Annotated in this window: 37 protein-coding genes and 3 pseudogenes; 18 read left to right on the forward strand and 22 right to left on the reverse strand. The window is 66.7% G+C overall.

Annotated elements, in window-relative coordinates; all coding sequences use genetic code 11:
• Positions 1–92 precede the first annotated feature (92 nt).
• The 3 genes from ACZY0Y_RS15035 to ACZY0Y_RS15045 all read right to left on the reverse strand — a co-directional run bounded on the left by ACZY0Y_RS15035 (position 93) and on the right by ACZY0Y_RS15045 (position 3,318).
• Positions 93–947 carry a LuxR C-terminal-related transcriptional regulator gene (locus ACZY0Y_RS15035; protein WP_463958862.1) on the reverse strand — a complete coding sequence of 285 codons (855 nt, stop codon included), beginning with the start codon at positions 945–947 and terminating at the stop codon, positions 93–95.
• 79 nt (positions 948–1,026) lie between these two features.
• Positions 1,027–1,533 carry a MarR family winged helix-turn-helix transcriptional regulator gene (locus ACZY0Y_RS15040; protein WP_463882177.1) on the reverse strand — a complete coding sequence of 169 codons (507 nt, stop codon included), beginning with the start codon at positions 1,531–1,533 and terminating at the stop codon, positions 1,027–1,029.
• Between the two features lie 36 nt (positions 1,534–1,569).
• The gene (locus tag ACZY0Y_RS15045; RefSeq protein ID WP_463882179.1) at positions 1,570–3,318 is read right to left on the reverse strand and encodes an AMP-binding protein; all 1,749 of its coding nucleotides are present in this window, start codon (positions 3,316–3,318) and stop codon (positions 1,570–1,572) included.
• Positions 3,319–3,582: 264 nt separating this feature from the next.
• Between ACZY0Y_RS15045 and ACZY0Y_RS15050 the strand changes: the two genes are divergently transcribed.
• Positions 3,583–4,716, forward strand: coding sequence for an acyl-CoA dehydrogenase family protein (locus ACZY0Y_RS15050; protein WP_463958899.1), 1,134 nt, complete (start codon positions 3,583–3,585; stop codon positions 4,714–4,716).
• Between the two features lie 27 nt (positions 4,717–4,743).
• Here the strand turns inward: ACZY0Y_RS15050 and ACZY0Y_RS15055 are convergent, their stop codons facing one another.
• From ACZY0Y_RS15055 to ACZY0Y_RS15065, 3 genes are read right to left on the reverse strand one after another with little or no spacing between them, the layout of a single operon-like run.
• Complete coding sequence (locus ACZY0Y_RS15055; protein ID WP_463958863.1) at positions 4,744–5,418, reverse strand: response regulator; 675 nt, start codon at positions 5,416–5,418, stop codon at positions 4,744–4,746.
• Positions 5,415–5,843 (reverse strand): sensor histidine kinase, encoded by a 429-nt coding sequence (locus ACZY0Y_RS15060; protein ID WP_463958900.1) that lies wholly within the window; start codon positions 5,841–5,843, stop codon positions 5,415–5,417. The genes ACZY0Y_RS15055 and ACZY0Y_RS15060 overlap by 4 nt, the downstream gene beginning before the upstream one ends.
• A complete protein-coding gene (locus ACZY0Y_RS15065) occupies positions 5,743–8,127 on the reverse strand; it encodes a sensor histidine kinase (protein ID WP_463958865.1) in 2,385 nt (794 codons plus the stop codon). Before ACZY0Y_RS15065 ends, ACZY0Y_RS15060 begins: the two co-directional genes overlap by 101 nt.
• A 171-nt stretch (positions 8,128–8,298) precedes the next feature.
• Between ACZY0Y_RS15065 and ACZY0Y_RS15070 the strand changes: the two are divergent.
• A pseudogene (locus tag ACZY0Y_RS15070) lies at positions 8,299–10,096 on the forward strand (APC family permease).
• 111 nt (positions 10,097–10,207) lie between these two features.
• On the opposite strand, the gene ACZY0Y_RS15075 reads toward ACZY0Y_RS15070, so the two are convergent.
• Positions 10,208–10,411: a cold-shock protein gene (locus tag ACZY0Y_RS15075; protein ID WP_013599688.1), complete on the reverse strand. Its 204-nt coding sequence runs from the start codon at positions 10,409–10,411 to the stop codon at positions 10,208–10,210.
• A 158-nt stretch (positions 10,412–10,569) separates the two neighbouring features.
• On the opposite strand from ACZY0Y_RS15075, the gene ACZY0Y_RS15080 reads away from it, so the two are divergent.
• Entirely contained in the window at positions 10,570–11,313 is a 744-nt protein-coding gene (locus ACZY0Y_RS15080) for a glycosyltransferase family 2 protein (protein WP_463958867.1), read from the forward strand.
• On the opposite strand, the gene ACZY0Y_RS15085 is transcribed toward ACZY0Y_RS15080, so the two are convergent.
• The 6 genes and pseudogenes from ACZY0Y_RS15085 to ACZY0Y_RS15110 all read right to left on the reverse strand — a co-directional run bounded on the left by ACZY0Y_RS15085 (position 11,310) and on the right by ACZY0Y_RS15110 (position 16,134).
• Positions 11,310–12,248, reverse strand: coding sequence for an alpha/beta fold hydrolase (locus ACZY0Y_RS15085; protein WP_463958868.1), 939 nt, complete (start codon positions 12,246–12,248; stop codon positions 11,310–11,312). The two genes, ACZY0Y_RS15080 and ACZY0Y_RS15085, sit on opposite strands and share 4 nt — an antisense overlap.
• A gap of 59 nt (positions 12,249–12,307) precedes the next feature.
• Positions 12,308–13,411 (reverse strand): alpha/beta hydrolase, encoded by a 1,104-nt coding sequence (locus tag ACZY0Y_RS15090; protein WP_463958869.1) that lies wholly within the window; start codon positions 13,409–13,411, stop codon positions 12,308–12,310.
• A 65-nt stretch (positions 13,412–13,476) separates the two neighbouring features.
• Positions 13,477–13,902, reverse strand: a pseudogene (locus ACZY0Y_RS15095) (PEP-utilizing enzyme); the annotation flags it as partial.
• Positions 13,815–14,602: pseudogene (locus ACZY0Y_RS15100) on the reverse strand (PEP/pyruvate-binding domain-containing protein). The pseudogenes ACZY0Y_RS15100 and ACZY0Y_RS15095, both read right to left, overlap by 88 nt.
• A gap of 26 nt (positions 14,603–14,628) precedes the next feature.
• Complete coding sequence (locus tag ACZY0Y_RS15105; protein WP_463958871.1) at positions 14,629–14,985, reverse strand: hypothetical protein; 357 nt, start codon at positions 14,983–14,985, stop codon at positions 14,629–14,631.
• A gap of 93 nt (positions 14,986–15,078) precedes the next feature.
• Entirely contained in the window at positions 15,079–16,134 is a 1,056-nt protein-coding gene (locus ACZY0Y_RS15110) for a zinc-dependent alcohol dehydrogenase family protein (RefSeq protein ID WP_463958872.1), read from the reverse strand.
• Between the two features lie 193 nt (positions 16,135–16,327).
• Between ACZY0Y_RS15110 and ACZY0Y_RS15115 the strand changes: the two genes are divergently transcribed.
• The 6 genes from ACZY0Y_RS15115 to ACZY0Y_RS15140 all read left to right on the forward strand — a co-directional run bounded on the left by ACZY0Y_RS15115 (position 16,328) and on the right by ACZY0Y_RS15140 (position 25,370).
• Positions 16,328–17,185, forward strand: coding sequence for a 3-hydroxyacyl-CoA dehydrogenase family protein (locus tag ACZY0Y_RS15115; protein ID WP_463958874.1), 858 nt, complete (start codon positions 16,328–16,330; stop codon positions 17,183–17,185).
• 269 nt (positions 17,186–17,454) lie between these two features.
• The gene (locus ACZY0Y_RS15120) at positions 17,455–19,383 is read left to right on the forward strand and encodes a hydantoinase/oxoprolinase family protein (protein WP_463958876.1); all 1,929 of its coding nucleotides are present in this window, start codon (positions 17,455–17,457) and stop codon (positions 19,381–19,383) included.
• A 49-nt stretch (positions 19,384–19,432) separates the two neighbouring features.
• Entirely contained in the window at positions 19,433–19,873 is a 441-nt protein-coding gene (locus tag ACZY0Y_RS15125; RefSeq protein ID WP_463958878.1) for an acetone carboxylase subunit gamma, read from the forward strand.
• 27 nt (positions 19,874–19,900) lie between these two features.
• Positions 19,901–22,027, forward strand: coding sequence for a hydantoinase/oxoprolinase family protein (locus tag ACZY0Y_RS15130; protein ID WP_463958880.1), 2,127 nt, complete (start codon positions 19,901–19,903; stop codon positions 22,025–22,027).
• Between the two features lie 64 nt (positions 22,028–22,091).
• Positions 22,092–24,425, forward strand: a complete 2,334-nt coding sequence (locus ACZY0Y_RS15135) for a hydantoinase B/oxoprolinase family protein (RefSeq protein ID WP_463958882.1) — start codon at positions 22,092–22,094, stop codon at positions 24,423–24,425.
• Positions 24,426–24,548: 123 nt separating this feature from the next.
• Positions 24,549–25,370 carry a hypothetical protein gene (locus ACZY0Y_RS15140; RefSeq protein ID WP_463958884.1) on the forward strand — a complete coding sequence of 274 codons (822 nt, stop codon included), beginning with the start codon at positions 24,549–24,551 and terminating at the stop codon, positions 25,368–25,370.
• 11 nt (positions 25,371–25,381) lie between these two features.
• Here the strand turns inward: ACZY0Y_RS15140 and ACZY0Y_RS15145 are convergent, their stop codons facing one another.
• The 4 genes from ACZY0Y_RS15145 to ACZY0Y_RS15160 all read right to left on the reverse strand — a co-directional run bounded on the left by ACZY0Y_RS15145 (position 25,382) and on the right by ACZY0Y_RS15160 (position 31,072).
• On the reverse strand, positions 25,382–28,192 hold the full coding sequence (locus tag ACZY0Y_RS15145) for a winged helix-turn-helix domain-containing protein (protein ID WP_463958886.1): 2,811 nt from the start codon (positions 28,190–28,192) through the stop codon (positions 25,382–25,384).
• A gap of 211 nt (positions 28,193–28,403) precedes the next feature.
• Positions 28,404–29,600: an acetyl-CoA acetyltransferase gene (locus tag ACZY0Y_RS15150; RefSeq protein ID WP_463958887.1), complete on the reverse strand. Its 1,197-nt coding sequence runs from the start codon at positions 29,598–29,600 to the stop codon at positions 28,404–28,406.
• Complete coding sequence (locus tag ACZY0Y_RS15155) at positions 29,597–30,295, reverse strand: CoA transferase subunit B (RefSeq protein WP_463886092.1); 699 nt, start codon at positions 30,293–30,295, stop codon at positions 29,597–29,599. The genes ACZY0Y_RS15150 and ACZY0Y_RS15155 overlap by 4 nt, the downstream gene beginning before the upstream one ends.
• 33 nt (positions 30,296–30,328) lie before the next feature.
• Positions 30,329–31,072: a CoA transferase subunit A gene (locus tag ACZY0Y_RS15160; protein WP_463886094.1), complete on the reverse strand. Its 744-nt coding sequence runs from the start codon at positions 31,070–31,072 to the stop codon at positions 30,329–30,331.
• Between the two features lie 199 nt (positions 31,073–31,271).
• Here ACZY0Y_RS15160 and ACZY0Y_RS15165 point away from each other — a divergent pair, with 199 nt between their 5' ends.
• Positions 31,272–32,048 (forward strand): IclR family transcriptional regulator, encoded by a 777-nt coding sequence (locus tag ACZY0Y_RS15165; RefSeq protein ID WP_463958889.1) that lies wholly within the window; start codon positions 31,272–31,274, stop codon positions 32,046–32,048.
• A 15-nt stretch (positions 32,049–32,063) separates the two neighbouring features.
• On the opposite strand, the gene nadE is transcribed toward ACZY0Y_RS15165, so the two are convergent.
• Positions 32,064–32,885, reverse strand: coding sequence for an NAD(+) synthase (gene nadE / locus ACZY0Y_RS15170; RefSeq protein ID WP_160668156.1), 822 nt, complete (start codon positions 32,883–32,885; stop codon positions 32,064–32,066).
• Positions 32,886–33,119: 234 nt separating this feature from the next.
• On the opposite strand from nadE, the gene ACZY0Y_RS15175 reads away from it, so the two are divergent.
• A complete protein-coding gene (locus tag ACZY0Y_RS15175; protein ID WP_463958891.1) occupies positions 33,120–34,373 on the forward strand; it encodes an FAD-dependent oxidoreductase in 1,254 nt (417 codons plus the stop codon).
• A 112-nt stretch (positions 34,374–34,485) separates the two neighbouring features.
• On the opposite strand, the gene ACZY0Y_RS15180 is transcribed toward ACZY0Y_RS15175, so the two are convergent.
• The 3 genes from ACZY0Y_RS15180 to ACZY0Y_RS15190 form a co-directional block, all read right to left on the reverse strand.
• Positions 34,486–34,668, reverse strand: coding sequence for an acyl carrier protein (locus ACZY0Y_RS15180; RefSeq protein ID WP_463886102.1), 183 nt, complete (start codon positions 34,666–34,668; stop codon positions 34,486–34,488).
• A 168-nt stretch (positions 34,669–34,836) separates the two neighbouring features.
• Positions 34,837–36,162, reverse strand: a complete 1,326-nt coding sequence (locus tag ACZY0Y_RS15185; protein WP_463958893.1) for a dihydrolipoamide acetyltransferase family protein — start codon at positions 36,160–36,162, stop codon at positions 34,837–34,839.
• Entirely contained in the window at positions 36,155–36,337 is a 183-nt protein-coding gene (locus ACZY0Y_RS15190) for a hypothetical protein (RefSeq protein ID WP_463886106.1), read from the reverse strand. Before ACZY0Y_RS15190 ends, ACZY0Y_RS15185 begins: the two co-directional genes overlap by 8 nt.
• A 314-nt stretch (positions 36,338–36,651) precedes the next feature.
• Between ACZY0Y_RS15190 and pyrE the strand changes: the two genes are divergently transcribed.
• The 4 genes from pyrE to ACZY0Y_RS15210 all read left to right on the forward strand — a co-directional run bounded on the left by pyrE (position 36,652) and on the right by ACZY0Y_RS15210 (position 39,901).
• Positions 36,652–37,236: an orotate phosphoribosyltransferase gene (gene pyrE, locus ACZY0Y_RS15195; RefSeq protein ID WP_463886707.1), complete on the forward strand. Its 585-nt coding sequence runs from the start codon at positions 36,652–36,654 to the stop codon at positions 37,234–37,236.
• A 95-nt stretch (positions 37,237–37,331) separates the two neighbouring features.
• Complete coding sequence (locus ACZY0Y_RS15200; protein ID WP_463958895.1) at positions 37,332–38,105, forward strand: GAF and ANTAR domain-containing protein; 774 nt, start codon at positions 37,332–37,334, stop codon at positions 38,103–38,105.
• Positions 38,106–38,201: 96 nt separating this feature from the next.
• Positions 38,202–38,786, forward strand: a complete 585-nt coding sequence (locus ACZY0Y_RS15205) for a hypothetical protein (RefSeq protein ID WP_463958897.1) — start codon at positions 38,202–38,204, stop codon at positions 38,784–38,786.
• A 77-nt stretch (positions 38,787–38,863) separates the two neighbouring features.
• Positions 38,864–39,901, forward strand: a complete 1,038-nt coding sequence (locus ACZY0Y_RS15210) for a thioesterase domain-containing protein (protein WP_463885782.1) — start codon at positions 38,864–38,866, stop codon at positions 39,899–39,901.
• A gap of 8 nt (positions 39,902–39,909) precedes the next feature.
• Here the strand turns inward: ACZY0Y_RS15210 and ACZY0Y_RS15215 are convergent, their stop codons facing one another.
• Entirely contained in the window at positions 39,910–40,764 is an 855-nt protein-coding gene (locus ACZY0Y_RS15215) for an HAD-IIA family hydrolase (protein ID WP_024367380.1), read from the reverse strand.
• A gap of 79 nt (positions 40,765–40,843) precedes the next feature.
• On the opposite strand from ACZY0Y_RS15215, the gene ACZY0Y_RS15220 reads away from it, so the two are divergent.
• From ACZY0Y_RS15220 to ACZY0Y_RS15230, 3 genes are all read left to right on the forward strand, one after another.
• Positions 40,844–41,515 (forward strand): TrmH family RNA methyltransferase, encoded by a 672-nt coding sequence (locus ACZY0Y_RS15220; RefSeq protein ID WP_463958902.1) that lies wholly within the window; start codon positions 40,844–40,846, stop codon positions 41,513–41,515.
• A gap of 126 nt (positions 41,516–41,641) precedes the next feature.
• Positions 41,642–42,661 (forward strand): class II fructose-bisphosphate aldolase, encoded by a 1,020-nt coding sequence (fbaA, locus tag ACZY0Y_RS15225; protein ID WP_463885780.1) that lies wholly within the window; start codon positions 41,642–41,644, stop codon positions 42,659–42,661.
• A gap of 2 nt (positions 42,662–42,663) precedes the next feature.
• Positions 42,664–43,092 carry a DUF3151 domain-containing protein gene (locus tag ACZY0Y_RS15230; RefSeq protein ID WP_463885778.1) on the forward strand — a complete coding sequence of 143 codons (429 nt, stop codon included), beginning with the start codon at positions 42,664–42,666 and terminating at the stop codon, positions 43,090–43,092.
• Positions 43,093–43,169 lie beyond the last annotated feature (77 nt).

Below are 43,169 nucleotides of genomic sequence, written 5' to 3' on the forward strand. Positions count from 1 at the left end.
ATGGGAGGAAAGGAAGGGGGGGGGGGGAGTCGGGGGGTGGTGGCTTTTGGGGGGGGGGGGGGGGACTCCCAGAAAACCCCCCCCCCCCCGCTCTACGGGATAAGTCCCAGCCGGCGGGCCGTGCTCACGGCCTCGAGCCGGTTATGCGCGGAGAGCTTGGCCATCGCGTTCTGCAGGTAGCTCTTGACGGTCACCGCCTTCAGGCCCAGGCGCTCCGCGGTTTCCTGGTACGAACAGCCCAGCGCCACCTGCGCCAGGACATCGAGTTCGCGGCAGGCCAGCCGGGCCGTGGGGTGGACGCCGTCGGCGGGCGGCGGTGCCAGGTGGTTGCCGATGATGTCGAGCTGCCGCGCCAGGTCCGGATCGGACACCGTGCCTGCCAGCGACCGCAGCCCGGCATGGGCTTCCCGGACGTGTTCCAGCCACCTCCGGTCCAGGGCCAGGGCAGGCTCGGCCCGGGCAATGTCGATAATCGAGACCCGGCGGTCCACCTCGTCCCGGACCCGGAGTTCCGCCGCAATCTCGAGGGCCGCCTCCATGGCCTCGCCCACGGCGCTTTCCCCGAGCGGCGCGCTGTCCCTGCTGGCGATGTACAGGACCGCCCGGGACACGCCCTGGACCACCACGGGGACGGCCGCCATGGAGGTCAGCCGCTCGCGCCTGACGGCGAGGTCGTATTCATGCGTGATTCCCTCGGAAGCGATGTAGTCCTCCACCAGGAATGGCCGCCGTTGCGTGAAGACGCGGCCGCCGAGGCCCGCGCCCGGAACCACGACCACCTGGTGCAGGCTGGAGGTCGCGGTGCCCAGGAAGTCCGTCAGTTGGAGCAGTTCGCCGCTGGCCAGTCCGGCGAAGAGCACGGCCGGCCGGAACCGGCCGGAGAGCTGCCGCAGGGACGCGCGGAGCAGCTCCCGGTCGTCGGGGCGGGAATAGGCGTTCGGCTGCATGAGTCGTCTCCTGGTGCCGCGGAAGCCCGTCACCGCGTTGTGACGGGAAGTCAGTTACGTTAGGGCCCTTCGGCCGGGGTTACTCGCTGAAGTCGCCGGCGTTGCGGCGGAAGGCACCGAGGATCCGGATCAGTTGGTCGACATCCTGCTCCTCGAAGCCGGACTGGGCGAACACGTCAGAGTTCAGTGCCGCCGTCGCCCGCTTTGCCAGCGTACGCCCCTCCGGGGTGAGTTCAATCAGGGTGGTGCGCCCGTCCGTGGGATGCGGCGAGCGGAAAACCAGCCCGGCGCCCTGCAGCCGGTCGACGGCGTTCGTCACCGAGGTGGGATGGACCTGCAGCAGCGCGCTCGCTTTGTTCATGGGCAGCGCGCCGCTGCGGGCGAAGCTCAGCAGGGCGAGGAGCTCGTACCGGGCAAACGTCAGTCCGAAGGGTTTGAGGACGCCCTCGATCCGGGCCAGCAGGATCTGCTGGGTCCGCATGATGGCCGTGATGGCAGCCATCGGCGCGGCGACGTCGGACCAGCCGTGCCGCTCCCAGTTCAGCCGGGCGTCGGCAATCGGATCACGCGGCAGCGGCGTGGCCACGGCACCCCCAGCAACTTGACCTGAATCTCATAGGGTTCAGCCTAGCTTTTCGGCCGGGCTCTTCAGTCCGGGGAAGTCGGCTTCGGAGTACTCCGTGCCGAGCCCGGCCGGGACCGTCCCTCCGCCGTGCCGCAGTTCCTCGCTGTGCCGCAGCTCCACGCGCCGGATCTTGCCCGAGATGGTTTTGGGCAGCTCGGCGAATTCCAGCCGGCGGATCCGCTTGAACGGCGCCAGGTGGTCGCGGCAGTACCGCAGGATGTCCTCAGCCAGTTCCGGGCCGGGCTCGTGGCCGGCGGCGAGGACCACAAACGCCTTGGGCACCGAGAGCTTGAGCGGGTCGGGGGAGGGGACGACGGCGGCTTCCGCCACCGCGGGGTGCTCGATCAGGACACTTTCCAGCTCGAAGGGGGACAGCCGGTAATCCGAGGACTTGAAGACGTCGTCCCCGCGGCCCACGTACGTGATGATGCCACGCTCGTCCCGGCTGGCCATGTCGCCGGTGTGGTAGTAGCCGTCGCGGAACGCCTCGGCGGTCTTTTCGGGGTCGCCGTAGTAGGCCTTCATCAGTCCGACGGGGCGGGGGTCGAGGCGCAGGCAGAGCTCGCCGTCGTCGCCCTCCGCACCTGTTGCCGGGTCCACCAGGACGACGTCGTAACCGGGCAGCGGTTTGCCCATGGCGCCGATCTTGATCGGCTGGCCGGGCGTGTTGGCGATCTGCACGGTGGATTCGGTCTGGCCGAAGCCGTCGCGGATGGTCTGTCCCCAGGCGCGCTGGACCTGGTCGATCACCTCGGCGTTGAGCGGCTCGCCGGCGGACACCACCTTGGTGGGCGGGTTCTTCAGCAGGGTCAGGTCGGCCTGGATGAGCATCCGCCAGACCGTCGGCGGGGCGCAGAAGCTCGTCACCGATTCGCGGTCCATCTGCTCCATGAGCGCCTTGGCATCGAATCGCTCGTAGTTGTAGATGAACACGCAGGCCTCGGCGATCCACGGGGTGAACACGTTGGACCAGGCGTGCTTGGCCCAGCCGGGCGACGCCACATTCAGGTGCACATCGCCGGGCTCCATCCCGATCCAGAACATCGTGGACAGGTGGCCCACCGGGTAGGACGTATGCGTGTGCTCCACGAGCTTGGCCTTGGAGGTGGTGCCCGAGGTGAAGTAGAGCAACAGCGTCTCGTCAGCCAGGGTCGGCGCGTCCGGGATGAAGTCCTCCCCCGACCCGGTCGAGCCGCTGTACTGCAGGGCGGCTTTGTCCATGTCGGCGGTGCCGGCGTCGCCGCCGATTTCGATCAGCGTGTAGTCGCCCGGAACCTCGTCAAACTTCCCGATATTGGCACTCCCGACGGCGGCCCAGTTCGCGCCGCCGCGCTCCACCCGGTCCTTGAGGTCGGCCGGCCCCATCAGGGTGGTCGTGGGGATCATGACGATGCCCAGTTTGATCCCGGCGAGCATCAGTTCCCAGAGTTCCACCTGGTTGCCGAGCATGATGATCATGCGGTCACCGCGGCGTACACCCTGGCTGCGCAGCCAGTTGGCCACCTGGGCGGAGCGCCGGGACAGGTCTGCGAAGCTGCGCCGCGTGGCAGAGCCGTCCTGCTCGACAATCACCAGCGCCGGGTTGTTGGCCTTAGCCGGATCCGCCGCAATCTGGTCGAACCAGTCCAGGGCGAAGTTGAAGTGCTCAAAGCGCGGCCACTGGAATTCGCTGCGCGCCGCCTCGTAGTCCAAGCGGAGGTCGAGCATACGGTCGCGGGCTGCGCGGAATTCCTCTGTGACGGTCATGGTGCACCTTTCGAAGTCTGGTGGCGCAGCCGTTTAAGCCCGGCGCCGTTGCCCGGTGATCACCAGTTCCCTAGTGATCACCATCACTAGGCAATATACTAGGACATCCAAGGGTTTGGAAGAGCCGGCTCGGTTCATGAACGGATCACTACGAAGGGAAACATGCCCGTGCAGCCACAAGGACGTGCCAGCGGACAGCGGACCACTGAGGATGAAACAGCGCTGGAAGACGTGGCAGCGCCGCCCTTCCCGGACGCCGATCTGATGTACATCGTGGATCTGCTGTCCCCGGAAGAACAGTCCCGCTACCAGGAAATCCTTGACTTCCTCCAGTCCCGGATCCGTGCGGCCTCCATCGACTACTGGAACCGTGAGGAGTTCCCCTTCGGCCTGCTCGCCGAGCTTGGAAAATACGGCCTCGGCGGCCTGCAGACGGACGGGACATCCAAGCTTTTCAAGGGCCTGATGTATGTCGAGGTGGCCCGCGCCGACGTGTCCCTCTCGGCCCTCGTGGGAATCCACAACGAGCTGATCGTCGGCATTATCGACCAGCTCGGCTCCGAGGCGCAGAAGGCACGCTGGCTGCCGGGGCTCACCGCCTTCACGCAGATCGGCGCCTTCGCCCTGACCGAGCCGGACCACGGCTCGGACATTGCCGGCGGGCTGGCCACCACCGCGCGGCTGGAGGGCGGCGAGTGGGTCATCAACGGCGCCAAACGCTGGATCGGCGCCGGCACCATTGCCGACTTTGCCGTGGTCTGGGCGCGGGACGTCGCGGACCAGCAGATCAAGGGCTTCATCGTGGAGACGGACCGCCCCGGCTACACGGCCACGAAGATCGCGAACAAGATCGGGCTGCGGATCATGCAGAACGCGGACATCGTGCTCGACGAGGTCCGCATTCCGGAGTCCAACCTGCTCCCCGGGGCCACGGACTTTTCCAAGGCCAACGAACTGCTGCGCGATTCGCGTGCCTGGGTGGGCTGGCAGGCCGCCGGCATCCAGCTGGCGGCGTTCGACGTCGCGCGTTCCTACTCGCTGGAGCGCAAGCAGTTCGGCAAGGAGCTGGCACGCTTCCAGCTGGTCCAGCAGCAGCTGGCCGAGATCCTGGGAAACGCTTCGGCGTCGCTGTCACTGATGGCGCAGCTGGCCAGGATCCAGGAAGACGGCAAGCTTGAGATGGTCCAGGCCGCGATGGCCAAGTCCACCACCACCCGGCTGGCACGAGCGTCGGTGGCGATGGGCCGCTCGCTGCTGGGCGGCAACGGGATCAGCAGCGATTACGAGATGGGCAAGCTCTTTGGCGACGCCGAAATCCTGTACACGTACGAGGGCAGCTACGAAATCAACTCGCTGATTGTGGCCAGGGCTGTGACCGGGAAGTCCGCGTTCGTTTAGGCGGGCCGGGCCGGGTGGGGGGACCGGTCAGGGCACGAACCGGTAGCCGATGCCCGCCTCGGTGATCAGGTGCCGCGGGGTGGCTGCGTCCGGTTCCAGCTTGCGCCGGAGCTGGGCCATATACACGCGGAGGTAGTTGGTTTCCTTGGCATAGGCCGGCCCCCACACCTCGGACAGGAGCTGCTGCTGGGTGACGAGTTTTTCCGGACTGCGGACCAGCACCTCCAGCATTTTCCATTCGGTCGGGGTGAGCCGGACATCCTGGCCCTCGCGGAGAACACGGCGTTTGCCCAGATCCACGGTGAACGCCTCGGTAGTGACGACCACCGGCTGCTCCGTGTCCGCGCTGCGGCGCAGCAGGGCACGCAGGCGGGCCAGGAGCTCCTCGAGCCCGAACGGCTTGGTGATGTAGTCGTCGGCGCCGGCGTCGAGCGCCTCCACCTTGTCCTCGGAACCGTGGCGGGCGGACAGCACCAGCACCGGCACCGTGCTCCAGCCGCGGAGCTGCCGGAGCACGGCCGAGCCGTCCATGTCAGGCAGCCCCAGGTCCAGGATCACCAGGGCAGGCGGGTGCTGCTGGGCAGCGAGGAGCGCCGAGCGCCCGTCCGCAGCGGTGGCGACGTCGTAGCCGTGGGCCTGAAGCGTGATCCGCAGGGCCCGGAGCAGGTAGGTGTCGTCATCGACTACCAGTACGGAGGTCATACCGGGTCCGTCCCCGACGAGAGGATCGGCGGGGCGTGGTGGCGGCCGATGACTGCTGATTGCGGCTCCAGCGGGGCCTGATCGGGTTCTGCCTGGAACGGGATGCCAGCGGACAACGGGAGGCTGATCACCATGGTCAGGCCGCCGCCGGGCGTCGTTTCGGCGGTCAGCGTGCCGCCCATCGCCTCCGTGAAGCCCTTGGCCACGGCGAGGCCTAGTCCCACACCAGTTGCCTGCGTCGCATCGTCGAGGCGCTGGAAGGGACGGAACATGTCCACGACCCGCTCCGCCGGTATGCCCGTTCCGTGGTCGATGATGCGCAGTTCACCGGCAGGGCGGCCGCCCAAACCCGCCGGGCTCAAGCCGCCGGAGGAACCGGTCAGGACAATATCGGATGCCGGTGCGTACTTGACGGCATTCTCCACGATGTTCGCAATGACCCGCTCGAGCATGCCCTCGTCCGCCTCGACCTCGGGCATGTTGGCGGGGAGTTCGACGCGCACCCGGTCCGGGGCGATCCCGTGCAGTCCGCCGGGAATGACGTCGTACCAGCGCACGGGCCGCAACAGCGGCCTGATCGAGTCCGACGTGATCCGGGACATGTCCAGCAGGTTCCCCACCAGCACCTCCAGCCGGTCCGAACAGTCCTCGATGGTCGCCAGCAACTCCTGCTCCTCCTCGCGGGTGTACCGGACGCCGTCCTGCCGGAGTCCCCCCCACCGCGAGCTTGATTCCGGCCAGCGGAGTCCGGAGGTCGTGTGAGACGGCGCGGAGGATCGAGGTCCGCATCGTGTTGCCTTCAGCGAGTTTCAGGACTTCCGAGCGGCTGGCCAGCAGTTGCTGGCGTTCCAGCTGCGCCACCACATGGACGCCGAAGGCGCCGAGCAGCCGCCGGTCGGTGGCCGGCAGTACCCGGCCCGACAGGACCAGGCAGGTGGTGGCATCGATCCGTTCCACGTTGTCACCCTCGATGCCTGCCGTGCCGGGGCTGTCACCATCGGCGGAGCTGAAGGCCGGAACGTCGCCCGCGCTGGCGATCAGCCGCCAGTTCGGGCGGGAGCCCTCGCCGGAGCGGTCAGCCACCCCGCTGCCGGCGCGCAGCCCGTCGTCGTCAGCGCAGCTCAGGAGGGCGGCGCCCCGGACCTGGAACACGTCGAGGGCCTGCTCCAGCAAACCCGCAACCGTGTCCTGCGCCCCGGCAGCCCCGCGCGTGAGGTCCGCGAGAGTGGCTGCTTCCGCCTTGGCGAGGGCCGCTTCCTTGGAACGCCGCGCAGACACGTCCACAACGGTGGCCACTGCGGCGGACACCCCGACGAACACCAGCAGGGCGAGCACGTTTTGCGAATCGCTGATAGTCAGGTTGCCGACCGGCGGGGTGGAGAAGTAGTTGACCAGCAGGCTGCTCCAAAGCGCAGCCAGGATTGCCGGCCACAGGCCGCCGACCAGTGCCACGGCGACGGAGCCGGTGAGCTGGACCAGGACGGTTGCGGCCAGGTTCTCGTCCGGGTTCACCGCCAGCAGGATCTGAAGCAGGACGGGAAGGAGGATTGCCATCACGAATCCTGTCGTGACGCGGGCGCGGCCCAGGTTCCGGCGCCGGGGCACTCCCGTGGCTTCGCCTGCGGGCGGCCGGGACACGAGGTGGACGTCGATGGCTCCGGCGTCCCGGATGACCCTGGCGCCGGTGCGTCCGCCACGCAGGCCAGCCAGCAGCCGGGCCAGGCTGCCGCGGCGTGAGATACCCAGGACGATCTGGGTGGCGTTGACGCTGCGGGCAAAGTCCAGCAGGGCGGCGGCCGGATCCTCCCCGGTGACAACGGAGTAACTCCCGCCAAGGTCCTGGACCAGGCGGCGCTGCGCCTCCAGTTCCTGCGGCGATTCCGCGGCGACAGTTTCCGCTGCGCGGACGTGCACCGCCAGCAGATCGCCGCCGCTGACCCGGTTGAGGATGCGGGCGCCCCGGCGGATCAGGATCCCACCCTCGGGGCCGCCGGGCAGCCCGACCACGATCCTCTCGCGGGCCGGCCAGCTGGCGTCGATTCCCTTCGCCGTCCGATACCGTGCCAGGCCCTCGTCCACCCGGTCGGCCAACCACAGCAGGGCCAGCTCACGCAGCGCCGCCAGGTTGCCCGGACGGTAGAAGTTCGACAGAGCCGCATCGACCCTGTCGGAAGCGACGATTCTGCCATCCGCGAGGCGCTGGCGCAGGAGTTCCGGGGAGATATCCACCAGCTGGATCTCAGCGGCCCGCCGGACGATCTCATCAGGAACCGTCTCCGCCGGCCGGTCCTCGGTGATGGCGCTGACGACGTCGCTGAGCGATGCGAGATTCTGGATATCCAGGGTGGACAGGACGTTGATGCCGACGTCCAGCAGTTCGTCGATGTCCTGCCACCGGTAGGTGTTCCGGCTGTCCTGGGGATTGGTGTGGGCAAACTCATCCACGATGGCCGTGGCCGGCCGGCGGTGCATGACCGCGTCCATGTCCAGCTCTTCGAGCTGAAGCCCCAGGTACGGGACCCGCCTGGCCGGGATGAGCTCGAGCCCGGCCAGCAGGGCCCGCGTATCGCGGCGGCCGCGGTCACGGGCAAACGCGACGGCGACGTCTTCGCCGGCTTCCCGCAGCCGGTGCCCCTCGCGGAGCATCGCGTAGGTCTTGCCGACACCAGGTGCTGACCCCAGGAAAATGCGCAGCGTTCCACGTGCCATGGAGTCATTCTTGCAGTTCAGGTCCAATCCAGCAGGGCAGGGCAGGGCTGTGTCAAGGATTCGTCAAGATCCCTGTCCCGGCTGGGGCGCTGCCGCCGGCCACTGCTAGTTTCGCAACTGGGGGCGGCGCGTGCCCCGGATGATAAAACCGCGCCGTGAGGGAAGGAAGACATGACGACGCTGAGCAGGCCGCCGGCAGACCCGTCGGCGCCGAGGCCACGACCCAAAACGACAGTGCGGAACTGGCTGCTTTTCGGACTGCAGGACAGCAAAGGAAGCCACCAGGGCCCGGGCGGCGTGCCCACGGCCCACGAGAAAAAGCACTCCTGGTGGCAGGTCATGTGTTTGACCGGCGTCGACTACTTCTCCACCCTGGGATACCAGCCGGCGATCGCCGCGCTCGCCGCGGGCGTGATCTCGCCGCTCGCGACCCTGGTGCTTGTCCTCATCACTTTGCTGGGCGCGTTGCCCGTCTACCGGCGAGTGGCGGGCGAAAGCCACCGGGGCGAGGGCTCCATTGCGATGCTCGAGCGGCTGATGCCGCGCTGGGGCGGAAAACTGTTCGTCCTGGTCCTGCTGGGTTTCGCCGCCACGGACTTCATGATCACCATGACACTGTCGGCGGCGGACGCCACGGCGCACCTGATCCAGAACCCGATGGCCCCCGGTTGGCTTCAAGGCCAGAACGTGCCGGTCACCCTCTTCCTCCTGGCCATGCTGGGTGCTGTTTTCCTCCGCGGCTTCAAGGAGGCCATCGGTGTCGCCGTCGTCCTGGTCGCCGTGTACCTGGGCCTGAACCTGGTGGTTTTGACCGTTTCGGTCTTTGAGGTCTTCACCCACCCTGTTGCCGTGGACAACTGGTGGCAGGCGATCTCCACATCGCACGGGAACCCGCTGCTGGCGGTCGGCTTTGCCTTGCTCGTTTTCCCCAAGCTCGCCCTCGGTCTGTCCGGGTTCGAGACGGGAGTGGCCGTCATGCCGCAGATCCGGGGACACGTGAGCGACACCGAGGACAACCCCGCCGGACGCATCCAGGGCGCCCGGAAGCTGCTGACGACGGCGGCTGTCATCATGAGCAGCTTCCTGATCGTCAGCAGCTTCACCACGGTGGTGCTCATCCCGGAGCAGGAATTCCAGCCCGGCGGCCAGGCCAACGGACGCGCCCTGGCGTTCCTTGCCCACGAATACCTGGGCGTGGGCTTCGGCACCGTCTATGACATCAGCACCATCGCGATCCTCTGGTTCGCCGGAGCCTCCGCCATGGCGGGGCTGCTGAACCTGGTACCCCGCTACCTGCCCCGTTACGGCATGGCTCCCGGCTGGGCCCGGGCCGTCCGGCCGCTGGTGCTGGTGTTCATGCTGGTTGGGTTCCTGATCACCTGGCTGTTCGACGCCGACGTCGACGCCCGCGTCGGTCTTCATCCTGGGGATCATTGTGATCTCGCTGTTGTCGCGGGTCGGGCGGTCCTTTGAGTTGCACGCCACGCGCGTCCATCTGGACCGTGCGGCGCTGGAATTCATGTCCGACGAACTGGACGGTCCCATCCGGATCATCGCCCATGAGCCGCTCCGGCTGACCCCGGAGGCTTACCGGCAGAAACTCGACTCCGCAATCGAGGTCAGCCACCTGCCGCTGGACTACCGCGCTCTCTTCCTCGAAGTGGTCGTGGACGATTCCTCCGACTTCGAGACGGAGTTGGCGGTCCGCGGCATCACCCGGCACGGGTACCGGATCCTGGAAGTCCACGGACCCGTGGTTCCGAACACGATCGCCTCGGTCCTGCTCCACATCCGCGACGTGACCGGCCTGATGCCGCACATTTACTTCCGCTGGACCGAAGGCAACCCGGTCACCAATCTGCTGCGGTTCCTCGCGTTCGGTGAGGGCGAGATCGCTCCCGTGACCCGCGAAGTGCTGCGGGAAGCGGAAACCGATGTGACCAGGCGGCCCTGGGTCCACGTCGGTTGACGTCACCCCGCCGCAACGACAAACGCCCCTCCCGAGGAAACCTCGAGGGGGGCGTTTGTGGTCTTGGGGAAAGCATGGCGGCCGGCTGGCCGGTGCTGCTATCCGGAGTATTTAGAGCGGGCGGATGTTCTCAGCCTGCGGGCCCTTCGGGCCCTGGGTGACGTCGAACTCGACCTTCTGGTTCTCGTCCAGTGAGCGGTAGCCGCTGCTGGCGATTGCCGAGTAGTGGGCGAAAACGTCGGCTGACCCGTCATCCGGGGCAATGAAGCCAAAACCCTTTTCGGCGTTGAACCATTTAACTGTGCCTGTAGCCATGCCATATCCTTCTGAAATGCTGCTGATCTCCGGCGGCCCGGAGGCCAACGGCTGCGGAGACATTCGTCCGCTGTTGCCCAACCTACGGGTCCGGAGGCCATGGTGCAAGAGGCCAACGGGGGCATTTCCCCGCATGCCGGGACTATAGTCGGGGCAATATGACAACAATCTCGGTGGTGATCCCCACCCGTAACGACGCTGAGATGCTCGCCGTGTGCCTGGCCGCACTCGCCCGGCAGACCCGTCCGGCCGACGAAATCGTCGTCGTGGACAACGCCAGCACGGATAACACCGCAGAGATTTGTGCCGCCGCGGGCGCCCGGCGGATCGCCGTCGAACTCCCGGGGATCGCCGCCTCCACGGCGTACGGCTTCGACGAAGCCCGCTTCGAGTTGATTGCCCGGCTGGACACGGACTCGATCCCGCCCGATGACTGGCTCGAGCGGGTTGAAGCGATCCTGCAGGAGACCGGCCCGCTATCCGCCGTTTCCGGTCCGGGGGATTTCTATGGCGAAAACCGCTTCGCCCGCTGGGTGGGCCGGAGCGTCTACATCGCCGGATATTTCTGGGCCATCGGCTGGCTGCTGGGGCATCCGCCGTTGTTTGGTTCGAACTTCGCCATGTGGTCGGACGTCTGGGACCGCATCCGCGGCTCCGTCCACCGCGGCTTCCCGCTCGTCCACGATGATTTGGACATTTCCTACCAGATCCCGCCGGAAGTCACGGTGATCGGCGACCTCTCGCTGCAGGTGCAGGTCTCCGCACGGCCGCTGGCAAGCTGGCACGCCGTCGGGCGACGGCTGTCGATGGCGTGGACCACCTTTGGTGTCGAGTTCAGGCAGGAGCCCCCGTTCCGGCGGCGCCGGCGGCGGCGGCAATGGGAACGGGACCATCCGCGTTAGGCGGACCCGTAGAGCGCGATCAGATCGCGGCTCATTTGGTACGGCGAAGTCTCACTCGGGCTGTGCCCGCCGCGGTAGACCGCGATGCGCGCGCCGATCGACTGTGCGAAACGGCGGTGCAGCGCCAGCGGCCAGAGGTCATGTTCGCCGACGGCGACAAACTTCGGGAGGGACGCCGCGGCCAGTGCGGCCCTGAGATCGGGCGCGTGCTGCATCAGCCCGAAGATGTCTCGCACGGAGCTCCGGCGGGTGAAGCGGAACCTGTGTTTCACGAACCGTATCCGGTTGGGCGGGACGTGCACGACGTTGATGCGGATACCCCAGATCATCAGTGCGGCGCCGACCCGCGGACTGGCCCGGACGCTGAAGCGGCCGATGCGCTGGACCCCGCGGAAGCACTGCCCCGGCTCCGGCGGGCAGCTGAGCAGGGTGAGGCTCCGGAACTTGTCCGGACGCCGCGTGAAGGCAAGCTGGGCGACGATCGCGGCGAAGGAATACCCGACGATGTGCGCGGCACCTTCTTCGGCGTCGAGCATGGCGATCAGGTCATTGGTGAAGAGGTCGTAGTCGTAGTGGGCGCGGGGAGGCGAGAGGTTTTCGGGACCCGCCGCGGCGGAGTCATATTGGCCGGCAATGTCGTAGCTCAGGACAAAAAACCCTGCCGCGGCCAGTTCGGGCAGCATCAGGACAAAGTCTTCCTTCGAACCCGTGGCACCGGGGACCAGGAGCACCCGCGGGTTTCCGGGTGTGCCCATGGAGAGGGTGGCGAGGGGGCCGCTGGGGGCGTCGAACGTGCCCCGCACAGCGCCGTCGGGCACAGCGGCCCAATCCACGTCGCCCAGGGCGGCATCCCGGCGGGCGGCTTCGTCAATCAGCGCCGACCCGAACCCCTCGGGTTCCGGATCGTTCTGTGCGTTGCTGTCGGCAGACACCATGGACTAAACATAGCCCCGCGCGCGTGCGGCCGGGGCCGGTCCGGCCGGAGTTGCGGCGCTCAGGCTACCTTGCGCACGAAGGCATGGAGCCGGCGGTACACTTCCTGGGATTCCGGGTAGCGGAAGTTTTGCTGCCAGGTGTGTTCGGTATTGGCGCTGTCCCAGCCGTAGATGAGGCTGTCCACGGGGACGGAATGTTCGCGCAGCCGGGCAATGAAGTTCATGTTGGCGGCGTAGAAGAAGTCCCGTTCCGAGGTGGTGACAAAGACCGGCGGGAAACGGGAATCCAGCCATTCGATGGGGGAGAGGAAACCTGCGCCCTTGCGGAGGGCCTCCAGCCGGCTGGGCCCGGAGCCGGCGTTCCTTCCTCCGGAGCGGAAGCTGGGCAGCAGCATGCGGATGAAGTTCAGGCTCAGCACGAAACCCTTGTCGAAGAAGACGGAGAAGTCCACCACACTGCAGTGCTGGACCAGGCCCTTGAAATCGGACGCAGGCACGGCCGGGGTCAGGCCGTGGTGCCGTGCCAGTTCCGGCCGGAAACTGGCTGCGGTCAGGAGGGCTGCGATCTGGCCGCCGGCGGAGTCGCCGCCGAGTACGATCCGCGATCCGTCGCCGCCATAGCCGGCGATGTTCCGCCGGACCCAGGTGAGTGCGGCGTTGGCGTCCGCCAGGACGTGGGCCATATGGAAACGCGGGGCCTTGCGGTAGTTCACGTTGACCACCACCATGCCGCCCTGGGCCTGGCTCGCGCAGTACTTGGTCAGTGAGGCCTTGTCCCCGGACGTCCAGCCGCCGCCGTGGAAGTACACGTAGACGGGCAGCGGCCCCGGACCGGAACCGGTTGCCGCGGAACCCGCCGCAGCGGGGCCTGCCGCTGTGGTGCCCGCGGGCATACGGGGGGTGATGACGTCGAGGCGGTGTGCCTGGATGCCGTCGCCGACGAAATCGATGTCGTGGAAATAATCGACGCCGGTAATCGGGTCGACGTTGAAGCGGGAGTTCTCGCTGGCCTTCACCGAGTGCATCAGCACCCGCCAGGTCCACACCGGAACCCTCCGCAGTACGTTCCGTGCCTTGCGGGCCAGGGCGAAAGTGCCGCCGGACTTTTTCGGCCGTTGCACGGACGACTCATGGTGCGTTGGCTGGTAGGCCGGTGTGGTCATGGTCCAATTCTATCTGGCACAACTGTGCTACACCTGTGAGGCCAGCCTGCCCTGCGTCGCCGCTGTCACGGCTCCACCTTGATGGTGCCGGCGGCGCCGTCGACGGTCACCGTCTGGCCGGTCCGCAGCCGCGTGGTGGCGTCCGGAACGCCCACGACGGCCGGGATGCCATACTCACGCGCCACCACGGCCCCGTGGGAGATGACCCCGCCCATTTCCATGACGAGTGCGCCGGCCGTCAGGAACAGCGGGGTCCAGTCGGGGTCCGTCGACGGGGCCACGAGGATGTCGCCGGGTTCCAGATGGGCGCCGACCGGGTCCAGGATCACCCTGACCCGACCGGTGGCGGTGCCCGCCGACGCCGGTGTCCCGGTCACGGCACCGGACGCCGGCGACTTCGCCATCATGGCAGCCTCGACGTCGGTGCCGTCGGACAGCAGCAGCCGGGGGATACGCCGTCGTCGCAGTTCAACGTCGTACAGCCGGCGCCGGCCGCGGCGTCCTCGGGCGCGGGTTCGGGCAACGGATACAGCGTGGTGATCGGGCGCGACTGGGTGAGCCAGACCTTGCCGCCGGCGTCGATCGCCCATTCGATGTCCTGCGGCGCCCCGAAAAGACGCTGGACACCGTCGCCCGGCGCCGTGAGCTCCTGCAGCTGGCGGACGCTGTCTCCAGCACGAACTGGTCCGGGTTGACGGCTCCCGAGACCACGGCCTGCCCCGAGCCCGGGCTCGCGTTGATGACCGTCTCCGTCCGGGTGCCGGTGACGGGGTTTGCGGTGAACAGCACCCCTGCCGTGGCGGCGTCGACCATGGCCTGGATGACGACGGCGAGCCGGACGTCGCGGTTGCTGATCCCGTTGGCGGACCGGTACGCCACCGCCCGGTCGCCCTGGTCCGCCCGGCAACCGTGCCCAGGGCCGCGGCGTCCACGCCGGCCGCTGGCAGCCCTGTCGCTGGCAGCCCTGTCGCGGAGCTGATCGCGTCGAGTTCGGCAGCGAGGGCGCCAAGTCCGGGCGGTGCCGCCAGTTCGTAGGCGACGGTGGTCAGGCAGAACCCGCGCGGCACCGGCAACCCGGCCGCGACGAGCGTGCCGAGGTTGAGGGCCTTGCCCCCACGAGCCGCAGGGGAACCGCGCCTGTCCCGCCGAGGTCCAGCACGAGCGGGTCCACGGTCTGCGGGGACGGTTCATCAGCTGCAGAGTCCATGGCCAGTGCCCTACGGAAGGTCCGCTGGAGCACCGGTGTCCTCCCACATCACGTCCAGGTTGCGGAACACCGGCGGCCCGTCGCAGAGGGCCGCCATCCGTGCGGCGAAGTCGGAGGTCTCGGGCCGGGCGGAGTTCTCCATCGCCGAGTCGTAGGACTCGAACTCGACAATGGTGAGATAGGTACCGGGGCGGTCGCGGTCCGCGGTGGCCAGGATCCGGCGGAAGGTGGGCGCTGTGCTTCCCTCCGTCCGGGACGGCCGGCCCCGGGCCTCAATTTCCTCGATGCGGGAGGTCTGGAATTCAATGATCTGCACGAACCTGGCCATGACGGCTCCTCGACGGCGGCGGATGCTGATGCGCTTCACGCTAGACCCAGCGCCTTAGCAGGACAAGAGCCGGAACAAGAGCCAGTACATGAGACCCGGCAATTTCCCTGCCCGCCGCCGTCGGGCGTGCCGTCAGGGGGTCAGCAGGACCTTGATGGCACGCCGTTCGTCCATGGCGCGGTAGGCCTCCGCGGCTTCCTCCAGCGGCATCACAACGTCGAAAACCCGGCCCGGATTGATGGTGCCGTCGAGGACGTCCGCCAGCAGCTCCGGGATGTAGGTCCGGGCCGGGGCCATGCCGCCGCCGATGGAAATGTTCGTGTCGAAGAGGTAGCGCAGCGGGACCTCGCTGCCGCCGGTGGGGACGCCGACAAAGCCCAGCGCGCCGCCCGGGCGTGTGCTGTGCAGCGCCTGGTCCATGGATTCCTTGGTCCCGACGCACTCCAGCACGGAATCGGCCAGTACCCCGCCGAGGAGCTCGCGGACTTTGGCGACGCCGTCGTCCCCGCGCTCTTCCACGATGTCGGTGGCGCCGAATTCCCGGGCGATCGCCTGCCGGTCGGCGTGGCGGGACATTGCGATGATCCGTTCCGCCCCGAGCCGTTTGGCGGCCAGCACCCCGCAGAGTCCGACGGCGCCGTCGCCCACCACCACGACGGTCCGGCCCGGGCCGGCCTTCGCGGCGAGGGCCGCGTGGTGGCCGGTGGCCATCACATCGGACAGTGTGAGCAGGCTCTTCCGGAGGGCATCGTCGGGCTCGGTGATTCCGGGAACCTTGACCAGGGTGGAGTCGGCCAGCGGGACGCGGACCGCCTGGCTCTGGCCGCCGTCGATCGCGTGACCGGTGTCGTCCTTGCCGCCCCAGCCGGCGAGATGGTCACAGGCCACGGTGACACCGTTGAGGCACTGGGGGCAGGCCCCGCAGCTGATCACAAACGGTGCGATCACGAGGTCGCCGACGACGAGGCTGGTAATCCCGGAGCCGACGCTCTCCACGGTACCGATGAACTCGTGCCCGATCGCGGTGGGCCGGCGGGTTGGCCGCACGCCCCGGTAGGGCCACAGGTCGGAGCCGCAGACACAGGACGCGGTGACTTTCACTACGGCGTCGGTGGGAAGCTGGACGGTGGGGTAGTCACGGTCTTCGACCCGGATGTCACCGGGGGCGTGGATGATGGTGGCGCGCATGAAGGCTCCTCGCATGGGGGTGGGCAGGCTTGGACCGAGTTTAGTCCTCCCGGCCGGTCCTTGTGCTTGCCGCCGTCCCTGCCCTTGTATAGATCGCAAAGTACTGATCGCAAAGTGCTGATCGCAAAGGGCGCCAGCACATACGCATCAGCCTGGCCGCTGCATCGTCGGCAGCCTCCCGCAAGGAACTGACATGGCCTACACGCTCCCCGCCAACATCACGGACCGGCCCATGGCCGTCATCGGCGGCGGAACCCTGGGCCGGCGCATCGCCTTGATGCTTTCGCTCCAAGGTGCTGAGGTGCGTGTCCACGACACAGACCTTGCCGTGGCCACCGCCGCGATCGAATACATCGCCACGCAGCGCCATCGCGCCGTGGAGGAGCTTGGCGGCAGCCCGGCGGTCCGGCTCGCGGCGAGGGACAATCTCGCCGAGGCGCTCCGGGATTCGTGGCTGGTGGTCGAGGCGGTCCTTGAGAAGCTTGGCCTGAAGCAGGCGATCTTTGAGGACCTTGACCAGTTGGCCGCCCCGGACGCCGTCCTCGCCAGCAATTCCTCGTCATTTTCTTCCTCCGAGTTCATCGGCGGAGTCAGCAGCCCGGAGCGGGTCCTGAACATGCACTTCTACATGCCGCCGGACGTGCGATCGGTCGAGCTGATGTCCAGCGGCCACACCGATCCGCGGATCATCGAGCTGCTCATGGCCGAACTGCCCAAGTACGCGCTGGTCCCGCACCGGGTGCGCAAGCAGAGTACCGGCTTCATCCTCAACAGGATCTGGGCGGCCATCAAGCGCGAACCGCTCCTGGTCGTGGCCGAGGGCGTCGCGGAGCCGCAGGACGTGGACGCCCTGTTCGCCGACCTCTTCAAATCCGAAACCACTCCATTCCGGTTCATGGACAAGGTGGGCCTGGATGTGGTCCTGGACATCGAGAACCACTACTGCGAGCTGGCCGGGATTGAGAACAAATCGGCTCCCATGCTGGAGGAATACATCGCGAGGGGCTGGCTGGGAGTCAAGACCGGCCGCGGCTTCTACAACTACGCCTGACCCCAACACCACCCCAACGCGGGGTCAGATACGGCCCATTCCGACGCCCGGCATGGGCCGTATCTGACCCCGCGTTGCTTTATGCCCCAGGTCCGCCACCCACCCGGGTAGTCGCCCCGGCCCCGAATAGTCCACCCGGTCAGGTGGTTGCGGGCCACTCCGGCTGCTGAGCCACACTGAGATCAGTCCTCAATGTGGCTTGGATCACAGTCGCAAGTTGAGGAATTCGCCGCTGGTGTCACCGCGCCTCAACATACAAAGGAGTATCAATGGAACGGCTCATTAACATCGACAACGGTGGGACGCTGACCGATATCTGCGTCTGGGACGGTGAGAATTTTTCGTTCACGAAGACTCTCACGACGCCCTTTGACCTCTCCCAGTGTCTCTTCGACGGCATGGCCAAAGCTTCCAAGGAAATCTTCGGCGAAGAGGATCTCCCCGGGCTTCTGCACTCAACCCGTCACATTCGGTACTCCACCACCCAGGGAACAAATGCCCTCGTGGAGCGCAAGGGTCCCCGGATTGGCATCCTCACAGACAGCCCCACGCTGGCCGGCGAGCTCCGTAAGGGCGGGGCGGCAGCTGAGCTGTTTGAAGACCTCGTCGGGACGCGGGTGGCAGTCATCCACGCCGAACAGGACGTGGAAGAGCTCGCCCAGGAAATTGTGAAGCACGTCAACCGGCTGACGACCGACGGCGCCGCGCGGCTGGTCATCGCCATGGCCGACCGCAACAAGGAGAAGGCCGTCAAAGGCGTTCTGCTCCGGAAGTTCCCCCGGCACCTGCTGGGCTCGGTACCCATGTTGTTCTCCTGGGAGTTCACGCCCGACACCGTCCAGGCCCGCCGGGTGTGGTCCGGAATCATCAACTCCTTCCTGCATCCCACCATGGAGCGGTTCCTCTACAGCACCGAGCACCGGCTGCGGGACCATAAGGTCAAGAACCCGCTCCTCATCTACCGCAACGACGGTGCCTCGTCACGGGTGGCCAAGTCCGTCGCGTTGAAGACCTACTCTTCCGGTCCGCGCGGCGGGCTGGAAGGAACCAAGGCCCTCTCGGAGGCGTATGGACTCGCGCACGTTCTGATGATCGACGTCGGCGGCACCACCACCGACGTCGGCTCGGTCAAGAACTCGACCATCTCGACGGACCGCAGGGGCGCCATCCAGGGAGTCCCGGTGTCATTCGAGATGAGCAACGTCCATTCCAGCGGCGTGGGGGGCAGTTCCATCATTGCCCTTCGCCACGGCGTCATTACCGTCGGCCCCGAGAGCGTCGGAGCTGCACCGGGTCCAGCTTGTTTTGGTTTTGGGGGCAAGCAGGCCACTATCACGGACGTAAATCTGCTGCTCGGCGTCCTCGATCCGGACACCTACCTCGATGGAGGTTTCAGTCTTGACGCGGAACGCTCCCGCGCAGTCATCACCGAAGTCATCGCAGAACCTTTGGGGATCACCCTGAATGACGCCCTGATCCGGATGGAGGCCGCCTACTTCGAACGTATGTCGCAGTCCTTTGCCCCCGACGTCGAGGCTGCGGACGCCACAACAGTTGCTGCGTTCGGAGGTGCCGGACCGATGAGTGCCTGTGGTGCCGCTCGGATCGCCGGCGTCCGCCGTGTCCTGGTGCCCAAGATGGCCGCGGTCTTCTCCGCCTTCGGAATCGGCTTTTCCGACATTGCGCAGACCTATGAGGCGAATGTCGCGGGAATGGACGCGGAAAACTTCGGCGAAACCCAGACGATGCTGCTGGCCCGGGCGACCCGGGACATGTTCCAGGAGGGCCACGAAATTGACGAATGCCGGCTCGAATGGAACGTGGTGCTCGAAGACGCCGAAGGCCAGCTGGTGTCCGAGGTGCCGTATTTGGCTTCCGATCCGCAGCCCGGCGCCAGCGGACACAACACCATGCTGACCCTGACCGCCCGGTACGAACTGCCGCACGCATCCATCAGGCGGGCCGAAGCAGTGGCGAAGACGCCCGCCGTCGCCGCCTCCACCCGAAAGGTCCGCTCCGCCGTGGACAAGGTGGACGAAGTTCAGGTCTTCGAGCTGGACGGCCAGACGGCCGGGGCTTCGGCGCCGGGCCCCGCAATCGTCGAAGGCCCCTACTTCACGGCCCGTGTGCCGCATGGCTGGGTCTTCGACGTGACGGTCTCCGGTGACCTCATGCTCACAGACACCCTCCAGAAGTGACCCCAAACTACCAGCAAGAAAACAGGTGAGACACGCTATGCGAATTCCAATGACGGAATATCTGATCATCGATCTCGACACCGAGCGGTGGAACTGCAAGGTCTGTAACCAGGACCTCGGCGAGGCCAGAGGCAACTACAAGGAGGGGACACTGGTCTACGACCGGGACCCCACTGAAATCCACCAGTCGATCCTGGACCCGGAGAAGTACGAATTCACGTTCGCTCCGGACCCCACATTCTGCAGGATTCTCGAGTTCTACTGCCCGGGTTGCGGAACGCAGCTGGAAACAGAGTATGTACCGCCGGGACACCCGCCCACGGTGGACATGCTGTGGGACATCGACTCGCTCCGCGAAACATGGATCAAGCGGGGCACCAAGCCTGAGACCGTCATCAACTACGGACCCGGCGAAGAAGCGGTCGCAGATTTCACCCCGGTCCTCGGCTCATACAACACCCACAACCATTCCCCCCATTCGTTCAGCTAGTACTTGGAATAAAGGAGACCACTGGTCATGAAACGAATCTCCGTCGACATCGGCGGCACATTTACCGACTGTTTTTTTGCCTGGGAAGACCAGTACGTTGAAGCAAAGGCGCTCACAACGCACCACAACCTGGCCCAGGGCTTTAATGAAGCACTCGACCTCGCCTGCTCACGCGCCGGCCTGGACCGGGACCTCGTCCTGAAGGAAGTCGACTCCGTCCGCTATGCCACCACCCTTGGCACCAACGCCCTGATCGAAGGCAAAGGCCCACGTGTGGGGGCGCTGGTCACCCATGGCTTCGAGGACACCATCCCGCTCTCCCGCGGCCGTGGCTACGGCGAAGGACTGGACCCTTCCAAGCAGCAGAACATGCCCGATGCCACCCGCCCGGACCCGCTTGTGCCCCGCGCCCTGATCCGGTCGGTGAAGGAGCGGATCAACTCGGCCGGCAAGGTGGTCGTTTCGCTGATGGAAGACGATGTCCGCACCCAGGTGCGCGAACTCGTGGACGCCGGAGCGGAAGCGATCGTGGTCTCCCTGGTCAACTCGACCGAGAACCCGGTCCATGAGCAGCAGATCCTGGAGATCATCCTGGACGAGTACCCGGCCCACGAGCTCGGTGCCATCCCCGTCCTGCTGGGAAGCCAGGTGTCGGGCCGAAAAGGCGAGTACGTCCGTGCGACGTCGACCATCGTGGACGCGTTCCTGCACGAGATCATGTTCCACGCGCTGGGGCAGCTGTCCAACAACCTGCGTACGTCCGGTTACGACAAGCCCATGCTGGTGATCCACAACTCGGGCGGTATGGCGCAGTCCAACTCGACGGATGCCCTGCAGACCATCCACTCCGGCCCCATCGCCGGCGTCGGCGCTGCCCAGCACCTGGCTGACAGCACCGGCTTGGGAAATGTGATCTCGACGGATATGGGCGGTACGTCCTTCGACATCGGACTGGTCCCGGAAGGCGGCGTCAAGCACTACGACTTCCAGCCGACCATCGGCCGCTGGCTGGTATCGGTTCCCATGATCCACCTGCTGACGCTGGGCGCGGGAGGCGGTTCGATTGCCAGCTATGACCGCATCCACCACGCCGTTCAGATCGGGCCGGAATCAGCAGGCTCGGATCCGGGCCCCGCCTGTTACGACCGCGGCGGCCTCCGCCCCACAGTCACGGACGCCGACCTGGTCCTGGGGTACCTGGATCCGGACAACTACGCCAACGGCTACATCAAGCTGAACAAAAAGCGCTCCGCCTACGCCATCGACGAGGTTCTCGCTGACGACCTGAACATGGACACCATCCAGGTCGCCAAGATCATCAAGAATGCGGTCGACGAGCAGATGGCGATCGGAATGGCAAAGGAGCTGCGGGTCCGGGGATACCTTCCGGAAGACTTCACCATGCTGGCCTATGGCGGCAACGGACCCCTGCACGCCTGCGGCATTGCCGATCACGCCGGCATCCGCAGGATCCTCGCCCCGCCGTTTTCCTCGGTCTTCTCGGCCTGTGGCGCCGGCAACATGAAACCCCTCCACATCCATGAGCGTGGCTCCCACGTGGTGCTTTACAACCCCACAGACCGCAGCCTTTACCAAAGCTACGACGAGCTGAACAACGTCATCCAGGAGCTGGAAGCCAAGGGCAAGGAAGACCTGATCCGCCAGGGCTACGCCGCCGCCGACATCCGCTACAGCCTCGAAATGGACATGCGCTACGGCAACCAGCTGGTGACCACGGCCGTCGTTTTCGACATCAACCGTGTGAACGGCGTCGCCGACGTGCTGCACCTGATCCGGACGTTCTCGGACATCTATGGCAAGCGCTACGGCGCCGGCAGCCAGGCCCCCGAGGCCGGCATCCGGGCCCAGACCGTGCGGGTGTCGTCCTATGTGGACGGGGATGTGGTCAAGTTTGATTCGATCGACACCGGACATGACAGGACCATGCCCAGCCCGGTCGGAACCCGGCAGGTCCACTTCGTGAAGATCGACGGAGCCGTCGACACCCCGGTGTACGACGCCGAGGCCCTCCACCACCAGCACGTTATCCACGGCCCGGCCATCGTCACCACGGAAAACACCACGTATCTGGTTGAACCCGGATGGCGCCTGGAACCGACCTCCCAGGGAGCCGTGTGGTTCCTCAAAGACTGATCCCGTGCCGCACGGATCCACAACCAGACCTTCCAGCTCATCCCATTGAAGGAGCTCGACAGCAATGACGCTTACAGCAAATGAAAACAGCACGGCCGGCGACACCGCCGGAGACGCGTCCCAGCCGCTGACTGCCCAGGAGCAGCAGTGGGTGGACCAGTTCATGGATGAAACAACCCTGTTCCTCGGCCCCGACCCGGCCATCATGCGCAGCCACCAGATCACGTCCCGCTCCGCCTACGAGGACGAGTGCATCTCCAAGGGCGTGGACCCGATCAAGGTGGACCGCATCCGCAAGCGCCTCGCCGGCGCCCTGGATGAGGGCTACGAAATGTGCGAGGCCATGGGTGCCGCTCCCGGTGCCAAATGGGGGGACCTGACGACGGCGATCTACACCGCCGAAGGGGACGTCACTTACCTGTCCTGCCACGGCGTGATCGCGTTCTCGGCGATCCTGCATCACCCGATCCGCTACATCATGAAGTACTGGAAGGACGAACCGACGGTAGGGATCAACCCCGGCGATGGGTTCATCCACAATGATGCCCGGTACGGAAACGTCCACAACACGGACCAGTCCATGATCATGCCGATTTTCCGCGAGGGAAAGATCATCGCCTGGGTCGCCGCGACCATTCACGAAGGCGAAAACGGGGCCTGCGAGCCCGGCGGAATGCCCTCGGGCTCCGAGACACCGTTTGACGACGGACTCCGGATGTCCCCGTTCAAGATCGTTGAGAAGGGCGATCTGCGCCGGGACCTGCTGACGTTCCTGCAGCACTCAGTTCGCGACCCCAAGCTGCAGCTGGCTGACCTCAAGGTCAAGATCGGTGCCGTTCAGCGCATCCAGGAACGCGTCGACAGCATCATCGACGAAGTGGGGGTCGAGACCTTCGTCGCTGCCCTGCGCGTCACCGTTGAAGACGTCGAGCAGGAAGTCAAGCGCCGCATCAGTGAACTGCCGGACGGCACCGTGTCCTTCAACCAGTTCATGGACTCCACGCTCAAGGAGAACATCCTGATCAAGTTCGCCTGCAAGGTGACGGTCAAGGGTGACAAAATGACGGTGGACCTGAGGGGCACGGGTCCCGAAATCCTCAACCGGGCCATCAACTCCCCGCTGTGCTCGGTCAAGTCGATGATGATGCAGGCGATCCTGGCGTTCTGGTGGCCCGACCTGCCCCGCTGTACCTCGGCGATGTCGCCCATCGACATCATCTCCGATGAACACACGTGGGCCGACGCTGGTTACGACGCTCCGATGGGGCAGTCGCTGCAGGCATCGTTCCGGGGATTCTCTGCCCTGCAGACAGCCTTCGCCAAGATGCAGTTCTCCAACCCGGAGAAGTTCTCCAACGTCCTCGCTCCGTGGTTCAACCAGATCAACACGTTCCTGTGGGGAGGCCTGACCCAGCACGGCGACCAGGTAGGAAACCTGTGTGCCGACCTCAACGGCATGGGCGGTGGCGCCAAGGCATTCCGTGACGGTGAAGACGCCGTCTCACCGTTGTTCTGTGCCATGGCTGACACCGCTGAACAGGAAGTCATGGAGGAGGAAGTTCCTTTCATGCAGCTGGTCAGCAAGCGGATCGTCCGCGACAACCAGGGCTTCGGCAAGAACAGCGGCGGCATGGGCTACGAGATGATCGTTGCCGCCGAGGGGACGCCGATGTGGGGCTTCATGACTGTTACCTCGGGATCCAAGTTCTCGTCCGTCACGGGCATGTTCGGCGGCTACGGCTGCAGCACGACGCCGCTGGCCATGGTCAAGGGCATCAACATCTACGACGTGATCCGCAAGGACTCCAGCAAATTCGATCTGTCCATGGAACGGATCATGAACGAGCAGCCCTACGAAGGCGGTAAGTACACCACTTCCCATATGGGCCTGCAGTTCGACGTCGCCAAGGATGGCGAGATGTACATGATCGCCCAGGGCTCCGGCGGGGGGTATGGCGACGTTCTGGAACGTGATCCGGAAGCGGTGGCCAAGGATCTGGAACTCGGCCGCATCTCACCGAAGGTCGCCACCAGCATTTACGGCGTCGTCTGGGATCCTGAAACCTTCGTGGTGAACCAGGAGGCCACCACCCAGTTGCGCCACGACTCACGGCAGGCCCGGATCGCCCGCGGCAAGCCGTACAAGGAATTCCTCGAAGGCTACGTGAAATCCGAGCCCCCGAAGGACCTGCTCTACTACGGGTCCTGGGGCGACGACACGGAGGAGCTCACCGCCACCCACTTCACCAACAACGGACCGGAACGGGTCAAGGCGACCATCGACAAGCTGCCGCTGATCATGCTTCCGGACCGCCGGGAAGTCAAGATCAGCGCACTGGAGGACCGAATCCGCGAGCTCGAACTCAAGCACGGGGAAGTTGTCCACCGCAAGTCCTAGCCCGTAACGGCACGTCCCGACCCGGGACGCAGCAACTCAGGAACCCTTCAGCGCCGCATCCTCCCCAGCCAGGACGGTGCGGCGCTGAAGGCTTTTATCAGCCACAGTATGGAGAAAGACGTCATGACCACTTCCACTGCCACCACCCTCGCCAACGTTGTTGCTTCCCCTCCGTCGGGGCGGCCGAAAGCCGTGGTGTTCGACCACCACGAGTACGCAGCTTCCGTGATTCTTCGTGGCCGGCCCGTTCCCTGGGACAACGCCACCGCCTACGCGGCATTCTTCGCCCAAGCACAGGGGCTCCTCCGGCCGGACGTCGCGCTCCTGGACCTGGGCCGGCTCTACGGTCACTTGACCGCCGGCAACACCAGGCTTGAGACCGGCATGGCGGCCAGATCCCGGACAGGTTTCGCGCTGAGGACGTTGCTGGGCGACGACGACCTCAATCGGGCGGTGCTGGACTTCGTTACCGTGTTCGTCAAGACAGCCCGCCAGCCAGTGGTGCTGCGCATCCCGTCGCCGATGATGTGGCTCACCGGAACGCACCACTTCTCGGGCGCGGATGACACCAGCGGCCTCGACGCCGACAACGCCGAGAATGCCTCCATGTATGTCAGTGACTGGCTCCGGGCGTTCGCGGCGCTGCCCGTCGCGGGACTCCTGCTGGACAACCGAACGCCTGCAGGCGCGTCCCGCGGCGTGCACGTTCCGCTGGAGGCCTACACTCCGATTGCCAATCTGGCCGGCAACTACCGTTGGACGTTGGGGCAGCTCGACGACGATCAGGCGCGTCTGCACGGGGACGCCGCGGTTGGCGCCTATATTCCTGCAGGGTTCTGGCTGGAGTCGGACGTGGAACTCCCGGCCGGGGACTTCTACCTGGCCGACATCCCCAGCGCCGCTTCGCCCGAGGGCGTGCTGGCCAGACTGGAAACCCTGGGGTGACTGAGCTCTGGTTACTTGGGCGGGAGCAGGTGCCGGCGCCGGGCCTCTACGACACAGGCCCTTCGGTCACTGACGCCCAGAGTGTTGAACAGGCTCTTGAGATACCACTTGACGGTGTCGATGCCCAGATGCAGCTCCTGGGCGATTTCGCGGTTGGACCGTTCCTTCTCGACAAGGCGCAGGATCATCTGTTCGCGCTGCGACAAGCCCGGTTCCGGAACGGTGCTGCCCTCGCCCGTCGGGGTGGAAACCGTGTCTGCAGACCACCGGGCATCCCGGTTCGTCCTGGCCTGGGAATCCAGCCGGATGAGGACGCTGAGGAATCGAGGTAACTCGTGGCTCCCCACCTCCGGGGCGGGTTCCCGTCGCAGCCTGGCTGAGATGGCGCGCACCAGATCCAGGCAGCCTGCGCCGCCATCGAGCACGGGTCGGACCAGGCCCAGCCGGGAACACGTGTCCAGAGCCGGCCAGAGCGCCGTTTCGGCTTCCTCGCGGTTGCCTGCCCGTTCAAGCGCGACCGCCAGCAGGATCAGGGCATTCAGCTCTGCCCTCGGCCCCAAATAGGCTGCTGCCCGCGACAGCAAGCGGCGGGCACCTTCCACGGTGGCCAGTTGCCGGGGAGATGCCGGTCCCTCGCGCCCGGCGTCAGCCATGGCGTACCGCAGCTGCATGGTCAGTTGGATCTGGTGCTTGGCTTCGGCCAGCCCTTCCAGCCGCGGTCCGGTTGTGGGCCCCGCTTCCTGGGCCGCTGCCGCGCCCAGGAAGTCACCGCTCGGTTCTTCGTGAGTGGTCCGGGGGCCGATTCCCAACTGCACGCGTTCCAGGTTCATGACCAGTTTGAGCCGGTCCAGGCCGAGGCTGTCGGCCACCAGATCGCCTTCGTCGAGTATTTCCCGGGCCCGTGGCGTGTCCCCCCGGAGTGCCTTTATTCTTGCCAGCGTGGCGTATGTGGACACCATGAAGTCCACCACCCCGCCTTCGGAACCCAGCTCGCGGGTTTCCTCCAGCAACTTCTCGGCCTTATCGAGTTCGCCGCGTTCATAGAGGAGCTGGCCCATCATCGCTCCCGCCAGCCGGGCCGCATGCGAGTATCGTCCGGCCTTACCCCGGCCGAGTTCCACAGCGGCAGTGAAATGCTCGTCCACCCGGTCCAGATCGAGCAGGGCGTAGGCTGCAAGACCGGCAAAACAGTGTCCATACACGCCACTGAAGGGGCCCGAGGTCTGGCCGTGGAACTTTGCGGCCCAGCGCTGTTGTTCCAAGGCGAGGCTGTAGTCGCCGTCGTGGATCTTCTTGAACGTTGACACATTCGCTGCTACCGAGACGATCCAGGGCCGGAGAAGGTCGGCCTGGGCGAAGCACTTCCCGTCCAGTTCATCCACATGATCTACTCTGTCGCCGTACATGTCGATGCAGTTTTGAACCACCAGCCCTTCGACGCCCAACTCAAAACGGTCATGGTCGGTCAGGGTGGCATCGGCGGGCATCACGGCTTCGGCCAGGTCCAGGGCACTCTGCGCCGCGCCGGATTGGTGAAGCAGGGTGTGGGCCCAGGCTATTGCCGTCTGGAGCCGGGCCTGCCCGGCCACATGGTCGGCCGGGATCTTGCCGACGAGTGCCAGCAGGGTCGACATGCTGGAGTGTTCCACCAGCCACATTGCGCGGAGTTCGACGATCTCCACCGCGAGTTCAACGTCCCCTGCGGCGAGGGCATGGTCCACCGCGTCGCTGGGGAATCCGTTTTCCGAATACCAGCGGGCGGCGATCAGGTTCAGTTCCTTGGTCCGGCCGGGGTAGTCGCGCTCCAGGCGGCGGCGCAGGTAGTCCTCAAACAGGTGGTGATAGCGGTACCACGTCCCGTCCTCGTCAAGGGGTTGCAGGAAAAGATCCTGTGCCTGGATCTTCTCCAGCATGGCCTGGCCCAGTTCCGCCCCTGAGAGCGCGGACGCCAGCCCCGCGCAGAGGCGTTCCGGAACCGAGGTCATCAGGAGGAAGTCCAGTGTTTCGGGGTCCAGGGTGTCGAGGACGTTTTCGGCGAGATACTCACCAATGGACGCGTGCCTGCCGGAGAGTCGTTCAATCAGGTCTGAGGCCTCGCGGTGGTCCCTGAGGGACAGGGAGACCAGTTGCAGCGCTGCGATCCAGCCCTCAGTCGTCTTGTGGAGGCTGGCCACGTCTCCCGCATCCAGATCGAGCCGGTTGATGCCGACCAGGAAGTCCTGGGACTCGTTTTCATCAAACCTCAGGGCGACGGCGTCCACTTCGATCAGCTGGTCCCGCACCATCAGCCGGCCCAGTGGCAGGCCAGACCGGTTGCGGCTGGTGATGATGAAGGACAGATGTGAGCCGCCGGCTTCCAGCAGCCGTTCCACGACCGCCCTGGTCCTGGGCTCCGTGACCAGGTGCCAGTCATCCAGGGTTATGACGATGTCCTGGCCGCCCTCATCGATGGCGTTGATGAGCGCGGGAACCACATAGTGCTCAGCGTCGTCGGGCCGCTCCTCCAGCAATTGCTGCAGTTCCTCGTCAAGTCCGGGACGGGCCTTGCGGATTGCCTGAAGCAGATGGGACAGGAACCAGATGGTGTTGTTGTCATCGCGGTCCAGGGACAGCCAGACGGTGACGAGGCCCTGGGCCGCGAGGATTTCCATCCATTGGGCGGCAAGGGTTGACTTGCCAAATCCGGCCGGGGCATGGATCAACGCGAGCCGCCGTTTCCGGTCCGAGTGCAGCATCTCCGTCAGTCTCGTCCGGTGGACCCACTGGCCAACCGGTTCGGGCGCCCGGAACTTGCTTGATGCACTGGGTGGTCCTGTGGGCATCCGCCACCTCCTTGTGGTCCGGCGGTCGCCGGGAATGCATTTGGCCCTCTGAAATCCTATGGGAACGGCGGCGCCAAAGACAGGTGTGACCCTTGGCAGCTCCTGAGTGCAGGTTCCAGGCTCCCGAGGGCAGGCAGCTCTGCCACCGCGGGGTCAGATACGGCCGATTCCGACGCCCGGCATCGGGCTGTATCTGACCCCGCGTTGGTTTTTAGACCGCTTCGAGGACGCTGACGTAGTTGGCGATGCCGACGCCGCCCATGTTCTGCACCGCGGCCCGGCGCGGATTGGCCAGCTGCATGCCGCCGGCGGTGCCGGTGAGCTGCATGGCGGCAATGACGTGCTGGGAGACGCCGGTGGCACCGACCGGGTGGCCCTTGGCCTTGAGCCCGCCGGAGACGTTGACGGGCAGCTTGCCGTCCTTGAAGACCCAGCCTTCCTCGATGGCGCGGGCGCCCTCGCCCGGTTCGGTCAGGCCCATGGCCTCGTACATCAGCAGCTCGGCGATGGTGAAGCAGTCGTGCACCTCGGCGAAGTCCAGGTCCTCCAGCCCGACGCCGGCCATGCCCAGGGCGCGCTGCCAGGACACCCGAGTGGCGGCGAAGGCGGTGGGGTCGCGGCGGTCGGCCGGGAAGAAGTCGTTCGCGTGGCCGAACCCGGAGAGCCGGACCGGGGCGGTGGCCCCGCCGGTGGGGGCGACACTGATCACGACGGCGGCGGCGCCGTCGGACACGGGTGAGCAGTCGGTGCGGCGCAGCGGGTCGGCGACCATCGGGTTCTTGTCCGAAACGGTCCGGCAGAACTCCTCGCCGAGGTCCTTGCGGAGCTGGGCGTAGGGGTTGTCCACGCCGTTGCGGTGGTTCTTCGCGGCGATGGTGCCCAGCACATCCGAGAGATTCCCTGCACCAGCGCCATAGCGCTTTTCGTAGTGTTTTGCGACCTCGGCGAAGAGCCCGGTGAAGCCGGTGCTGGAGGCCTTGCCGGCCATGTCGTAGTCGGCTCCGAGCAGGGCGGCCCCGACGACGTCGGCCCCGGCCTGGGTCATCTTTTCGGCGCCGACCACCAGGACGGTTTTCGCGGTGCCGGCCAGCAGCGATTTGGTGCCCTGCTGGAATGCGGCCGACCCGGAGGCGCAGGCGTTCTCGACCCGGGTGGACGGGACGTTGGCCAGCTGCTCCGAGACCTGCAGTGCGAGCGAGGACGGGAAGGCCAGCGGCATCATGCCGGAGTTGAACTGGCCCAGGTAGATCTCGTCGATCTGGCCCGGTTCGATCCCGGCGTTGGCGATCGCCTCCGTGGCGACCTGGACGATCAGGGACTCGAGGGTCTCGTCCGTGAGCTTGCCGAACCGGCTGTGGCCCCAGCCGGTGAGCAGGACATCTTTGCCGAACTGTTCGCGCAGGCTCATGCTGTGGCTCCTTCAAGGGTGGGGGTTGTGTCGAGGGAGGGCGCGATATCGAATTCGGCTTCCGTCTTTTGGCGGATGTCCTCGACAGTGACGCCCGGGGCGAGGCGGGTCAGCGTAAGCCGCCGGACGCCGCCTGTTTCTTGTTCATCCTTCACGAGGTCGAACACCGCGAGGTCGCTGATGATGCGGTCAACGCAGCTCAGGCCGGTGAGGGGCAGCGTGCACTCTTTGACGATCTTGGCGGTGCCGTCCTTGGCGTTGTGTTCGGTGAGCACCACGACGCGGGGCGTGCCGGCGACGAGGTCCATGGCGCCGCCCATTCCCTTGACCATCTTGCCGGGGATGGTCCAGTTGGCGAGGTCGCCGTCACCGGACACCTGCATGGCGCCGAGGATGGCGACCTTGACGTGCCCGCCGCGGATCATGCCGAAGGAGGCGGCGGAGTCGAAGATGCTGCCGCCGGGCAGGACCGTGACGGTCTGCTTGCCGGCGTTGATGAGGTCGGCGTCCTCCTCGCCCTCATAAGGGAACGGGCCCATGCCGAGCAGGCCGTTCTCGCTCTGGAGGACGACGCGGACGCCGTCGCGCAGGTTGTTGGCGACCAGCGTGGGGATGCCGATGCCAAGGTTGACGTAATCGCCGTCGTTGAGTTCTTCGGCCGCGATGGCAGCCATTTCATTCCGGGTCCAAGCCATGGTGGTTCTCCTGAAGAAAGTAGGGGGCGGCGCTTAGGCCGGAATGGATGCGGCGGCGGCGGCCGCTTCGGCTGCTTCGGCGCGGGGGCGGACCGTGCGCTGTTCGATGTCCTTGACCCGGCCGCTTGCCTGGACGAGGCGCTGGACGAAAACGCCGGGGGTGATGATGCGGTGGGGGTCCAGTTTGCCCGGCTCGACGATGACCTCGGCCTCCGCCACGGTCACGATGCCGGCGGTGGCGACCACCGGGTTGAAGTTCTGGGCAGTGTAGCGGTAGATCAGGTTGCCGTCGGTGTCGGCGGTGTGCGCGTGGACCAGGGCGACGTCGGCCTTGATGGCGCGCTCCTGGACATACGTTTCGCCGTCGAACTCCGCGAGCGGCTTGCCTTCGGCGACGAGGGTGCCGACGCCGGTCTTCGTGTAGAACGCCGGGATGCCGGCGCCGCCGGCGCGGAGGCGCTCGGCCAGGGTGCCCTGCGGGGTGAACTCCACCTCGAGCTTGCCGGCGAGGTACTGCTCGGCGAAGAGCTTGTTCTCTCCCACGTAGGAGGCAATGACCTTGCGGACCTGGCCGGCTTCAATCAGTACGCCGAGACCTTTGCCGTCCACCCCCATGTTGTTGGACACCACGGTGAGGTCCTTGACGCCGGAATCGCGCACCGCCTCGATTAGGTCGGCCGGGATGCCGCTGAGGCCAAAGCCTCCGACGGCGAGCGTCATGCCGTCCCGCAGCACGTCCTGCAGCGCGGCGGCCGCTCCGGATTTCAGCTTTGACATTGCATCTCCTCATTGAGCTCTTGACGCAATCCACTTTGTGGACTGTTCCTCTGCTGTTGGAGCCTACGGTGCCGAAAAGGGGGCTGTCAATGGACGATTTTGCCCTCAATAGTGCCATTTTTACAGTGTGGACGGTACGCTGGGGAGTGTCCACAATATGGATAGTTTGGGCAGTTCCTACGTATTTGCGAGGCAAGAAATGACTTCATTACCGGTCCAGGGCGCACAAGTCGTCAGCCGCGTCGCCTCCCTGCTGCGTATTGTCGGGCGGAAACCGGAAGGCTCCCCGCTCGTTGAACTCATCAGGGAATCCGGGCTCACCCGCCCCACCGTGCACCGGCTGCTCTCCTCGCTGGCCTCCGAGGGCCTGCTGGACCAGGACCCGGTCAGCGGCAACTGGGTGCTGGGTCCGGAGATCCTGCTGATGGGCTCTGTGGCCTCGGCGCGCTTCCCGCTCGAGGACATCGCCCGGCCCAGCCTCCGCCGGCTCGCCGAGGAGACCGGCGAAAGCGCGTTCTTCTCCATCCGGCGCGGCGCCGAGACGGTCTGCCTGCTCCGGGAGGAGGGGAGTTTCCCGGTGCGGTCCTTTGTGCTGCACGAGGGCGTCCGCTTCCCGATCGGGGTCGCCTCCGCCGGGACCGCCATCTTGGCATTCCTGCCGGAGGCGGAGCAGGAGGAGCTGCTGGCCGGCTGGACAGCGCACGCCGGCAATTTTGCGGCCGCACATACCGAGGCGCTGGTCCGGGAGAACCTGGCGAAGACGCGTCAGGCCGGCTACTCGGTCAATCCCGGGCTCGTGCTGGAGGGCAGCTGGGGGATGGGGGCCGCAGTCTTCGACCAGCGGGGGCGTCCCGCCTGGGCCCTGTCGCTGACCGGAATCGAGCCGCGCTTCCGCTCCGAGCGGCAGGAGATGCTGGGCCGCCTCCTCATGGACGAGGCACACCGGATCTCCACCCTGCTGCAGGGCGCTAAATAGGTCAGCGCCCGCCGGCTACTTCCACCAGGTGTCGAAGATGGTGACCGGGACCGTGCGCTTGTGCCGGGTCCGGAGGTATTTCTGTTCGATCAGCTCGGCGGCGGCCACGGGGATGTCGCGGCCCTCAAGGTAGTCATCGATCGTGTCGTAGCTGAGGCCCAGTTCGTCCTCGTCGGTGCGGCCGGGCTGGCCGTCGAGGAGATCGGCGGTGGGGACCTTCTCCCAGATCCGGGCAGGGGCGCCGAGTTCGGCGAGGAGCGCCCTGTTCTGGCGCTTGTTGAGCCCGAACAGCGGCAGGATGTCCGCGCCGCCGTCGCCGTACTTCGTGAAGAAGCCGGTGACTGATTCCGCACCGTGGTCGGTTCCTATCACCAGGTAGTTGTGCTCGCCGGCGAGGGCGTACTGCGCGATCATGCGCGTGCGGGCTTTGGTGTTGCCCTTGTGGAAGTCGGAGATCCCGTTGCCCACGGTCTTCTCGAATTCGTCCTCGAAGCCGTCGACCGCCGCGGAGATGTTGAACGTCCACTCGGTCTTGGCCTGGATGAAGTCCAGGGCGGCCTGGGCGTCTGCCTCGTCGTGCTGCACGCCGTACGGCAGGCGGACGGCGACGAAGTTTGCGTCCACCCCTTCGGCTGCCAGTTCTTCGACGGCCAACTGCGCCAGCCGCCCCGCGAGCGAGGAATCCAGCCCGCCGGAGATGCCCAGGACGAACCCCTTGGTGTGGGTCGCTGTCAGGTATTCCTTGAGGAATGTGACGCGTTTGCGCACCTCCCCGGCGGGGTCGATCCGGGGCTGCACGCCCATTTCTTCGATGATTTTCGCCTGGAGTTCACGCATGACTCAAAGCCTAGCCAGCAGTGTCAACCGGGCTCAACTGTGTCCGCCGGACTGTCGCTGCGGAAACCGGCCCCCGCGGCGCATAGTGCCAGGCGCTACCCGGATCCCCGCCGCGCCGGGCCGAAAGCGCCGCGCCGGGCCGAAAGCGCCGCGCCGGGCGGAAAGCGCCGCGCCGGACCTAAGCCGCCGCGAAGGCCCCTCCCGCGGCACCGTGCGCAGGCGTAGCGTATGGCCATGGAGACGACGGGATGCGTGGTGGTCGGCGGCGGGCCGGCGGGCATGATGCTGGGACTGCTGCTGGCGCGGGCCGGCGTGCAGGTCACGGTTCTGGAGAAGCACGCCGATTTCTTCCGGGACTTCCGCGGTGACACCGTCCACGCCTCCACCATCCGGCTGATCGACGAACTGGGCCTGGGCGAGGAGTTCCGCCGGCTGCCGCAAAGCCGGCTGAGCAGCGTCGTTTTCCCGGTGCCGGACGGCCCTCCCGTGACGATCGGCAACTTCGATTCGCTGCCCCCGCCCTACAACTACATCGCCATGATGCCGCAATGGAACTTCCTCAACTTCCTGGCCGGCGCCGCAGCCCAGGAACCGTCCTTCAGCCTGCGCATGGGCCACGCAGCCACCGCCCTGGTCCGCAACGGGGGCCGGGTCACGGGGATCCGCTACCGGACCGCCGACGGGGCCGGCGGCGAACTCCTGGCGGACCTGGTGGTTGCCACGGACGGGCGCCATTCGACCCTGCGGCGTGCGGCCGGGCTGCCTCCGAAGGAGTATCCCGTGCCGTTTGACGCCTGGTGGTTCCGCCTGCCGCGCCATGCCTCCGAGCAGGGCGCCGTGGCGGGCATCGTCCCCGCGTTCGGGCGGGGTCAGGCCCTGGTGGCGCTCAACCGCACCGACTATTACCAGATGGGGTACCTCGCGCCGAAAGGCACGGACACCCGGATCCGGGCCGAGGGCGTTGAGGGCTTCCGACGCCGGATCGCGGCGCTCCGGCCCGACCTCGCCGACCGGGTGGACGCCATCGCGTCGCTGGAGGACCTGCACTGGCTGGACGTGCGACTGGACCGGCTCCGCCAATGGCACATCAACGGACTGCTCTGCATCGGCGACGCCGCGCACGCGATGTCCCCGGCCGGCGGGGTCGGGATCAACCTTGCCATCCAGGACGCCGTGGCCGCCGCGGACTGCCTTGCTCCCGCGCTGCTCCGCGGACGGGTGCCACGCGCCGAGCTGGCCCGGGTCCAACGACGGCGGCAGTTGCCCACGGTCGTGGTCCAGGCCGTGCAGCGGGTGATGCACCGCGTGATCTTCGGGCCGATCATGACCGGAACGCGGGCCGGGGCGCCTGCCGTGCTGCTGTTCCTGGCCCGGCACATCCCGGCCGCCGGCAGGGTACTCCCGCACTTCGTCGCCTTCGGGCCGCGGCCGGAGCACGCGCCGGCGTTCGCCCGGCGCGCCGAAGCCCGGCCCCGGCCGCACCCCTAGCCGGGGCCGGGCGGCCGGACCGGACCATTCCGCCGCGTTTCTTCCCATCGACTGCTCCGTAGCCGCCCTTTAGCGCCTCCAAAAGGGCGGCTACGGAGCAGTCGATGCAGGATCAGCCGTGGGCCGCGAGGTAGCCGATCAGCCCCTTGACCGTGGCCACCTCCGGGTAGTCCCGCTCCGGGATGTCGACGCCGGTGGCCGTGTCGATCGTTTCGACCAGCCGGAGGAAGTCCAGCGAATCGAGTTCGAGGTCCTGCCGCAGCCGGGCGTCCTCGTCCACCTCGGCGAGGTCCACATCCGGTGCCACCTTGCCGATCGCCGACTGCGACGCCGACGGGTACTACTGGTTCGTCGGACGCGGCGACGACGTCATCAAGTCCTCGGGGCACCTGATCGGCCCGTTACCGCCGCCCTGGCGTCCTGTTCGTTCATGGTTCCTCCCGTTTCACATTAATGACCCGGTTCACAGGTCTTCCGGCTTCTGCAGCAGCTCGTCGATCCGCGCCAGGTAGCGGCCGCCGCGCAGCCAGTCGCTGACCCGGTGGTCAGCGGAGAGAGTGGCGACGACGGCGGGCCGGACACCGAGCAGCCCGTTCTGCGCCCACGGCTGCTCCAGCACCCGGCCGAAGCCGACCATCGCAACCTGCGGGGGATAGATGACGCCGAAGACGCTCTCCACCCCGAGGTCCCGGAGCTGCTCCATCAGCACGTCAACCGGCAGGGTGTCCGCGTCGTGGATCGCCGGGGCCACGAGACCGCCCTGGCGCAGGGCCACGGCGACACCCAGGTGCACGGACGCGCTGGGCCGGTACCCGCCGTCGTCGTAGAACCCGTTCACCTCCGGGACCTCCTTGGCCGCGAGCGCCGCTGCCTTGAGCAGCAGCGCGGAGGGGACCAGCCGTGACGCGACGGGCCGCTGTGCGTTGACGGACTGCATCCAGCCGGCGGCGGCACGCAGGTCCAGGGTGGTGCTGAGGTAGTAGTGCGGGATGGTCCTCTTTGAGCGCGACATCAGCGCCCCGATGGCGCGGCGCAGGCTGGCCACGCGCTCGCGGGCTTCCGCGGGTTTCTCAGGGGAAACGGCTGGCCCGGCGGGTGGCCCCGTGGCCGGCACTCCGGCCGGAGCTTCCGGCACTGCCCCCGGGAGACCTGCCTCCGGGGCCGGCTCCGGGGTGCCCGCCGCCGGGTGGAGGGCCGCGGCGCGCTGCACGTCCGCCACGCTCACGGTACCCTCCGGTCCGGTGCCGCTCACGGCGGAAAGCTCGACGCCGAGTTCGGCGGCCAGCCTCCGGGCCGGGGGCGAGGAGCGCACGCGTCCGGCGGCGGACGGCCTTGCCGCCACGGCGTGCTCCACATCCGCCCTCGTGATGGCGCCGCCCTTGCCGGTGCCGTGGATCCTGGCCGTGTCGACCCCCAGCCGGTGTGCCAGGTGCCGCACGGGAGGGGCGACCGGGGGACCTTCCTTGGCAGTGACAGCAACGGCGGCGACAGCAACGGCGGCGGCCCCGGCCCGGGGCGGCGGTGCCTCATGGCGGGGGGCCCCGACCTCGGCCGGGGTCTGCGTGATCCTGGCCAGCGGGGTGCCCACCGGCACGGTTTCGCCGAGGTCCACGAGAAGCTCGGCGACCACCCCCTCCTGGAAGGACTCCACATCCATGACGGTCTTGTCGGTATCCACCACCGCCACGAGGTCCCCGCGGCGCACGTAGTCGCCGGGTTTGACCAGCCATTCGACGATCTTGCCGTGCTCCATGTCAGCACCGAGGGAGGGCATCAGGAAGTCAGCCACGCGCGCCGACCGCCTCCCGGGCTGCGGCGACAATCCGCCCGACGGACGGCAGGGCCGCCAGTTCCAGCTGCTTGGAATAGGGAATCGGCACTTCGGCGCTGCAGACCCGGCCCACCGAACCGCAGCGCCTCGTGCCCGGCGAGCCCCCCGGCGGCGTGCCGGTCCACTGCTTCATAGGCGATGTTGACGCCGCGGCCCCCGGGCAGTCCGGACAGTTGATGGCGGGCTTCGTCCCAGGAGAACGCGGCACACGCCGCGTCATAGTCCACCAGGTTCGGCCGGACCCGGAGGCCGCCGACATCTTTGGCAATGGTGGGCCAGCGGGTCGAGGGTTCCGTGCCTGCCGTCATGGTTCCATCGCACTCCTGCCCGGCAAGGGTTCCTAGAGGATAGAGACCCGGCGTGCGTGCCGGGAGCAGCCGGGAGGCGGCCCGACATCAAACGGGACGGCTGGGAAACCGGCGCTGGCCAGCCACTAAACTGGGTCCCATGACTGCCAACAGTGCCCCCGCAGCTGACACCGCTGCCGCCCGTGCCCGCCTTCTTGAACTGATCAAGGAGCTGGCCGTCGTCCGCGGCAAAGTCATCCTCTCGAGCGGCGCCGAGGCCGACTACTACATCGACCTGCGCCGGATCACGCTGCACCATGAGGCGTCCAAGCTGGTGGGACAGGTCATGCTCTCGCTGCTGGACGACGCCGGCATCGACTTTGAGTGCGCGGGCGGGCTCACCATGGGAGCCGACCCGGTGGGCACCGCCGTGATGCATTCCGCCGTCGACGCCGGCCGACCCGTGGACGCCTTCGTGGTCCGCAAGGCGCAGAAATCCTACGGCATGGGCCGGCAGGTTGAGGGCCCCTCCGTCGAGGGCCGCAAGGTGCTGGTGCTGGAGGACACCTCCACGACCGGAGGCTCCGCGCTGACCGCCGTCGAGGGCGTCCGCAGGGCCGGCGGCAACGTCGTCGCCGTCGCCGTGATCGTGGACCGCGACACCGGCGCCAAGGAAAAGATCGAGGCTGAGGCCGGTGTTCCCTACCTCTTCGCGTTCGGCAAGGACGAGCTCGGCCTCAGCTAGGACGTTCCTCCTTCAGCGGACGCGTGTGGACGGTGGATTGGGCGGTGAATTATCATCTTCAGATATCCACCACACCCCTCCGGAGACCACGCGCCATGCTCCTTCCCAAAGAAATCCTCGGATCTGTTCCCCTCAGCACCGTCGACCAGATCCAGAACCTCATCCTGGACAGCGCCGATTTTGAGGAATTCCTCAACGAGCTCGCGCGTTTCTCCGCGCACCAGGTGGCCGGTGCGGGCGACGACGCCCTGTGCGGCATCACGCTGCTGCGCGACCGGAAGGCGGCGACCATCGGCTGGAGCAGCGACTCCGCCCGCGAAGTCGACGAAATCCAGTACCGGCTCTCGCAGGGCCCGTGCCTGACGGCGGCACAGGAGGAACGCGAGGTCTACGTTCCGGACTTGTTCGATGAGGACCGCTGGGGCCCGGACTATGCCAGTGCGGTCGCTTCCCACGGGCTGCGCTCCGTGCTCTCTGTGCCCTTCCATCTTCAGGGTGATGCCCAGGCGGCGCTGAACCTCTACTCGGATGTGCCGCGCAAGTTCGACGGCGACGTTGCCGCCCGGGCGCGCGGCTACACCCGTGAAATCTCCCAGGCGCTGCGGCTGGCCGTCCGTTTCTCCCTGCATACGGACAGTGCCAGCAATCTGCGGGCCACGCTGGAATCCCGCACCGTGATCGACATGGCCATCGGGATTGTCATGGCACAGAACCGCTGCAACCAGGAGGCGGCCGTCAAGATCCTCACCGACGCCTCCAGCAACGGCAACGTCAAGCTCCGGGACATCGCCACCTCGCTGGTCCAGTCCGTGGGCGGCACCGCATCCCGTACCCACTTTGAGGAACCGGGCCGGCGGGCGGTCGGCTGAACCGGTAGCGCCATATGACTTGTGCGCACCTCCGGGGGGCCTATACGCTGAATGCGGTTGAGCCGTCGGCCATAGACACCCTTTTTTGGAGCACCTATGGACACCTCGTTGAACGCCCACGCCAAACTGGACCTCGCTTCAGATGTCCTCCGGATCGATGTCCGGGGGAGCCTGACGCAGGACTCCCGACCCGCCCTGATGCAGTTGATCCAGCGCGTCCGCCGCAGGGGCATCACCTCACACATCCGGGTCAACCTCGGCCGCGCCGCCTTCGTGGAATCCGCGGCACTTGCGGGCCTCCGCCACGACCTCAATGCGATCGACGGCGCCGCGGGGCTGGTCGACACCGTCGGCGCCCTGCCCAGCTCGGCCGGGGTTTCCCTCGAGCTGAACCCGTTTCTGGAAAGTGCCGTCACCGCGCTGCCGTCCCTGGATCTCTCGGCTGACTTCACCGCGTCCCTTGACTCCTCAGGGACCCGGCCGTTGAACGTCTTCTCCGATGACGAATTGCTGGCCGCGAGCGACTCCGTGTTCGGGCTGCTGGATAATCCGGCGGACATGGCCCGCTCGCAGCTCCTGGCGACCTATGACGAAATCGGTCTCGAAATCAGCCGCCGCAAAGTCGGCCTCGACGCCGCCCGCCCCGGCCCCGGCTCCGACCGCGAACCCGAACCGGCCTAGGCAGGGCCATCGACTGTGGCTGAGCTGTTATCCGGCGCCGTTTCTGATCCGCGTTCGCCGGTGACTACGGTAGAGATGTGCCGCGTGAGCCGGAAGTTCAGGATGTAGGCGGGGACGGCGACGCCGCCCGTGTGCTTCGGCACGCCGCCGAACTGAAACGGTTCTCCCGGCGTGGTTTCCTGGCCGGCGCGGGCTCCGCCTCGGTGCTGGCCGCCGACATGATCTTCACCCGGCGCGTGCAGGCCGAGCGCCGCGTCCACAAGATCCTCACGGTGCCGGATGAGACTGCCGAGAAGTACTTCCCCCACGCCAGCTGGTTCCTCTTTCCCGGCTACAAAACGAGCTGGGAGGAGGCCCTGTGGATCCTGAACGCGCTGCGCGGGGCGCTGAACAAGCGCGGCCAGCTCGCCGCCGTCGGTTATTCCAATGTGGGCCTCGACATCGACGAGATCGTGATCGCCGTGGTCGAGCACGCGCGGGCCCATCAGCTGACCACGTTGTACTTCTACGGCCACAGCTTCGGCGGCATGGTGGCAACCCAGGTCGCCGCCCGGCTTCGGGAGCTTCACGGCCTTGAGGTGGCGCTCATCCTGCTCGATTCCAGTCCGTGCACCAAGTACGACGTGCTGGACCAGAGCTGGTTTGAGGGTGTGGTGCTGCTCTACGAGAGCGGATTCCGCTTCCCCACGGTGCTGCGCGGCGGCTACGAACTCGGCGAGCGGGTGCTGCACAAGGACGAGCGCAGCTGGGGACAGGTCCTGGACCAGACCCTGGAACAGCTCTCGCCGATTGCGCCGTCCACCGTACTGATCCAGTCCGAATCCGCTTACATCTACCACTTCGACGCAACCCGCTTCGCGGGAAAGCTTGGAGGGACGCGGATGGCCTTCATCGGCAACCCCCGCGACCGGACCGTGGACTACGCGGCAGCCAGGGACTCCTGGTCCCTGATCTTCAAGGACAACATGGCCTCTGATTCCTTGCGGACCGACGGCGCCCGGCCGGCGCACGCCAGCCCGGGCTGGAACCCGTTCGTCTACCGACCGATCATCGAGGAGCTGGAGGACGAGCTCTTCCCGTTGCCGTCCGGCGGCGGCAGGAAGACCGCCTTCTAACGCAGGTCCTAGATCTGGTTCTTCAGGTCTGCCACGGAGTTCAGGATCTGGTTGGGCCGGAACGGGTACGCGGCGATGTCGTCCTTATGGGTGATGCCGCTGAGCACCAGCACGGTGTGCAGCCCCGCTTCCATGCCCGCGATGATGTCAGTGTCCATCCGGTCACCGATCATGGCGGTGGTTTCCGAATGCGCGTCGATCTGGTTCATCGCCGAACGGAACATCATCGGGTTCGGCTTGCCTACAATGTACGGTTCCCGGCCGGTCGCCTTGGTGATGAGCGCCGCGATGGCGCCGGTGGCAGGCATCGGGCCGTCCTTCGAAGGCCCGGTGGCGTCCGGGTTGGTGGCGATGAACCGCGCCCCGCCCAGGATCAGCCGGATGGCCATGGTGATGGCTTCAAAGGAGTAGGTCCGGGTTTCGCCGAGCACCACAAAGTCCGGGTCCTGGTCGGTGAGGATAAAGCCGGCCTCGTGCAGCGCCGTCGTGAGGCCCGCCTCCCCGATCGTGTAGGCGCGGTTGCCGGAGTCCGAGCCCCGCACCTGGTCCTTTAGGAACTGGGCCGTCGCCAGGGCGGAGGTCCAGATGTTCTCCTCGGGGATCTCCAGACCGGAGCTCTTCAGCCGGGCGGCGAGGTCACGGGGCGTGAAGATGGAGTTGTTGGTCAGGACGAGGAAGCGCTTGGACGTGTCCACCCAGCGCTGGATGAGTTCAGCGGCACCCGGGATGGGCTGGTTTTCGTGGACCAGGACGCCGTCCATGTCGGTCAGCCAGCACTCGATCTCCTGGCCGCTGCGGTACACGGATTTTGATGAAAGCACGTGGTCCGAGTCTTCCCTGTGGTCTGCCTGCTGCTCCGCCATGCTGTCCTCCGCCGATAATGTGCCGATGCAAGTCCCAGTCTAATGTTGAGTCGTGACTGAACCCGAGATACCCAGCGAAATCCCTCCCGTGACCGCGCAGGAGGGGGAGGCGGCAGCCGAGGCGGAGCCCAAGGCGGAGGTCGGCGTCGGCCCCTGGGAAGGCGAACTGCCGGCGGGCGACCACTGGGACCCGGACCTCCTCGCGGACGGGGACCGGCGCAATGTGGTGGACACATACCGCTACTGGAAGCACGAGTCGATCGTGGCGGACCTGGACTCCAAGCGGCATAACTTCCACATCGCGATCGAAAACTGGCAACACGACATGAACATCGGCACCGTCGTGCGCAGCGCCAACGCCTTCCTGGCCAAGGAAGTGCACATCATCGGACGACGCCGGTGGAACCGCCGCGGGGCCATGGTCACCGACCGCTACCAGCACATCCGCCACCACCCGACCGTGGACGACTTCGTGGCGTGGGCGCAGGGGGAGGGGCTGGCCATCATCGGCATCGACATCTTCCCGGACTCCGTCCCGCTGGAAACCTACGAACTGCCCAAAGACTGCGTGCTGGTGTTTGGGCAGGAGGGTCCGGGGCTGTCCCCCGAGGTCCACCAGGCGGCGGTGGACACCTTGTCGATCGAGCAGTTCGGCTCCACCCGCTCCATTAACGCCGCCTCGGCCGCGGCCATCGCGATGCACGCCTGGATCCGACGGCACGTGTTCAACCAGCTCCCGGGGGTCCAGTGAGTTATTACAGGCCCGAGTGACCGGAACCACTGCCCCCAGCGAAGGAATGGCTAGGATGGTTCCTAGCCGACGAGGTTCACTCCAGGGTCAACCAGCCCGCAGACGAAATTCACTTTAGGAGTCAGCATGCCCATTGCAACCCCAGAGATCTACTCCGAGATGATCGACCGCGCTAAGACGGGCGGCTTCGCGTTCCCGGCCGTCAACGTCACGTCCTCCCAGACCCTGAACGCCGCCCTCCGCGGCTTCGCCGAGGCCGAGTCCGACGGCATCGTCCAGGTCTCCACCGGCGGTGCCGCCTACTGGTCGGGCGCCTCCACCAAGGACATGGTGGCCGGTTCCCTGGGCTTCGCCGCGTTTGCCCGCGAGGTGGCCAAGAACTACGGCGTCAACATCGCCCTGCACACGGACCACTGCCCGAAGGACAAACTGGACGGCTTCGTCCTGCCGCTGCTGGCAGCCTCCGAGGCCGAGGTCAAGGCCGGCCGCAACCCGCTCTTCAACTCGCACATGTGGGACGGCTCCGCCGAAACCCTGCAGGAGAACCTGCGGATCGCCCGCGAACTGCTCGAGCGCACCGCCGCCGCCAAGATGATCCTCGAGGTCGAAATCGGCACGGTCGGCGGCGAGGAAGACGGCGTCGAGAACGCCATCAACGACAAGCTGTACACCACGGTCGAGGACGCCCTGGCCACGATCGACGCCCTCGGCTCCGGCGAGAACGGCCGCTACATCACGGCGCTGACCTTCGGCAACGTGCACGGCGTCTACAAGCCCGGTGGCGTCAAGCTCCGCCCCGAAATCCTCAAGGACATCCAGCAGCAGGTCGGCGCCAAGATCGGCAAGGCCAACCCGTTCGACCTCGTCTTCCACGGCGGCTCCGGCTCCTCCGAGAAGGAAATCGCCGACGCGGTCTCCTACGGTGTGATCAAGATGAACATCGACACCGACACCCAGTACGCCTACACCCGGCCCGTGGCGGACCACATGTTCCGCAACTACGACGGCGTGCTGAAGGTCGACGGCGAGGTCGGCAACAAGAAGCTGTACGATCCCCGCGTCTGGGGCGCCTCCGCCGAGGCCGGCCTTGCGGCCCGGGTCGTCGAGGCTGCCCAGCAGCTCGGCTCCACCGGCAAGACATTCTAGGCATGTCGGACGATTTCCGCAAGAACCTGATGGGTCCTGAGCCGACGCTCCTGCCCGCCGAGACCGAGGTCTACGCGGCGCTGGATGCCGGCCAGGAAGCCCTGGACCTGGTGGAAAAGCACCCGACGTCCTCGCTGCTCTGGGCCGTGCTGGCCGAGGAAGCCTGGACCGAGGGCCGGACCATCGACTCGTATGCCTACTCCCGGGTCGGCTACCACCGCGGCCTGGATTCGCTGCGCCGCAACGGCTGGCGCGGCGTCGGGCCCATCCCGTGGGAACACGAACCGAACCGTGGCTTCCTGCGCGCCCTGTATTCGCTGGGCCGCGCCTCCGCGGCCATCGGCGAAGCCGAGGAGCCGGAGCGGATCGAGAAGTTCCTCAAGGACTCCGACCCCACTGCCAAGGCAGCCATCGAAGCCGAAAAGCGCTAACCACAACGCGGGGGGGGGGTCTGGACAAGCCACGCGGGAGAGGGGGGGGGGAGGGGGAGAAGACAAGGGTGGGGGGA

The organism is Pseudarthrobacter kochi (genome assembly GCF_055412805.1).

What these genes read in the sequence shown, in the direction of transcription:
- ACZY0Y_RS15140 (WP_463958884.1), top strand. Translation starts at nt 24,549, where the DNA reads ATGACCACTTCCACTGCCACCACCCTCGCCAACGTTGTTGCTTCCCCT.
- ACZY0Y_RS15150 (WP_463958887.1), bottom strand. Translation starts at nt 29,600, where the DNA reads ATGAGCCTGCGCGAACAGTTCGGCAAAGATGTCCTGCTCACCGGCTGG.
- ACZY0Y_RS15200 (WP_463958895.1), top strand. Translation starts at nt 37,332, where the DNA reads ATGCTCCTTCCCAAAGAAATCCTCGGATCTGTTCCCCTCAGCACCGTC.
- ACZY0Y_RS15065 (WP_463958865.1), bottom strand. Translation starts at nt 8,127, where the DNA reads ATGGCACGTGGAACGCTGCGCATTTTCCTGGGGTCAGCACCTGGTGTC.
- ACZY0Y_RS15160 (WP_463886094.1), bottom strand. Translation starts at nt 31,072, where the DNA reads ATGTCAAAGCTGAAATCCGGAGCGGCCGCCGCGCTGCAGGACGTGCTG.
- ACZY0Y_RS15215 (WP_024367380.1), bottom strand. Translation starts at nt 40,764, where the DNA reads ATGGCGGAGCAGCAGGCAGACCACAGGGAAGACTCGGACCACGTGCTT.
- ACZY0Y_RS15155 (WP_463886092.1), bottom strand. Translation starts at nt 30,295, where the DNA reads ATGGCTTGGACCCGGAATGAAATGGCTGCCATCGCGGCCGAAGAACTC.
- ACZY0Y_RS15085 (WP_463958868.1), bottom strand. Translation starts at nt 12,248, where the DNA reads ATGGTGTCTGCCGACAGCAACGCACAGAACGATCCGGAACCCGAGGGG.
- ACZY0Y_RS15145 (WP_463958886.1), bottom strand. Translation starts at nt 28,192, where the DNA reads ATGCCCACAGGACCACCCAGTGCATCAAGCAAGTTCCGGGCGCCCGAA.
- ACZY0Y_RS15175 (WP_463958891.1), top strand. Translation starts at nt 33,120, where the DNA reads ATGGAGACGACGGGATGCGTGGTGGTCGGCGGCGGGCCGGCGGGCATG.
- ACZY0Y_RS15090 (WP_463958869.1), bottom strand. Translation starts at nt 13,411, where the DNA reads ATGACCACACCGGCCTACCAGCCAACGCACCATGAGTCGTCCGTGCAA.
- ACZY0Y_RS15080 (WP_463958867.1), top strand. Translation starts at nt 10,570, where the DNA reads ATGACAACAATCTCGGTGGTGATCCCCACCCGTAACGACGCTGAGATG.
- pyrE (WP_463886707.1), top strand. Translation starts at nt 36,652, where the DNA reads ATGACTGCCAACAGTGCCCCCGCAGCTGACACCGCTGCCGCCCGTGCC.
- ACZY0Y_RS15075 (WP_013599688.1), bottom strand. Translation starts at nt 10,411, where the DNA reads ATGGCTACAGGCACAGTTAAATGGTTCAACGCCGAAAAGGGTTTTGGC.
- ACZY0Y_RS15050 (WP_463958899.1), top strand. Translation starts at nt 3,583, where the DNA reads ATGTACATCGTGGATCTGCTGTCCCCGGAAGAACAGTCCCGCTACCAG.
- ACZY0Y_RS15230 (WP_463885778.1), top strand. Translation starts at nt 42,664, where the DNA reads ATGTCGGACGATTTCCGCAAGAACCTGATGGGTCCTGAGCCGACGCTC.
- ACZY0Y_RS15115 (WP_463958874.1), top strand. Translation starts at nt 16,328, where the DNA reads ATGGCCTACACGCTCCCCGCCAACATCACGGACCGGCCCATGGCCGTC.
- ACZY0Y_RS15045 (WP_463882179.1), bottom strand. Translation starts at nt 3,318, where the DNA reads ATGACCGTCACAGAGGAATTCCGCGCAGCCCGCGACCGTATGCTCGAC.
- ACZY0Y_RS15035 (WP_463958862.1), bottom strand. Translation starts at nt 947, where the DNA reads ATGCAGCCGAACGCCTATTCCCGCCCCGACGACCGGGAGCTGCTCCGC.
- ACZY0Y_RS15135 (WP_463958882.1), top strand. Translation starts at nt 22,092, where the DNA reads ATGACGCTTACAGCAAATGAAAACAGCACGGCCGGCGACACCGCCGGA.
- fbaA (WP_463885780.1), top strand. Translation starts at nt 41,642, where the DNA reads ATGCCCATTGCAACCCCAGAGATCTACTCCGAGATGATCGACCGCGCT.
- ACZY0Y_RS15130 (WP_463958880.1), top strand. Translation starts at nt 19,901, where the DNA reads ATGAAACGAATCTCCGTCGACATCGGCGGCACATTTACCGACTGTTTT.
- ACZY0Y_RS15120 (WP_463958876.1), top strand. Translation starts at nt 17,455, where the DNA reads ATGGAACGGCTCATTAACATCGACAACGGTGGGACGCTGACCGATATC.
- nadE (WP_160668156.1), bottom strand. Translation starts at nt 32,885, where the DNA reads ATGCGTGAACTCCAGGCGAAAATCATCGAAGAAATGGGCGTGCAGCCC.
- ACZY0Y_RS15125 (WP_463958878.1), top strand. Translation starts at nt 19,433, where the DNA reads ATGACGGAATATCTGATCATCGATCTCGACACCGAGCGGTGGAACTGC.
- ACZY0Y_RS15190 (WP_463886106.1), bottom strand. Translation starts at nt 36,337, where the DNA reads ATGAAGCAGTGGACCGGCACGCCGCCGGGGGGCTCGCCGGGCACGAGG.
- ACZY0Y_RS15055 (WP_463958863.1), bottom strand. Translation starts at nt 5,418, where the DNA reads ATGACCTCCGTACTGGTAGTCGATGACGACACCTACCTGCTCCGGGCC.
- ACZY0Y_RS15205 (WP_463958897.1), top strand. Translation starts at nt 38,202, where the DNA reads ATGGACACCTCGTTGAACGCCCACGCCAAACTGGACCTCGCTTCAGAT.
- ACZY0Y_RS15165 (WP_463958889.1), top strand. Translation starts at nt 31,272, where the DNA reads ATGACTTCATTACCGGTCCAGGGCGCACAAGTCGTCAGCCGCGTCGCC.
- ACZY0Y_RS15110 (WP_463958872.1), bottom strand. Translation starts at nt 16,134, where the DNA reads ATGCGCGCCACCATCATCCACGCCCCCGGTGACATCCGGGTCGAAGAC.